We start from the raw sequence: 57,671 nt of genomic DNA on the forward strand, positions 1-57,671 counted from the left end.
GCTATTATGGCCTGGATGACTATACCAATACCGAGATTGGCCTGGTTGAGTCTAAAGACTATGGATATGACCTGGGGTTAAGCTGGCAGGCGCTGCAGGAGTTCAGCGTTAATATCGACGGTGGGTACCAGTGGATCGACAGCAACCAAGCCAGCGCCCAGACGACTAACCTGGACATGTGGCAAGCCGATACCGAAGATCAGTTTGGCTTTGCGGGAATCGGTTTCAACTACACAGGTTTGAGTGAGAAGGGGATAAACATCAGTGCCGATTATAGCTATGCGATCTCTATCAGCGACAGCTATTCAAACGGTTACAATGTGTTAGGTGACTATGAGTCCACCAGCCATAACGTCACGGTTCAAGCCACCTACGCGATGACTGAACAGACAGTTGTGGGACTTAAATATCAGTTCGAAAGATACCGCTACTCGGATGACACTCAGCTGCCAACATACTACTACCCGGGAACAGGCCCTACTGGTTTAAATACATTGGGCGTATTGAATCATGATTATGATGCCCATTTGATACTGGCGACTTTACAGTATCGCTTTTGATGCAATGATCAGTAGCAAACGCTGAAACTGAGTTTTCGTCCCTGCAAGGTTTAATCTGGTTTCATCGTTTGATACACCCATGATCATAAACGCTACCTTTTCAGAAATTGAGAGGGTAGCAATAAAAAATCGCAAGTTTATAGCTTTACTTGCAGCCATCTTTACCGGGAATAGAGGCATCTATTCCCGGTTTTTTTATTCTTGGTACTTAATCAAGGGGATTAAACGATTATAAATAAAGTGGTTGCATAACCTGTGTTGTGCTTTGTTATATCTATATCGGTGTACTTTGCTGGTCAGTTTAATTAATAAACCTATTTACATTGAATAATTTCCGATTAGACCTTTAGGTTTTTTGCTGACGATAAAAATGTATCACAGTGGACAGTGGACAGTGGACAGTGTGCATGAGCCAATATTAGGGGAGGCAAAGGCATTTAAACCCAGTGCCAGTCTTCAAGGAAGCAGGCAAGATAATACGTAACGCAAAGTTAGTTCCCGCTTCTTAAACGGGAACATATAAAGAAGAGGTATTTAACAAGGGGAGATGAGAGGGGCGATATATTTGATTTCAACGCGATGGTTACAGCACAAGATTCACTCTTGGCTAGAATGAATTACGGTTACCTTTAGTGCTTACTTTGCTGGTGCCCCGTCAACCAACCTTGTTTTATTGCGAGGAAAACCATACTCGATTTATTGGTGGCGCCAAGTACTTCTTTGGCAACATCAATATGGTAATCGATACCGCGTCTGGTTAAGTTGAACAACTCACTGATCTCTTTGCGCTCTAGCCCAAGCGCAATCATTTTTACAATATCTTTGGTTCTTTGTTTGATTTTACTTCTGTTCGCACAGTTAATAGATGGACATATCTGATCAACGAAGAAGTTTTTCAGCACCACGTCATTGATGCGATCGGTATCGATGAAAAGTATAAGTTCACCGATGGGCTCGACAATGTTGTCACTATGTATTGTATATCGCTTAGCGATGAGCTGTTGTCCATCCAATCTTATAGTGGCAAGTATTCTACTAGTGTGCCTTGGCGTTGCTAACAGTGAGAAAGCGCTCTTTTTTAAGGACTCATCAGATATAAATACCTTCATAACATCATGGTAACTATCTGAATCATTGTTGTTTTCCACGAGTGACACATTAGCATTCAAAGATGTGGGGTGACTCGCATATACAATCCAACCTAATGGCTTCATATGAAAACCTCTCTAAGAGCATCGACACTGTCGATTGATAAAGAATACTGAGCCTGAAAACCAAGCCGGCTTACAACAAAGAACATTTGCATATCATGCTTTATCTATCTACTTAACGTAGTGGTAACATATAATAAAGCAGATGAGTTGGGGGAAGTGAGTGTATGAGTGGTGTCTATTCATGTATGAGTGGGTTTCAGCGTTCAGGAGAAGGGGGACACTAGTCAAATGTGACAACTCAGGTTTACTTCCAGTGACCTTAGCCCTTGTTTACCACTTTGAGATTTTACTGGACAGGATCAACGACAAAATGCCTATGGACATCCTTGTTAGTTAACTTGACTTAACGACCTTACCACTGGTAACAAATTGGTGATGAACGGTACACTTGTACAATTTTCATCGTTTATAATATAAACTCTTAAAAATAGGGTTGATGTTTTGAAGTCACTTTTTCCTCTGTCACGACACGATCTCTTCGTGCTAATAGCCTGGCCCCTACTCAATGCATTGGTAGGGTATTTATCACTCTTTTATCTGTTAGCTGTGGTTGAGAATACCGATTTAAAGGCCCAGTTCTACTCTGTTCCTTTAAAGGTACAGCTTCTCTCAGTTCCTATGTATACATTTAGTCTGTTTTTTATTTTCTGGGGGCTAAGTAAACTCTGTTATCACCAGTATTCGGCGACTATTAATAAAAAGCTCATCTATACAATGGTTAGCAATATTGCCCTGATTATTGTTGCCATATGGCTGGCTTCGGCAATTTCCCCTATGAAACTGGAAGACCCTTATCCGAGGCTTAAGATGCTCTCTAGCTTCAACATCGTTTTCCAGGTTGCAATTTATACTGCTGTTGTCCATAGTTTGCGACTCAAGCAACAGGCCATAGAGCTTGAGGTCTCCCTTAAACGGTCGGAAATCGCACTGCTTAGAATGCAAACCAATCCTCACTTTCTATTTAACTCTTTAAACCTAATATCTTATGAAATCCCTCAACGACCCGAGTTCGCACAGGAGTTATTGTTTGAACTGTGCGATCTACTCCGCGGGACGATAGCATTGTCAGGTAAAAGAAGAGTTCTCGTCAAAGATGAGGTGAAACTTATCGAGCATTATTTGGCCATTCAAAAGGCACGATTTGGAAGCCGCTTGAATGTAGAGCTGGAAATCGATGAACGGAGCTCAGAGCTTAGCTTGCCGCCAATGTTACTGCTTCCATTGGTTGAAAATGTTATCAAACATGCTGTAAGCAAATCGAATAAAAGCATCACTTTGAAAGTCACTACGCGTTACTCAGAAAAACATTTATTAATGACCATCTGTAATAGTTGGCCAGAGCAGATACCTCCAAAGTTTATACCCAATGGTGGTCAGCAGAATATTATTGATACCTTGAAGCTGGAATATAGTGACGCTTCTTTCACTATTGATTTTTCAAATGCTATGGTCTTGGCTACCATCAGTATAAATCATGACTTGAGTGGTGAGCTGGATGCGTAAAGTTATTGTTATCGACGATGAGGTTGCTGCAACGCAAGGCCTTAAAAGAGATCTGGATAATATTCCTGAAGTAGAGGTCATCGGTTGTTATAACAACCCAGAGCTAGGCATTGAGGCCATCTGCCAACTATTACCCGATATTGTGTTTCTCGATATCGAGATGCCAGTTATTGATGGTTTTATGGTTGCAAAAGCCACTGAGCATATCAATTATCATTTAGTATTTGTCACCGCATATGCCGAGCATGCAATAACGGCTTTCGATACCAAGGTTGTTGACTACTTACTCAAACCTGTTCGTCCGAGTAGGCTGATTCGCTGTTTAGACAAAATTGAACGATTATCACACGATATCGTCATGCCTGATGTCACTGAGATCGCCGTTTATGATGGTAAAAGAAATCATCTGCTTGCATCTAACGATATCAGTTTTATTGAAAGCATCGGTCGTTATCAACGAGTTAACTTATCCGCTTATGGGAGAAGCCGATTCAATTTGGAAAGTATTATAACTGAAGAGAGTATGGCGAATTTTGAGTTACAGCTCGACTCAGAACGGTTCATGCGGATCCATCGTAGTTATATCGTTAACTTAACTCAGGTTGCTCAAGTGCTGCGTCAGTCAAGGCATACCTTGGTCAAGTTGTTTGATGTAGATGAACCTATCAGTGTAGCGCGAGCAAAAGTTGGATTACTCAATGAGTATTTGCTTCAGTGCAGATAGGCATTGTTTATTAAACTAAGAAAGGTGGTGTTTCTCAATTCGAACAGTTGAACCAAATCTAGAATAAATCAACTCTGTTCGTCGTGCGAAGCCTACTCAAATGAATGTTTATTAACACTTGCTAAAGTTGTCATGGTTCCGAATTAACTGTCGAAGCGTCTAATCTTGTAGCAGTTTATTTAACATGCGCCAACGACACTTTTTATTTATAACTTAAGTTATTGGATAGGCATGTACCGTTACATCATGGTATTTATCATCAGTTATTACTGAGCAGTCAATATAAATTTCGTTAGATTGAATAATAACAAACTTAAAGTGTGACCTCCATTTGTCTATTGTGAAAGGTGTACCTTTGCACAGTCTATATCTAAGTCTCTCCATCTATTATTTATTGCGTGAGTGTTCTTTGAATTGTTTCAAACTATATGGTTGTTTATAGGTAATAACAATTGAATTTACTCTAGGCAAGCCAGACGTATCAGGCTTTAAATCATACTAATAAGTAAAACTATCACCTTTATATTGACCAAGACCATCGTCGACATTTCAGATGATGGACAGCTTGAGTTTTTTGCTCAATATATTGAGACCTAATGATGAATATAGGTAAACGAATGAAAAAACATAATGCAATAAAGTCGGTACTGCCGGCTATATTATTATCTACGCTAACCGCTTGCGGAGGCTCAGATAGTGATCCTGCTACCGAGGTGCCACCCACAGAGCCACCGGTAGCCAGCAAGCCACACGAATCGCTGGATCTTGTACAACCACGAAAGGCCGTTTTTGATGGTGATATCACCGTCTATCTGGGTAGATGGTACCCCTGTATGGAGCGGGAATATAAAGGTGATGGCGTCGATGTTAGCCAGTACTGTACTGGCGATGAAGCCCCGACGCCTATGGGTAAATATAATGATAATGAGTTCAACCGCAATAAGATCACCCCGGATGATAGTAAGTTCATCTTCAAGGTAAACGCCGATGACATTAAGGCCTATGCAGCTCAGCCTGATTCACCCATTCCGCTGCGTCCCGATGTGTATGCCGATGGCCACTTCTCGGTAATGGATATAGTGCTTTACGCCTCCCACGTTCGCGACGACCTGGATGTAAAGGCAATTTGGAATGAAGAGCTTGGTACCCATCTGCTTAGCACTGCCTGGGACACCGATGGCGATGGTACCTTGTCTGAAACCGAATTGAGTAACAGGAGCACCGACTGGTACCCCTCCTACATCTGGCACGACGGAGAGTTCGATCGCCTCCAAGGCACGCCAAACTTAGAAACGGTTTATGTTCGCGCCGATCTTGGCCTGGCCAAGAGCAAGATGCGTATTCGCATGCAGCCATACAACCGAGCGGTGACCGAGCGTCGCAATATGCAGTTTAAACTGCAAGCGGATCGTAGGCGAGCAAACGGCGATAAAGTTATTGTGCCTTTGGTGTGGGCAATTGATGCCCAGGGCAATGATATAGTAAAAGTTCAGAACCTTGAGGTAACTGCACACGACCTTCGCACCGATATCTTTCAGCCCGGTGTGATCACATCCATGGATGTGTGGCTGTCGCTTCAGGACCAGGGATTGGCCGATGTGCGCTTCACCTATTGGGGCACCATGTCTACCAGCTCTGAAGTTAACAACTACGCGCTGACGTCCGTCAACGGCCTGCGTGCTCAGGGAATGGTGGGCTGGGCTGCGGCAACCGGCGAAATGTTTGCGACTCAGGACTTCTTCCTGGATGATCTTGAGTGGCCTGTTCCGAGCGACCTGATTGCTGCTGACAAAGGGGAAGGCGATCCTAAGCTTAAGGGCAAGTGTCAGTGGATGCATGGCGGTCAGGGCCATACCATTGAATCCGCCCAAATCTGTATCGACGAGTGGTATAACAAGTTTGGTGGATTCATGGACCACGACATGCCTGATCAGGAGGTCATGCACTATCCAAAGGGAGTGATTTTTGCTGGCTATCAGACGTGGATGCCTGCGCAGTTTGACATCACTGAGCGCCATTTCGTCGATGAAAGTGGTAACTATGAAAACCAGGTGATCGCCGACATCAACGACGCCATCGCGCCTCTGACTGACGAGCATTTTGGCTGGGGGATAGCCGATTGCCGCAATTGTCACGACGATGTGCATAAGGGATCGTTAGGGGTAGAGCAGCCCTATGAATGTGCCACCTGTCACGGCAGCAATGGCGCAATGAAAGGCCACGGTGAAGTGAGCCGCTGTTTTTGGTGTCACACCGAAGATAATCAAATGGCTCACCACGGTTCGGCCTCGGGCTTCATGAAGTTCGGCGATGTTGTGTGCGATGGCACCAGCCTGACCGGCTTGAACCTTGCCGGTATGGAAGAGGGATCGTGTGCCAACGCTGTGAATACACTGGACGCAGAGCGTCTTGCCGGACCTAATGGTGAGTGGGGCGGCATCAAGCAACCTATCCACGATCAAGCAGATAACCTTAAATACTATGGGGAAAATGAACGTACGGGGATCAACAACGACTGGCACAACAGCGAGGATTTCCCGGACCCATACTCATGTGTAACTTGTCATCCTAATGACTAACCACTTGATAAGCAAGGGGGAGACAAATCTCGACCCGTTAAGGTTTGATACTGGCAAATTTACAGTATCGTTTTGATGCAATGATCAGTAGTAAACGTTGAAATTGAGTTTTCGTCCCTGCAAGGTTTAACCTGATTTCTTCGTTTGCTACACCTATGATCATAAATGCTACCTTTTCAGAAATTGAGAGGGTAGCAATAAAAACTCGCAAGTTTATCGCTTTACTTGCTCTCCACTTTACCGGGAATAGAGGCATCTATTCCCGGTTTTTTATATCCGCTTAATAAAGTCTTCTTCTCCGATACCATCTTATCTAGAGTGCACATTTATGGAAACTATTAGTGAGTTGCTCTAAAAGAACATCATTGAGTCCTAGACATAATAGCTCAGTATAAAAGCGAATCATTGGTCAACCATATCTTTATTTGCGGCAAGATGAGCAGACCTTCTTTTACAGATATAGCGATTGCAACCTCTAAATAAGATATAGAGTACGGAAGATAATAGGTTGAGCTTGCGCTTGGTTGGGGGGGGCGTATCTGTTCAGATGTAAGCTTTATAAAACGCTAAGCTAGTAAATAATTAAAGGAATCTACTTTAAGGCTTGAGTTAATTGATTATATTCAGAGCGTTGAGAAACGCGCATAAAAAAATCCGAGCATTGAAACAGAACTCGGATTTTTTATAACTCTTTCGCTCGATTAACCGACCACTTTCACATCCAGTGATCGGCATTGTCTCTATTGATGATCTACTTTGCAGCTTGGTGACAGGTTATACAGGAGTAGGTACCCGGGAAGCTCTTACTTAGGCTGTAGGTGTTAAGCCGATTGCATAGTATGTTTCTATGTTAATTATTTTAAGAAAAGGGCCTTATTGAAAGGCCCAGTAGCGATAATATACGATTAGTTGTCTTTCACTATGTCCTGATGACAAGTGCCACAAGCAAATGGGTCTGGGAACTTTTTGCTAAAGTCATAATCGTTGTTCGATGATACCCAACGATCTCCATAGCCTTTTTCATCTCCTTCAAGCACCTCATCATGGTTGTCAGAGAAACCATAGTAATTGTTGTCGATTCCTGCTTTTCGACGGGTGGTAATGGTATTGATCCAGTTATCTTCGTGTTTCAGTAGTTTGCGAGCACTGGCTTCACCATGATTCTTCGGCAACATATCTTCTGAATGACACCAGAAACAGCGAGCCTCTCGGCCATGGCCGGTGGGTGCTCCATTATTACCATGACAGGTTGAACAGTAGTAAGGCTGCGTTTCGTTAAAACCATCCGCAGCATTTACCGGCCAAGAATATCCGCCATGACCTTTGGGGTCTTTTTCATCGTTATGACACTGGGTGCAATCGGCAACTTTCCAACCAAAATGAGTTTCATCAAGTAGCGGTGCTTTACCATTCTCTCCTTGCTTGGTGGCAGGTTTAAATGAACGTAAAGTCACAATGTCAGTGTTGATATATTCATCTTTGACGCCTTTGTCTGCCAGAGCATTCTGACGCCAATTGTAGTCCCACTCAATAATGTCATGCTTTGATATGCTGTCAATTTTGGCTCCAGCACTATGATAGCCGGCATTATTCAAGTCTGTTTTGGTTAACTCTACGAAATCTGCACCATAGGGCATAGTCCACAGGTCATTGTTAATATTTCCAAACCAACCACCAATACCAAAAGCACTCCAAAAATCTTGAACGCAATCAGTCATAGCAACGGGAGTATTAATCACATCGGAACGACCGGTTTCTGCATCAAAGTTACAAATGCCGGGCATTCTGTCTGAGAAGAAAAGATCACCATCCACGTCCGATATGACGGAATGCTTTGTGGTAAAAGATCTTAGCCCTATTGTTTTACCAAGAACGGGGGCTCTTGATAAACTAAACGAGTTGACTATGGCGCCAGTTTCAAGCTTTGGCCACCAGTTCAATCGGAAGTCATGTCCCATATCGGCAAGTGTTAAAAAGAGATCCATGCGCGTGATAACCCCATCCTGGAATACATCACTCCGTAAATTATGGGGCTTCACTTCAATGTTTGTTGCTATTGAGTTTTCAGGGTCGTCTTTCCAATAAACATTGTCGACAATCACTTTACCGTTGTTGGCTGCCAGTTTTTCAATCTCTTGTTGCCAGATATAGTGCAGACGAGAGATAAATGGAGTGGATGTGTCCTGGAAGCGGATCCTTTGCTCCTCTTTTATCAAGAAGTTATCCATTCTAGTGTAGCTGATCTCGCCACTATGATCCCTGTAAAGTCCGGCTTCCCCCATACTTTGTGTAAAACGATAATGCCAATTACGTGATTGTTCTCCTTCATCGGTAAAGTCACCATTACCGTTTCTGTCGTAACCTAGTGTGAATTCATGGGTGTCGTAGGCGGATTTATCTGGTGTAATGACCTCGCCGATAAATTTCATATCATCGCGAGTGGCGACCATATAGCGCAGGAGATCAAATGCTGAGAGGCTGCCCTCTTTGAAAATGTCGGGTCTGGCTGTTCCGGCACCTAATCCGTCGGGATTAGTTGCTAATACTTTATGTATTTCGGCTGTATCTATGGATAAAATATCAGACTGTTTATTTAACACCCCAGCAAGGTTGGCATCCAGAGCGTTGACAAAACCATCACCATTGACATCTGTATTGCAAGGGTGGGTTACTGTTTCGGGTAAATTCATACAAAACTGAGTCGAATCTTTGGTGATGCCGCGTATCCATTTCCATACTTGTTCATTCATATAGTCAAAAGCGACATTTATATTGCCGCTGAGGGTGGCCTGACCCATGTCCATATATCCTGTTTCTACATATTCCCAAACTGGATTAATTGTTGGGGGCGGCTCGACAGGAGGCGGTGTGGTTGAGTTGTCATCACTACCACATGCCGAAAGCCCCAGAGCGAAAGACACTGCCAAAGCAAGTTTCTTATTCATCTTAACTCCAATATTTAATAAATTATTTTAATAGTGTTTTTGCAAATATATTTTATCAATTTAGATGCTCTCAAAAAGATGCGGGGTGCACGTAGTAATAGAGCCAAATGAAAGTGAGGGGTAAGTCGCAAAGCTTGAGGACTAATGTATTTTAGGTGTGAGCAGGCCCTCAAAATAAGTTTTATTTTTATCTCCCTTAGAACGCGACTGGATAGCCTCTCCAATATAGTAACTATGGTGTTAATCAACAGATGAAGAAGAAGGATTTATTGCTTGTTAATTAAGATAGCTGTGTTGCTGAACACTCAAGTTGTTCTTCTAGGAATCTCATGTTGCTGTTTTTATTTTTGGAGTTTATATGGAGATAAGCTTAAGAGGGCGAGGAAGTATGAAATAAAAATAAAGGTAGAGGGTTAATTAAGTTAAAAGGAGCCTCTCTTCTGTTCACACACGGATTGATTTAACTATGCAATGTTTGGGTTTATTATACCTCTTAATGAAAGCTATATAAAAAGATGCCACTTATTGAAATCAGTGGCATCTCTTATCTCTTTAATTAAAGATTATTTGCTTGCATCTTCAAATCGTTGCCAGCGTTCCTGGCCTTTAAGCAGCTTAGCTCGCTCTACGTCATTAAATATACCAATTGTTGGCATTTCTGATTTATGACATGAGGCGCAGGCGTTAGGCAATACGGCAGCAGTAGTACACACATATGAATTCGGTACGTATGGACCATTAGCATAACAGCCAGGCCCCCAACTTACCGCCATATTGAAGTAATATTGTAACTGTGGGTCCGTGCCTTCATTTCGGCTGTAAGGTATAAGTGCATCATAGTTAGCCAAAGACTCTGTCGGTGAGATCACCTTGAAGTCATGTGTACCATTGTCCCACATGGTCGCAGTTGAGCCAATTGCAGTTGCGTGGCAGTCCATACAAGTTGCGCCAACCATGTCATGGATAGCCATCTTATGATCCGCGCCTTTATCTGCGTGGCAACTTTGGCAGAGTTTTTCGGGATCGTCGGCAGGGGCCTTAATCTCCATACTGTGTGGATCATGACAATCGACACAGGCAAGCCCTATGGCAGCATGTTTAGAACTATTGAATTCAAGTACCGTATTTTTCTGTCCCTTGATTCTGTCTGTTCCTATCCATTTGCCCGTAGGATCGAAAGTCGTAAAATCAAGTACCTTATCACCGACTTTAAACTGTTCACCCACCTCTGTGGTTGGATTTCCTTCATCATCCAGCACAAACTTATAGAGCTGAGAGTATAGGTGTAAATCATGGTGCTTAGACATCTGGTGACACTGAATACAGCTGTCATTCTTCTGTTGAAGTGTCATCTTCCCAGGGTTTGTAATATCATCGGCATTCATGGAAGTGGCGTGGTTTGAGCCTGCATTATGGCATTTTTCACAGGAGATACCGTCTTCGACATCACCGCTGTGCATGTTTGCTGAACTGACCAACATACCAGGGACACCGCCCTTGCCATAGTTCTCTGTTTTCTCCCACCCAGTTATTATTGAATTTGTTGTATGGCATTGCATGCACTGATTTTCCCAGCTCATCCTGTGTAGCTCTTCGCTAACGGGTACGCCATTAGTGTGGATGTCATCCATCTTTTTCAGGCTACCATCATTATTCCAAAATACCGAACCGGTATAGAAAGATGAAAACCACTGGGCGTTGCCGTCATTATACCAGGCAAAAGGCATCATTAAGCCAATCGCATCTTGAGGGTCTGCTGATTTCTGTGGGTAATCGTAAGAGACAAACTGCTTAGATGTCGTTGCCGAGATCCCATCGATACGATAGGTTTGGCTGTTCGCTGCATCGACTTGATCGATCAGAGTAGCGTAATATTTACCATCATCGCCCTTATAGGTGGTTATCTGGTTGTTGGGTTTAAATTTAATAGTATGGGTAATTGGCTCAGCTTCAGTTCCCCAGTCTAGCTCAGGTATGATCTTCTCGATGGTTTTATTAGGGTCGTCCGTATACAGCGTGCGGTAATCTTGTGCATGCCTGGTATCTTTCCATTCGTTATAAATATTGGTATGGCATGTTTTACAGGTTTGCGCCGTTACGTATTCAGCTTCTGCAACCGGTGGTTGTGGAGGTTGACCGTTTTGCACTATCGTTATAGTCAGTGTCGATGTTGATTCCAACAGGCCATCGGTGATCCGATAAGTAAACACCTTCTCACCGGGAGTGTCATCCTCAGCTGAGACATAACTAACCTGATTGTTTTTAATTTCAAGGTTTTCTGCCGCAACCAGAGTTAGCGCATCTCCATTGGGATCGACATCATTAGCCAGTACATCGATAGTGACTGTATCTCCCTGATTGACTGTGGCGACATCAGGCATGGCTATTGGTGCTGAGTTTTGAGGGGTATCATCTGAATCGTCACTGCTATTACAACCGAACAGTATCGGCAATAACGCAACATACACCAGACTTAATTTCTTCATCATCGTCTTCCTTATAAATCAATTTTATTGTTGTAAACCTTTTGTGGTTTACCTGATTATTGTATGTAAACTGTTTGATAGTTAATCCGTGTCGAATTACACAGAACTTAAAACTGTGACTTATGACATTGATATGAGGGTGGATGTGAAGTAGAAAGGGCTAAAATTGAGTTATAGCTATAAACGAAAAATAAAGTCGTTATTAATGATGTATTAAACTAACAACTTGAAATCAACATAAGACTGGTTGATGTTATTGTTTTTTGTATGAGAACATTGTTTTAGCTTACATTGATGTAGCCATTGTCACTCAATGTATTTACGGTGACTAATATTTTGTTGATATCATATTCACTGGATGGCCCCGGCGTCCATTCCAGATCATCCAGTATTGGGGTGAGTAGAGGGATAAGCATGTCGAGTTTAATTTTACGTTTAGGTGTGTAACGGTTGCCGGCAATAACATTAAGCCCTCTGGTTACAATTTGCATATATATCATCTGCCTTTTGGCTTTTGTAAGGCTGGCATTAATGATTTTTGATTCTTTCAGAGATGTATATTGATAGAGGAACTTGTTAGTTAGTATCTCAATCTGTTTTTTCATCTCATCCGTAAACTCAGGGCGCGCATTTTTATACAAGGCATAATTGGTGATTAAAAACCGATCGGCGACACTAGCTTCATCATTTTTAATTGAGAAGTATGTGTAATAGACATGGGATATAATCTTCTCTTTTCCAGTCAGTTCTGCCTGATGTAGGTAATCCATGATCTGGATGTGTTTTTTTAATTTGTTGGTAAAAATAGTACACAGCAACTCATCTTTCGATTGAAACTCGCGGTATAGGGTGCCATTGGATACGCCACTGAGCTTACTCAGTTCTTTAAAGGAAAAGTCAAACACACCTTTCTCGTCGATCAGTACTTCTGCAGCACTAATTATTTTAGCGATTTTGCTCTCTTTGGTTGCATTAGGCATGGCTTTTCCTTAACTGGTAAAAATGTAGCGATAAAAGTTGTAGCTTCGGTATAATGATACTCACCATATCATTATACGGCCTCATTAAGCATGCTGTTGACTGGTTAACCAACCTTGTTGCATTGCCTGGAAGACCATACTCGATTTGTTGCTTGCCCCAAGTACCTCTTTAGCTACATCAATATGGTAGTCGACACCTCGTTTGGTTAAGTTGAACAACTCGCTGACCTCGTCACGGCCAAGACCTAGCGCGACCATTTTTACAACATCTTTGGTTTTTTGCTTTATTTTTCTATCGTTCACGCCATTTGTTGTGGGGTGTATTTCATCCAAAAAGAAATTCTTCAGCACCAACTCACTGCACCCATCTATCTGGATAAAAAATATTACCTCACCAAGAGTGTCTGTAACGCTGTCACTGTGTATGGTGTATTTCTTAGCGATGACCTTTTGTCCGTCAACTTTGGTAGCGGTAAGGATTCTGTTTGCATGCCTTGGGGTTGCCAATAATGAATATGCCACTTTTTTTAACGAATCATCAGAGATGAACACATTTATCGGTTGAAGGTAACCTTCACAATAGTCATTATTTTCAGTAAGAGAGATGTTGTCCTCTAAAAATAGATCTTTACTTACATATAAAATCCAACCTAATGGTTTCATAGGATAATCTCGACTCATCAATTTCGTTCAAATCTTAAATCAAATGTTAACGTTTTGAGTGGGGTTGTGATGTTAAGTGAATCATGAATGTAAGCGCCCCCTAATAAACCAAGGTTTGCGTGATGCGGTTCTCGAATTCAAGGGGGGGTGGGAACACTCAGTGTGATCTGTGTCGCAATTTGTTGTGCTGGGATTATTGGGTGTGGAGAATGTCTCCATTTTTTCACCTGTATTTATAAATGCCGGTAGCGATTACTATTGGTTAATAGAGGGCTTTATTCAGGCATATCTCTTCCAGGCAAGCTGATCTGCAGTCGGTAAGAGGCAGTCTCGCTGATTTATAATCATCTGCTCCCAATGCTCAATATTGTTTTGTGACACCTCGTGCACAAGGTAGCCAGGGTCAATAGTTTCAACTAATTGAGCAAGGTCGCAGCGGTAAAAGCCATTGTGTGGGTCAAGTTTAGTGATGTGATTTAGTGCCAACTCAAACTGTTTCCAGAAACCTTTGCATCCGTTGTAGTTTGCGGCAGCATCTATGTTATTTTTAAGCTGATTCATTGCCGGTAAATTACTGTTTAAATGCAGTGTTTTAATCTCAGAATGGAGGTCGAGTTGCAGCAGCCTTTGCTGCAGAAACGTTATCGCTTCAGGCTCATTGTTCAGCTGCGGGTTGGTCGCCATCATGTGGCCTGTGTCGAAACAGATCCCACATTTGGCATGGTTTATACGGCTTCTAAGATCGTCATACTCCTGCCTGCTATCGAGCCTGAAACTTTGCTTCCACCACATATTTTCAAACAGCAACCAGCCTTTAAAGTTGCTTTGCTTTAGCGCTAAGTTCAGCAGCTCGGCGCAGGCCGTAAAGGTGTCGTCCAATGTCCAGGGAAATTTCTGGCTGAACAGGTGCTCCATGTCGCAATCCATGGGGTGGAATATGGCGTAGGGGGCATTAAGCTCTGCGGCGAGATTGAGCTGGCTGACCATCACCATAACAATATGGTCGGCATCTGTGCCGCCATAAAACTGCTCAACGGTCTGCCAGTCACCAAATATCTTCATTAGCCTGCTGCTGTCGTTATAGAGTAGGGGGGTTAAGATGGGAAAGGATTGCAGATGAAAGCCACCTACGAGCTTAGCGGGGATATCTCCGGCATTGAGCTCGCCATGGGGATAGATCTCAAAACCCGATAGACTCATGTTTCTGAGCCATTGACCGGCAGTATCCCAACTATCGAACAGGTGGCCGGGCTTAGGGGTCACGGTAATATTCGCTAACTGTTGCATCACTTTACCTTGCCATATCGGCTTGTCTACCAGTCGAGTCCTTTACGTGCCTTCAGGCCTTGATGAAACGCGTGCTTCTCAGGGCGCACCTCGCTAACGGTGTCGGCATACTCCTTTAACTCGCGGTGGGCCGCTCTGCCTGTGATAATGACCGACATCTCTTTTGGTCTCTGTTTAAGCGTGGTAATGACCTCATCGAGATCGATAAAGTCCCAGGTGATCATGTAAGTGAGTTCGTCCAGCAGCACCATATCGAGCTCAGGATCTTGCAGCCAAACCTTGGCCTGCTGCCAGGCTTGCTGTGCGGCGAGTTTGTCCTTGGCCTTGTCTTCGCTGTTCCAGCTAAAACCGGTTGCCATGGTATGAAAGGGAACGCCGCGGGACTCGAGCAGCTTGCGTTCGCCGCATTCACCGACACCTTTAACGAACTGAACCACGGCGACGTCCTGTTTATGGCCCAGTGCGCGGACGATATTGCCAAAACCTGCAGTTGTCTTGCCCTTACCGTTACCGGTAATGATCAGCACCTGACCTCGCTCTTCCTGGGCATTTTCCACGGCCTTTTCAACATTCTCTTTGTGTTGCTTCTGTTTTTTAGGGTTATAACTCATTGGGGTACCGTAGTTTGAAAGTGATAGATAACAAAAAATATCAGGCCTGCGATCTCGACTATCTGTTGCGTGGCGCCTAAGGTGTCGCCGGTATAGCCCTGTATATGGCGCTGCATCAATCTAATCAAGCCGATAAATGTCACCAGCCATACAGTGAGTAACGCAAGTGCGACAGATAGGGGCAAGATAACCAGAGGCAGGGCGCCACAGATACAGAGAATGAATCGGTTTTTCATTGGCAATGCGGCATCTTTTTGTGGCGTCTTACTGTTGTCGCGGTTACTGTCACAGTCCCTGGCATAGGGAAGATAAATGGCCACCAGCCCCGCGATGGCGCGGCTTCCGGCATGGCAGATGATCAGGGCACTACAGGCCAATGGCAGTGAGAGCTGGGTCAGGGCGGTAAGCTTGATGGCAAAAGAGGCGACCAGCGCCAATACGCCATAGGCACCTATCTGGCTATCTTTCATGATGGTAAGCTTTCGGCTCCTCTCCCAGCCACCGCCGAACCCGTCACAGAGATCGGCCAGTCCATCTTCATGAAATGCGCCGGTTAGCAGTATTAGCCCTACCAGAGTCAACACCACGGCCAGCTCTTGTCCCATCAATGCCGTGAAGCTATAGAGCAAGCAAGCAGCAACGACGCCGATAAACAGGCCTATCAAGGCAAACCAGCGACTGGCCTGTGCGATAGCCTCGCTGTCTTTACTGACCCATTGGGGCATAGGTAAACGGGTTAAGAAACTGGCGGCGGCGAATATGGCGCCCAGGTGATGCTTCATATCGAGACTCCATCTTCAGAATCGAGTTGACCCAGAAACAGCTTGCAAACAAGCTCGGGCGAACTTGGCAGGTACCAATGAACATAGGAGGCCAGGGTGTTGCCTTGTAGGTACACCGGCTCCTGCATACGGGTTTTACCCGGCTGGGATGCGACAGAAACCGGCGGAAGGGGGATATCAGATGTTGAGTAGTGAAAGCAGTGTCCGGTCATGGTGTGTCCGAAAACATCGGCGCTAAGCATACCCAGACCTTGCAGCTTCTCCTGCATCGCTGCCAACCCGGGGATGGCGCCTACCAATTGCGCTGTATCTCTCTCTTTCGTCGTTAACTGTTCAAGCAGATAGAGCATGCCGCCACACTCAGCGAGCGTAGGCTTGCCGCTTTGAATATGCTGTTTGATTGAGGTGCACATGGAGATGTTTTCGCTCAGTGCTTTCAGATGCAGCTCAGGGTAACCGCCCGGCAGGTAGAGACTGTCTGCCGTTGGTAATCTCTCATCATGAATTGGGGAAAAGTATTTAATCCCCACACCTAAGCTTTCGAGTAGCGTGATGTTGTCCCGGTAGATAAACGAGAAGGCGGCATCTTTGGCTACGGCTATGGAATGGCCGCGCAAAGGCTGCGATACCGGGGCTAATCTTGATGCTGAAGATAAAAAAATGGCCGAGTCACTGTCCGGGGCCGCAAAACTGACGGGCTCAGGCAGTGGCAGTACGCAGCTGTCTCCCAGGGCTTTCGCTGCTCTGTCGAGCCACTCATCTATCCCCTCTATCTCGCTGGCCTGAACCAGGCCGAGATGCCTCTCCGGCAGGGCGAGGCTGCTATCTCTGGGCATAGCGCCGCAAAACTCGATGCCGTCGGGCAGGCTATCTTCAAGCATGGCGGCATGCCCCGAGCTGCCGACATAGTTGGCGATCACCCCGAACAGATGAACGTTATCCTGATAGTGGGCGAGACCATAGGCGATCGCGCCGAAGGTTTGTGCCATCTTGGCCGCCGGGATCACTGCAAGCAGCGGGATCCCGAATTTGGCTGCAAGATCGGCGCTGCTGTTAGCCCCATCGAACATGCCCATTACACCTTCGATAAGAATAAGATCGGCTTCCAGAGCAGCGTGGAAGAGATGTTGCCGGCAGATGGTTTCGCCCATCATGCCAAGATCCAGTTGATGGGCAGGAGAGCCACTGGCGAACTCGTGAAAGATAGGATCGATAAAGTCCGGTCCGGTTTTAAAGACTCTGACTTTCTTTCCCTGATTGCGCCAATACCTTGCCATGGCGGCTACCAGCGTGGTCTTACCGCTGTCGCTGCTTGGCGCCGTGACAAACAGGGCGGGGCAATAGGCGTTATTGCAGCTCATTAGCGCCAGCCCTCTATGTCACCAAATAGTGAATCAAGATCTAATGACTGCTCTAGGCTATCGGCGAGGCGATTAAGGTTCTCCTCCCTGAGCACCGACATATCCCGCGCTGTTTGTTGCTCATAGCCAGCCCAATTCAGCAGGGCATTACAGGCATCTGGTTCATCGAAGATGCCGTGCAGGTAACTACCTAAGATTTGATTATCACGACACAGCGCGCCATCTGAATGGCTTTCGGCGCCTTGTCCCAGAGTCACAGGTTGTGTTTCTTTTACTTCACTGACACCGGCATGGATCTCGTATCCCTTAACCCCATGAGTCTTGCCGTTGAGCTGCAGCTCACCGCTTACCTGCTTCAAGGTTTTCTGTGTCGTGAGTGTGGTGGTGACATCGAGATATCCGAGTCCGTGACTCTTTCCCGGTTCGCCCTCGACGCCATGGGGGTCGTTTATGCTCTTGCCCAGCATCTGATAGCCGCCACAGATCCCAATTAACTTGCCGCCGAATCTGAGATGACGTGCGATCTGCTTGTCCCAGCTGCGATCCCTCAGTGCCTTAAGATCCCCGCGCACGCTCTTGGAGCCGGGCAAGATGATGAGATCGGCCGAAGGAAGGTCATCACCGGGTTTAACAAAACAGAGATCGACGCCGGGATGGAGTCTCAGGGCATCGAAATCGGTGTGGTTACTTATTCGTGGCAGGCCGGGTACGATGATTTTAAAATGGGTATCATCATCGAGCTGTTGCTGATTAATCGCATCTTCAGCTTCCAGATACAGGCCATGCAGGTAAGGCACCACGCCCAAAACCGGCACGCCGGTCTTTTCAGTGAGCCAGGTCAGGCCGCTTTCGAGCAGAGTTACGTCACCCCGGAAACGGTTGATGATAAAACCCTTAACCAATTTCTTCTCTTCATCTGATAACAGATCAAATGTGCCGTAGAGGTGCGCGAACACCCCGCCTCTGTCGATGTCGGCAACAATCACCACAGGCGTATTTGCAGCGAGGGCAAAACCCATGTTGGCAATGTCGTGCTCTCTAAGGTTTACTTCGGCCGGGCTACCCGCACCCTCGACCAGTCTCGCCTGCATGCCTTTACCCAGGCACTCAAAACTTTCTAATACCATCTCGAGTAATTGGGGTTTAAAGGTGTGGTAACTGACCGCATCCATATCTTCTATGGCCTTACCGCGAATGATCACCTGGGCGCCGGTATCGGTATTGGGCTTTAGCAGCACCGGGTTCATATGCACGCTCAAGGGCAGATTACATGCCTGAGCCTGCACAGCCTGAGCGCGTCCGATCTCGCCGCCATCGGGAGTGACGGCGCTGTTGAGCGCCATATTTTGTGGCTTGAATGGTGCCACGTCGATACCTTTACGAGCCAGAACCCGGCAAAGGCCGGCAACCATAACGCTCTTGCCAGCATCGCTCGTGGTGCCTTGCACCATTAATTTGTATCCGCTCATGCAACGCTTTCCTCTAATGTGGCTTCTTGCTCTGTAAAATGGTTAAGATGACAGTGAACGGCCTGCTCCAGTGACTCGATGATCTTAATCTCACTCCATCCCAGCTCCTCGGCGAGTACCAGGCATCCTCCCAGGCCGCACCCCTCAACGACTTGCCCCTGCTCATAAACGTTGAGGCACTCCATTGAAGACGTTGTAAATCGGGTGTTATTGGCGCTAATCACATCCTTTTTATCGAGATGATTTAATACGTGAAATCCATCTCCCTTGAGTACCCAACGTGTAGTGGAGATCTTAATGGCATGTTTAAACTTCTCAGCTCGCCTCGCAGCTAACAGCGGCGCTACGAACATCATTCCGCCGGCAAATTGGGGCAGGGGTAGGTGGTTTGGCCACTGCCGCACCAAACTACAGATGGCGCGTTGAATTTCATCATGAAATTGTGTATCACCCAGAAGGCTGTCCAAGTTAAAGTGTTGATTTTCGTCTAGATAGGTTTGCTCTAACTGAGTCAGAACTGCAGATTTACTGGCTAGTTTTTGCTTATCCTTTGTGCTGCCTGCCGGAGAGAGGCGGATGCCGGTCAGTAGTCTCAGCCAGAGTGTGGAAAACGTCGTGCCTCCCACACCGCATTCTGCAAGGATACTGAAACAGCCACGCTCAGCCTGAGAGGTTAACGTTGGCAGCAGATGATCACTGACTAAGCTGTCGGTATCGCTATCGATACCACCAAGGTGGTTGTTAACGCTGAGCCACGCCTGCTCCTCAACCTCAGGCTGAGGCACATTGAAATTAAAGCTGTTAAACTCTATCCGGTAACCGGCCTTGTAAAACATCCTCAGCAGACCACGGGTCAGCACAGCCGGGCTTACGCCACGATTGGACAGCAGGCCGTCGCCGGTTACCTTTATCCCGGGCAGTGGAGTCCTGCTGCGGCCACAGGTGATAAGCTCAGTATCTCTGGTGGGAGTAAGGTGCATAAGATTTTGACCTACGCCTGCATCTGAGAGCTGATGCAGACCGGGAAGATGGGTCGCCGCGCCGTTTAAGATATTAAAACAGATCGTTTTCATTTATTTATCCATCAAAGAGTTAAGATATACACTCGGATTGATTAAGCCTTGAAGCTGTGGCCACAGGGTCTCTTCTTCGTCGATATAGGTGTTGAAGTGCAGCAGCGCCGCATGTTCGAGCTGGACCCGGCTCAGATGTGGGTTGCTCTCTTGAGTGCTGCAAAGAAGCCACGCAAGGACCATACGCATGACACCTGAATGGCAGATGATTAACAGACGCTGGCCTCTGTATTTACGGCTCAGTCCATCGATACTCGTCGTCACTCGTTTCAACAGATCAGAAGTCGACTCGCCGTTTGGTGGGGTGTGCTTGAAGGGGGCATGCCAATATTGGCCGTATGCCTGCTCCGGGTCCTCCCATAGCCTGGCGATACTGTCGCCATCCCAATGACCGAAATCGAGCTCCTGCCAGGCGGCATCACAGAAAAGGGGGCAGTTATGTTTGGTAGCCAGGTGCTGTGCGTATGTCTGACACCTGATAAGCGGAGAACTGATGATGATGTCGAATTTCAGCGAAGCACTGCTGTGTTCCATCTGCTGCCAGCCTTTCGCTGTCAGTGGCGGATTGGTACGACCGAGTAAGCATCCAGACTCCTCGGGTAGACCATGGCGTAGCAGGATAAATTGGGTGTCGTTTTTCATATGGCACCTTTATCGGTTGATTTACCGCTGTCTGGTTTGCGATGTTGAGACGAAGCCTTAGCGGGGTCTTTCAATGGAATAGCCAGTCCGCCCAGACAAAAGTTGACGGAGTCGGCGATGGCGGCAATCTTCTGGTGCATGAGTCCGCTTGCGGTAACAAACTCCTGGCTCATCTCATCATCGGGTATAAGGCTCTGGCCCACCTCGGTGCTGACCAGCACCAGGTGGCACCGAAGCGAAACCATTGTCTGGCACAGATGTTCGATCTCCGCCTCTAAGCTGCGTTTTGCCATTAGCTGATTGGTGAGCCACAAAGTGAGGCAGTCGACGATAATAACGCTCTGGTCTGCACCCGATTCAGTCAGGGTCGCTGCAAGTTCGAGCGGCACCTCTGCTGTCGTCCAGTCATCGGGTCTCTGCTTACGGTGCAGGGCGATGCGCTCGGCCATAGACTCACTGGCCGTGGCAGTTGCGATATAGGTTGTCGGCAGTGCAATATCCATCACCTCCTGCTCGGCAAGGCCCGATTTACCACTTCTTGCACCGCCGATATACAAGCTGATCATCGGCTAACCACCTCAATAGGCTCTTTAGGTTGATATATTTTCTGTTTGCGTGCCTGTTCGACCTTCTCACAGATCTGTAGCATCCCTTCGAGCACCCTGGGCCCGGTTCTGTGTATAAGATCGCCCTCTATGGTGATGATCTGCTCATTGGCAACGGCGGGTAGCTCCGGCCATTCACTCCAGTTAACCGCCTCCTGATTACTATTGCCGTGGTATATGGGTTTGATGATCATCTCGGGCGTAGAGGAGAGAACCTGCTCCAGACTCACCTGGGGGTAGTCGCTGACACTGCCGGCGAAGACATTATTGGCGCCGCAACCGGTGAAGATCTCATTCATCCAGGGACTCGCCGTGGTGGTCAGTGGTGAAGGCCAAATCTGATAGAAGAGATCGATACGGGACTTGTGCTGATACTTACGCTTTATTGTGGCCAGGGTGTTTTCAAATTTATCGGCACTTTGCCTGGCCTGTTGCTGATGGCCTGTCACTTCTCCTAACTCCAGCAAACGCGTTGGGATCTGCTTAAGCTCGCTTACACTGGTATCGACCAGGGTAAAGCCCAGCTCTTCGAGTCTGGTTAACATGGGTGCGGAGGTGGTAGAGGTGTTGACTATGATGGCATCGGGCTGGAGCAGCATTACCGCCTCATAATCGATAAAGTCATAACGGCCGATACGGCGGATCTGGTTCGCTGCCATTGGGAAATCTGCATACTCAACCGTACCGATTATGCTGTCACCGGCACCGATTTCGAATAACATCTCGACCGCATGGGGTGATAGCACGACTAAGCGAGGCTGCTTTTCTGTGTTTGCGCTCAGACCTGTGCTGACTAACAGGGATAGGGTGAGCAGTATTGAGCGGCATTTCATATTAAACCCCTTCCACCGACTTTATCACCAGAGGCAGACCGGCTATCGCCATCGTCACCTTGTCGGCCCGTTTCGCTAAGCTTTGATGTAACCAACCGGACTCATCGACAAATTCACGTGATAACTCGCCCAGCGGCACCACACCCTGACCGACTTCGTTACCGATAAAGATAATCTCTCCGGGCAGGTCTGAAAGCGTGTCAAGCAGGGCCTGTTTCTCTCGTTTCCAGCATCTGTCACTGAGTTGTATGTTTGACAGCCATAGGGTAAGGCAGTCGACTAAGATGAGGTTGGCACTCCGGCTCTGTTCTAACAGGGTTCGGGGCAGGTCTAAACGGGTCTCCACAAGCTTCCAGTCACCTGGTCGATTAGATTGGTGGTGGGCTATTCGTCTGGCCATGGCCCCATCGGTTGCCTCTGCGGTTGCAACAACGACAACCTCACCACCCGTGCGTTGCTGCCACTCCTTGGCATATTCCTGAGCAAGACGACTCTTTCCGGAGCGTGCGCCGCCGATAATTAACTGCTTCATCTATTTGAGCCCCTGTTTACGTTTAACCAATAAGCCGATGAAAAATACACTGCCCAGCATGGCTGTCATGACACCGACAGGCAGCTCCTGAGATGGCAGAACTATCCTTGCGGTAAGATCGACCCACACCATGAGCACGCCGCCCAGCAGCGCCGTTGCAATGAGGGAACTTGAGCTAGCCGAGCCGATTAACATGCGAACGATATGTGGCACCATGAGACCTACAAAGCCAATACCGCCGCAGGCCGCCACTAATGATGAGGTCATCAGGGCTGTCAGGGTTAACATGCCTAAACGCAGTGGGAGAACCGCAACCCCCTGAGTGTGCGCGCTCTCATCGCCCGCCATCAGTGCCTGAAGTGGGCGCTGAAACTGATAGATGATGAGGGTTGCTGTGATAACAATAACGCCCGGCAGCATCAAGGAGCTCCAGGTTGCACGGCTGAAGCTTCCCAGAGACCAAAACAGTACCGCCTGCATGGCCTGGGGATCGCCGAAATATAGAATCAGGTTTGCGATAGATGAGAGCAGAAAGGAGATGGCGACACCTGACAGCACTAAGGTTTCCACCTGACCATCTCGTGCCATCACCACAACTACGGCGACGGCGATCAAGGAGCCTAGAAATGCGCAGACCGGTAGGGGAAAGAGGCTAAGCCCTCCGGTGAGAGCTAAAATGGCCCCCAGTGATGCCCCGGCCGATATGCCGAACAGGTAGGGGTCGGCAAGTGGATTTCTGGTTACGCTTTGTAGTACAGAGCCCGATACGGCAAGCCCAGCGCCACAAACCATAGCCATCAATGCCCTCGGCATCCTCAATTCGATGATGATGCGATCTGCCAGTGTTATGCTGGATCCGGGCTCTAACCGAGCCCAAATAGTGCGATTAATTGCGCCCATCACTTCAGATACACTGATATCGGCGGTGCCTAGTGCTATGGCTATCAGGGGAGATATCACGGCAAGGGGGATCAGTAGAGTCAGTAAGAGTTTTGGGTTAAACAGCCTCATGGCATACCCCGTCGAAATGGTAAGTGACCCTGGGGTGCTCGCCCTTGGGGTGCCTGTCCACCTCGGTTTTAATTCCGTATATATTTTCTATGCTGGCGGGTGTCAGTACCTGCGCCGGTGTACCGCTCTTGATCAATTTCCCCTCTCTGAGTAGCAGGAGTTTGTCGCAAAATGCGCTGGCAAGGTTGAGATCGTGAATGGTGGCAACAACTGTGATATCAAGACTCTTGATCAGTTTTAAGATCTCGACCTGATAGCCGACATCGAGGTGATTAGTAGGCTCGTCGAGCAGTAATATTTCGGGTTTTTGCAGCAAGGCCCTGGCGATAAGCAGTCGTTGCTGCTCGCCGCCTGAGAGTGACTCAAATATCTGCTCTGATTTATCGGACAGGCTGACGAGTGCTAAAACCCTATCGATCTCTCTGTTTTCGGCGCTATGGTTTATGGGTTGCCACCACCTTTGTTGATTTATCAGTCCGGTGGCGAGTAACTGTCTGGCCGTCATCGAGAAGCCAACGGGCGTGTGCTGTAGCACGACTGCGACTTTGGCTGCAAATTCACGGTGTGAGATGGTGCTGATATTCTGACCGTTCAGCAAGATATCACCGCTGTCCGGCGACATATATTTATACATGCAACGCAGCAAGGATGACTTTCCAACCCCATTGGGGCCTAAGATCCCAACAAAATCGCCCCTCTGTATGGTGAAGCTTAAATCTTCGAGTACTTGCTTAGTCGGGCTTGCCCAACTCAAGCGATTAACTTCCATGTGAGTGTTTGATTGATTTGTCGTTGGCATTACGCGGTATCCGAAACTGCGCCGGCTTTACCGGCGCTGTGATCAATGGAGGTTAAAAAGCCTGGTAGCTCACGCTCAGGAATAGCTGGCGTCCGGGGCTGAAGTAGTTACGATCCGAGATGATCTCTTCATCCAGCAGGTTGTTCGCCTTGAGACGAAGCTGCCATGCTTCGGTAAGCTTATAACCTATACTCATGTCGATCTGATGATAGGCATCGAGGTAGTCAGTCACGCCGTCATAGTTATAATCGCCGGCGTTACGCTCGCCCTGATAGTGATAGTTAACCAGCAGGTCGAATTCAGACCAGGCGTAGCTGATTGCATAATCAAATTCATGCTCACTGCGTCCCACTAACTGCTCGTCGCTCTCTCCATCTACGGCGTCGATATAGCTGTAGCCCAGCTGGTGTTCGATATCCCAGGTGCTGTAGTTAAGGGAGAGTTCGACACCGGTTATCTCGGCATCTTTGATATTGGCAGGCTTCCAGATGTCATAGCCATAATCATCCTTCTCACCGGTTGGGGCCCACTGGATAAGGTTATCTATCTTGTTTTGATAGATGCTGAGGTAACCACGCAGGTTGTCGCCGCTGTAGTTGAGGGTTAGATCCAGGTTTTCGGATGTCTCAGATACCAGCTCCGGATTACCTGAGCCCGGCCAGTAGAGATCGTTAAAGCTTGGTGCCTTGAAGCCTGAGCCTGCACTGGCTGTGATTCGCCATTGCTCATTTAATTGATACGCCAGACTGGTGTTATATGACGTTTCGCTGTCGATGTTTTCCACATCGTCGTAGCGAATTACACCCTCCATTAAAAACTTGCCCATCTGGTAGCGGGCCAGACCATAGATGCCAAGCAGATCGCGTTCGTCTACGGCATAATTACCCTCGATAGATTCATTTGACCAATCTACGCCACCGATGAAGGTCAGGTCGTCGCTTGCAGCATAACGGTTACTCCAGTTAACCTGATCCCGGGTGGTTTCATATAAATTGATGCCTAAACTCGGATCATCTGCGCGAAAGTTCTCATTTTTATCCCGTGATTGTCCTACTGCTAACTTACTGGTTAACTTCTTACTCTGATATTGCGCCGCAACATTGACCAGATAGTTATCATAGTCGGCCTCATTAACACCGGGTCCGTAATAACCCATATTGTCATACTCGTAGTTACCACTCTCCAGCTGTCCGGCCCAGGTCAGCTGCCATTGCTCGCTTAGGTTTTGCAGGCCGTTAACGCTCACACCCAGACGGTCATATCCATCATCGTCATCTTCTGCATCGTTTTTAATATCGTATCCATCGCTCTTTTCACGATTGATGCTGATGCTGGTGTGCCCGTCGCCGTGGCTTATACCCACACCGGCGCTTCCACGCATATACTCATCACTGCCATATTCGGCAGAGGCGAACCACTCGCCCCCCTCTAATTTTCGGGTGAAGATCTGGATAACACCGCCGATAGCATCGCTACCCCAGACCGCGGCTCTCGGTCCTTTGACCACTTCGATGCGTTCAATATTTTCGGGTGTGAGGGCGTTGAAGCTGACAGCGCCCAGGGTTGCCGAGCCGATACGGACGCCATCGACGAGTACCAATACATGGCTGGAGTTAGTGCCGCGCATGCTGATAGAGGCCGATTGTCCGGCGCCGCCGTTACGGGTAACGCTGACGCCGGGGAGGGTTTCCAGTACGTCGACCACAGACTTAGGGTTGAGTCTGACGATCTCTTCTCTCTCTATGGTGTTGATAACGGTAAGCTGTTGATCCGCGGAGCTGTCGAATCTGTCACCCGTTACCGTAATGATTTCATCAACCGGGTTGGCAGGTGCGGTAGCGGCGGCAGAGAATGACTGGCATATCGCGATAGTTAGTACTGAAAGTCGCAGTTTAAAACTCATGGTTAACCTTTAATTTATTTGAGTTTGAAATTTGCGGGAAAATGCGTCGTGGCGATGATGCTTAGCTCACGCTCAATGACGAATAGATAACAGAGGTGTGTAATGTTCAGTAATGGGTAAACCGACCACCTGCATCGTCTACTTGCTCAAGAAACCCGCTTGAGTCAATAGTTCTTCAGGGTCGGTTTCCTGGCTCACAGCATCTAGAAACATTCCTTCCCGGTGTTACCAGTGGTCTTAATGTTTCGCTCTGTTTACAGTTGCAGGTACAGCCGTGGGGTCTCACCACGTTCCCGATTAAGTTAAATTACGCCCTTTAGTCGATGCGAATATAGCGATAATGTCATTGCTTGAACATGTCAAAGATCACACACAAAGTTTAAAACAGAAAAGACTGTTACTTCTTACAGTCTTTTTTATAGAGGGTTGATGTATAGTGTTTAATTAGATAGATACGCCTTTATATTCAGGGTGTTACAAAATTATCCACGAAGGTGGATTGGGCGTTTTTTATATTGGTTACAAAATGCACAGAATAGTATGACCGGGTATACTATTTAGCCGAACAAGTTTTATACCGTTGCACAAACCCGTTATAAAAAAATGCCACTCATAATAGAGTGGCATTTCTGTATTGCGTTTCTGTGGCTGGCTAACAGCTTACGTATTTAATGCGAAGTATTAGCCCTAAGACTATTTGATAAGTTCAGGGTTAAGTCCATGGTCCGCTTCGTGATGCACACGAGACTTACTGCCAAACAGCTTTTTCATATCTTCGATTGCCAGATACAGGCATGGGATCAGCATCAAGGTCACCACCGTCGCAAACAGTACGCCGAAGGCGAGGGAGGTTGCCATTGGGATCACCATCTTGGCCTGCATGCTGGTCTCAGTCATGATTGGCATCAAACCAATAAATGTAGTCAGCGAGGTCAGCATGATGGCTCGGAATCGTCGACAACCGGCTTCAAGAACCGCTATTTTCATCGCGATGCCTGACTCTCTGGACTTGTTGATGTAATCGACCATAACCAGCGAGTCATTCACAACCACACCCGCCGCGGCAATGATACCGAATAGCGAAAGGGCGCTGAGATCTATGCCCATTATTGTATGACCCAGTACGGAGCCGATAACCCCGAATGGGATGACGGCCATTATCATGATAGGTTGCGAATAAGATTTCAGCGGGATTGCAAGCAGGCTGTAGATGATCAGCAGTGAGATGACGAAGTCTCGTAGCTGAGTCTTAGCGCTATCCATCTGCTCCTGAATATTACCCGACACTTCACTCTTTACTCTCGGATACTTCTTCAGTAATTGAGGTATAAAGTTGTCGCGGATATCCTGAGCCAGCTTAAAAGGCTCGGCCTGATCTGCATCGACAGAGGCCCAGACATTAATTGTACGGTTACCGTTCTCACGGCGAATACCATTAACCCCCTGTGTCACAGTGATGTTCGCGACTTCCGACAATGGCACTTCGGCACCTTGAGGCGTCACAATCAATACCTCAGATACCTGAGCGATAGAGTTACGTTGCTCTTCAGGGTAACGGAGCATCACCTTGATCTCTTCTCCGTTTCTTAAGATACGTTGCGCCTCCAGGCCGTAGAAGCTGTTACCTACCTGTGAGGCAATATTAGCCAACGTCAGACCAAGGCCGTAGGCTTGTGGTTTTAGCTCGAACTGCACCTCTTTTGCGCTGGATTGTCGGCTGTCGTTGACATCGCTAACCCCTTTGAGTGTGGCGAGTTTAGCCTTAAGCTCTTTCGATGCGGCTACCAGCTGCTCTTCATGTTTACCCTCGAGACGGAAACTGATGTCGCCATCGTCACGTCCGCCACCAAACAGGTTATCTTGTACCTGGAACGACTTCATCCCCGGTATGAGCGGCATTGCCTGACGCCATAGCTCTGCCAGCTCGAATGTATCGAGCGGTCTTATCTCAGGATCCACCAACTTAGTCATTACTTTAGCCGAGGTACGCCCCTCGAGATCGACCTGCATATCTGAGATCATGCCCTGACCATATTCCTCTTCGAGGCGTTTATCGACATTGTAGATAGCCTCTTCGATGGCCAGTGCTGCGGAGAGTGTCGCCTTCTCTGAAGCATCTACGTTCATCTCAAATGAGACTCGCGGAAAGTCATGGGGGATCTTAGGCTGTCCGATGTAACGTATCATACCGCCTGCATATAAACCGGCGCAGATCAGTATGAAACTGATGAACAGCGTGATAATCGTATACCGATACTCTACGGCCAGTGTGAGGGTGGGGCGATAGACATTCTGGATCAGTGTTTTCAGATTTGAGTCGACCTTACCCTGAACGAAGTTAACTCCGTTACGTAGCCAGTCTATCGGGTTTTTAGATCCGGGTTTAACTATGGTCTTTTGCTTCATACGTGCCAGGTGAGCCGGCAAGATAAGCTTAGATTCGACCAGCGAAAACAGCAGACAGAGAATCACCACATAACCGATAGCCTTACCGAAGGCTGAGGAGGGGCCATCGCCGATAGTCAGAGGTAGAAATGCGGCTATGGTTGTCAGTACGCCGAAGGTGGCGGGCATGGCAACGCGTTTTACGCCGCGGATGACATTATCCAGGCTCTGGCCATTTCGTTCACACTCGTCATGGGCACTCTCACCCATGACGATAGCATCATCGACTACAATACCAAGCACTAAGATGAAGGCGAACAGGCTGATAACGTTAACCGTGACATCTATCATTGCCATTGGCATGAACAGCAAGGTACCCAGGAAGCAGACCGGCAGCCCCATCATCACCCAGAACGCCAGACGAACGCGAAGAAACAGTGCCAGCATCAGGAATACCAGGACAGCACCTGTTTTCATGCTATCCAGCATCAAATCCAGTCGCCCCTCGAGATAGTAGGTCATGTCGACCCATGTCTCGAGTTTAAGACCTTCCGGTAACACCTCTTGTTTATCGGCCACGTAGGCCTTCACCACATCGGCGACATCTGTCATGCTCTGATCGTTAGCGGCGCCGATAAAGAAGGTCACCGAATTTTTGCCGTTAAATTTAGAGTATTGGATCCCCTCCTGAAAGCCATCCACTACCGTTGCGATATCGCCCAGCAGTACAGTGGTTCCATCATCGAGCGTGATCAGGGGCAGGTTCTCAAACTCATATCCCACATAGGCCTGCTTTTGAACACGCAGGTTTATATAGCCATTTTCGGCTCTTATCTGACCCGCAGACATGTTGCGGGAGTGTCCTCTGACGGCTTCGGCAACGTCGTTAAAGCTGAGCCCGAACTCTCGCAGCCTGTCTTTACTCACCTCAATGGCTATCTCATAGTCGAGTCCACCGTAAAAGTCGGTGATATTAACCAGAGGTAGTTGCATTAGTTCATCATGGATCTTCTCTCCAAGCTCTTTGAGCTGCCTCGGCGTCATATCACCATACAGGCTCATGTAGAGCACTTCCTGGCGGAGTTTTATCCGCTCTACCTTAGGGCGCTCCATGCCATCGGGGAAGCTGGAAATGGAATCGATTTCTGACTTTATTTCATCTAACACTACCTGAGGATCGTAGGAGTCTTCGATTCGAAAGTAGCCCCTGGCCGAGTTTCGATTCGAGTAGGTGATAACACGTTTAAGCCCCTGAACACTTTCGAGGGCTTCTTCAACCTTAATGGTGATCCCTTCCTCGACCTCTTGCGGTGCGGCCCCCGGGTAGAAGGCATTAAATTCGACCCAGTTAATCTCTACCTGAGGGAAGAACTGTTTACGTATGGTATCGGCGGTCAGGAGACCGCCTATTATGATAATAAGCATCAGAAGGTTAGCCGCGACACTGTTGCGGGCAAACCATGAGATGATGCCTCTATTTACATCCGGCATCATCTACTCCTTATCTTCCATGGCTAGCTGAGTCTCACTCGCCTTAGAGTCATCCTCTTGTAAGATCTTATCTTCAGGCAAAGCCAGTTGCATCCCCTCTACCGGATAATCCAGTGCCGAGGTGATGATGTTCATCCCTTGCTCAAGTCCCGCAGAGATCACGACCTCTGCACCAAACTGGCGAATGACATTAACCGGCTTGTATCGTAACCTCTTCTCATCATCCAATACTGCAATCTGCCCATTCACGATTAGGTGTCTGGGGACTACTGCGACATCACCTGCATCGTTGCCGGCAATAGAGGCCGTAACATAGGTGCCGTATCTGAGCTCATTGTTACCCGACTTGAGCCCATATGGGTCGATAACCTCCGCCACCAGATAGGTCATACGGCTACGGCTGTCGATGACGCCTTCGCTGCGTACTATGGTGCCTGACCATTGTTGCTGTTTTCCACCGAGCTCTGCTGTCAGAGTCACCTTGGCATCCTTACCTTTTTTGGCCAGGTATTGAAGCTCTTTATCTGCAAGAGGGAGACGAACTTCTGCGTTATCGGTATTTAGCACCTTCCCCAGAGGGGTTCCTTTGCTGACATAGGAGCCTAAACCGATATTTCTGCTCTCGATTAGTGCATCATAAGGCGCCCTGATAGTCGTGCGCTCGACATTTCTCAACGCACGTTTAAGACCCGCTTCTGAGGAGTTTAGCTTGGCTATCTCTTGTGCCAGCTGGGGTTTCCTGAGGCTGAGTTCGGTCGGTACGCCATCCTTAATGCGTTTCCACTCCTCTTCGGCTACCTTACCGTAGGCTTTTTCCTGAACCAGGGTTGCCCTGGCGGATGCGACATTGGCTTCGGCATCGATAAGATCGGCGTCGTAATCACTGGAGTCAATTTTGGCAAGAACGGTGCCTTTCTTAACAAATCCGCCGCGCACAAAACTCTCCGACAGGAAGACTATCTCACCGTTTACCTGTGAGACGAGTTCAGTTTCATACTTTGCGCTGACAACACCGTAAGAGCTTACTGAGAATGTCATCGGCTCGATCTCAACCTGCTTGACGGCGACGAGTGGGGTGTTATCTACCGCTTCCTTCTCTTCCGGAGGTTTCTTCATCGCCGACAGTGCAACTAAACCGCCGACCCCGACAGATAGTACGACAATAGGCAAAATAATCTGTTTTATTGTAGCCACGAACACTTCCTCTTGTTGAAGCCAGTTTATTATTACGACGTAATCACATGCCGTTTGCTGGGCATGCGCTATATCATTTGGCGAAAGAATAATTTCAAGTTCAGTATGTTAATTGATCTGAGTCAATGTTACAGCTTGATTGTGTAAAAATGTATGTCATCTATATGATTATGGAGGGAATCGTTATGTTTTTTAATAAGTATATGAATAATCACATTATAACTAATCGATAACAAACAAGAGTTTTATGTCGCTCAGTATCGGTTGTTACAATTTGTGTAGTTTATAATGCTGAGCGTGAGGGCATGAATAACGGTATATTGACGGGGGGGTTGCCAAGTGACATATCATGTTAGTTTGAGATGCTGAAATTTGATAGCTTGAAAGCAGGGCTGTAGCCCTTCTAAGGAAAGAGGGCTTCAAAACTGAAGCCCTGGTATTAAGAGTTAACCGCCGTGTCTTCCACCACCATGGTGGCCACCGTTGCCTCTGCCACATTCATGTACCGTCCGACGTCCACCTTGCGTTCCCGTTTCTATGGTAATCGAACCAGAATCTTTAAATATCTCGAACGGGCCACTCGTTATATCGTCGGCAATCGGATCATCCAGGTGACCTAAACAACTATAGCCAACCCGGTACTCACCTGCAGGCAAATATCCCATGGCGAAATGCCAGTTACCGTCATAATCCTGCATCATAGGGCTCACAGCATATGGAGCTGTATACCCATCCGGAGGTGTTGTTCCCATATCTGCCATCTGAGATATGTCAGTGACGCTGGCAGGGTAAAGGTATGCAAGGTGAGTGAACTGTCCGCCTGTTGGAGCTAAGTCTAAATGAGTGGTTTCGCAGTCGGCTATCCATTGTGGATCGACTTCGCCAATCAGGTGTCCCATATAGCGGTTATCTATACTCCACATTCCCTGATGGCGTAACTCATATTGACCTTGATGATAGGCGAGACCGCGATAGAGATCGATCTCCATCGTAAGGGAAAGATGCTGCCCAGCAACCAGTTCAAAATCCTGAACCGGTAGGCGTCCATCTGTTACGCGCAGTCCATGGCGCCCCTGTCCATTCTCCAGATAACACCCCTGGTTTCCATCACCCTGATGAATAGTGATATATGCATCGTGGTAATGCCCTGCAGGCATATCAACCCCTTCGATTACCATATGACTATCCATTCCTTGGTAATCGAGTAGATTAAATGACATATCTTGCAGGTCGTGTCTGTGTACGACACCAGCCGAATCTGTCATCACTAATTCATCCAAAACTAAACCTAAACGAGAAACACCAGCCATAGGGGAATCAGATATGGCAATTGACAGCTTACCTGTAGGCAATATCTGTTCTTTTTCAGGTTCAGAGCTGTCACTTCCGCAAGCGTTAACCAGTAGTAGTGATGACAGTAATAGGAGTGCTGTATTAGATTTCATTGTAGGGCCAAATTTTTGTATGAATTTTTACTAATAATACTCCTTTGTAGGTATCCGTTTTTGATTTAGATCAATTGTTGCTCAAAGGTTAACCGTGTTACGACTAAGGTCTAGTTGCATTGTACTTAGCCGGTTTCAGGTCTGTTTCTATTAACAAGATTTCGGAGCATAACTGGCTTATGGTTGTTGATCTGTATCAACATTGAGTTAAAACGGTTAAAAAAATGTACCTTTCTGTGAGATGATGTTTTGTGTGGACTATTATTGGAGTCGGAAGTAAGAAGCAATGAAGCTTAAATCTGTTTATTAGCCAATAAGCGCAGAGTGCCGGGTAGGGTTCTCTTTTCTGGTAATCGATGCATTTGGTTTTTAATAGAATGCTTCAAATAACTATAAAATCAGTTGTTTCTATTAGAATTTGTGACTAAATGAGGAATGTAACATGAGTGATTTAGACCACAGAGGCGGTGTGAAAGAAGCTAACCTTGTTGTCAGGCATCTTAAGCTAGAGGGCATCACGGCTGAAAATAAACAAATTATCATAGATGAGATAGATCAAATTATCGGTATCGATAGTGTCTCGTATGATGACGAAACTTCTACGTTAAATGTTGCCTATGACGCGACCCATTGTAATCTTGATGGAATCGAGGAGCATATAGAGGCTCATGGTGCCGAGTTGTCTCATGGTTGGTGGACTCGTTTCAAAGAGGGCTACTACAAGTATGTCGATCAAAATGTGAAAGATAACGACGAGAATGAGCCTGTTCCACGCAACTCTTTGCCCAAAGCTTTACCTGGCAGTAAGAAACACTAAAGAACAGTCTTCCATATGGCTGGGTTCGTATAACTATCCCCTCAATAGTTGAGGGGATCCGGATGTTAATCTCATTTCTCTTTTTAGCCCTTTTCTTTCGGGTATCGTTAAAGTTCCAAAAACTTATTTATACAATTTTTGGTAGGCCCACTTTATAAAGCTACACTAATTAATAAGATACGCAGTTTTCATCAATGGCTATATTAGCTAGCCACCCTAGGTAACTCATAATGAAAGGAGTTCTGTATGAAGCTTAAAAAAATCACAGCGGTTATTGGGGATCTGCAACTTGAGAGTGTCCAGCACGCACTCGAAGCACATGGGGTGAGTAGTTTTACCGTATCTACCGTCAGAGGACGCGGTAAAAACAGTAACCTATATACACAAGATCAGTTGGTGACTCACACTCAACTCGAAGTCTATACCAGTGCAGAATATGTCGATAAAGTTGCAAAACTCATTATGAAATCAGCCGAAATTGGTTCTGTAAGCATAGGTTTTGTGGCCATAACCGATGTTGATCAACTGCTTTGGGTTCATGAACAGCGTGTGGTTAATGAAGATGACTTCCGCTTCTCAGAATGATGTGATACAGCACTTCTGCTGACTGGTCGAAGAGCCTGCCTCCGTGCAGGCTTCTCTGGTCATCAGTTAGCCCGTTTCGATTAAACCAATTCCACTCTCAAGGCACTTTTTAATGACCCAATGTAAGTGTCTGACAGTCGTTGATCGAACTTGCATACATCATATTTGAGGCGCTCTTCCTAAGTTTGGTCGTAACGTGAATTTGATGTAAGGTGCTAGAATTAACACTTAAGTTACACGAGAGAGTAGTGTGAAACTTGATGATATGGAACTGTTTGTTCAGGTGGTTGATCAAGGTAGCTTCACAAAAGCGGCTGAGTTTTGTGAACTCCCAAAATCTACTGTGAGTCGCCGAATACGTGACCTTGAGCAAAGCTTAAAATCAAGACTTCTTGACCGTACAACCCGAAGCCTGCATCTTACTGAAGTAGGCGAAGCCTTCTACCATAAAGTCAGGTTGATCTTGGCAGAAGTCGAGGAAACAGAAAAAGAGATAGCCCAAAAGCAGGGAGATTATTCAGGAAAGTTAACTGTCTATGCTCCGGATAGCATTCTTGATTTATGCATAGATCATGTGACTCAGTTTTGCCGGGACTATCCGGATATCTCTTTAATATTGCATTGTGCACCTCAGCCGCAAAACCTCATGACAGATAAACGTTTCGATCTATTGCTTGATATTGGTACACCTGCCGACTCATCGTTTATCGCACGTCCATTAGCTAAACTAACTTTCGGCTACTTTGCCAGCCCAGAATTTCTGGAAAAATTTGGTTCCCCTAAGACACCTGACGATCTTAATAAGTTTGACACTATTGCAATGACGGCAGCCAACTCAAATATCAGTAGCTGGCATTTTAATCAGCACGAGCTAACGTTAGCGCCTAAGTGTATTGTCGATTCACCATCTGTCATAAGATCGCTGGCGGTTGCGGGGCAGGGGATCTGCTGCTTGCCCACAGTTCTGGTTGCTGCTGATTTAAAATCACATAAGTTGATTAGATTATTTAACGGTGAGTACGAGTATAAGTTAACACTTTATGGGATCTATCACTCTCGCCGTTTCGTTCCGGAAAAGGTTAAATTACTACTAGACGATGTCGAAACGCTATTACAGCCTAGAGTCGACTCTATAGAAGGAGGAGTAATCTAAATATATTGTGCCACAATTTGGAACAACTCATCCCACAACAGGCTGTTTATCATCAAATGAGTCCAATTTAGACTCACCTTATGAACATTTTTATAAATAGTGAGTAAAGTGATGAAGTCTAATCTATATCTTTTACCCAAACATTATTTTTGGGTTGCTATGCTGGCTGCACAGATACTGAGTGCACTCTTATTTAAGGATCTGGCTGACATTAGCCAATGGGTCATTCAGTCCCCAAGGGAAGGGACTATGTGGGTTTGGTACAACCGCTGGCCTATAGCCATAACAGCCGTGGTTGCGTTTGGAATTGCAAGCTATTTCAAATTGTGTCAGCGAAATATTGTCAGTAACAACACCTTCATTTTTCTACTTTGTTTGTTTAGTTTTACTTTTTACAGCGGCATGATTAATCCTCACATAATGATGCGTGCCCGCATGGATGACGGCGTATTCCTGTCTGTGGCACAAGCGGCTAAATATGTTGAACCTACTGAGAGTGTCATTGTTCTTGAGATAAACGGTAAAGCACGTGCTCATTCTGACAAACAACTTTTAAGACCTCATGTAGCCGGAAATGGAAAGTTAGGTGGTGAGAATGTGGTGATGACATACTGTGGATTAACTAACCTTGGTATGGCGTATACACCAGAGATCAACGGTCAGCCACTGGATTTAGCCCCCATGACTCAATTAGAAAACAATCTGGTCATGTACGACAAGAATAGTGGTGAACCGATCCAGCAGTTATGGGGACAGAAAGAGGCTGATATCAATAAAGAAACTGAAGCAAGAATGCGTGAGTGGCCGACTTATCGTATGCCGTTTAATAAGTTTGCCCTTGCATTTCCTGATGGTGAAGTCTTCGTTAACGACTATCTCATTGACGATATGAAGCCAAATTTCACTGATAACCCATTTCTGGCTATCTATGATCCTATTATGGAGCTGATATTTGACCATGCAATTCAAGATCAGGCAACCAATGTTGAGCCTACCTTCCCGACCATAAAACATATTGATAACCGCCTACCCAGTAAAGAAAAAATCTATGGGGTTAATGTGGGTGATGACTATGTTGCCTATACCAAAGGTTTTGTTATGGCACAGGCTAAGCCAATTAATGTCAACATAGGTGGAAAGGCGATCGTTATTAGCTATGACGAAGCGTATGAGAGTTTGGGTATTTTTTATAACCACACAGGTAAAGCGATCTCAAAGATAGATTTTTATGGCGACACGGAGTTCGGCACATTAGAGCGGGTCGAAACAGTTAAGGCGGGGGCATACTGGATAATATGGGCTAACTTTTTCCCTGAAACCCAGATTAACCGAGTTTAACAGTATTAGATGTTGGCTCTGATAACATATTTAAGTGTGTTATCAGAGTCTGGGATGGTAATAACTATCGCGCAAGGGGGTGAGCAGTTAAGATGTGGACCTGATTATTCGAGCGAGAATACTTGAAGACTCCTCCTTGATAGTACGGCATCTGTTTGAAAATTCACTGCTCCTGGTTGCCTCTCCCGAGTATCTTGCGCTTCATGGTGAATCAAAAGAACCGATAGAGTTAAAAAGACATAACTGTTTGGTTTATACCATGCTAAAAACGCTTAATAACTGGCACTTTACCCGAGATGATGAGCAGTTTTCCGTGCCAGTTTCCGGTAACTTTCAAAGTGACAACGGTGATGTGATACTTGAAGTTGCGCTTGCTGGACTAGGCTTTGCCCAGTTACCTATCTGGATGGTAGGCGAACATCTGAAGTCGGGTAGGTTACAGCAGGTTCTACCCGACTATAAGACGCAAACACTGCCTTTCAATGCAATTTACCCTCAAAATCGCTATGTTCCGCTCAAAGTGCGCTGCTTTGTCGATTTCATGAAGCTTAAACTTTCAGAAAACACCATGTATAAGTAGGCGCAGAAAGCGCTGTCTCCTGGAAGCAAGCCTGGGCTTATTATTCCAGGAAGAATCTTTTTACCTGTACCTTCGTTCATGCCCCTAGCACTGTATCTTAGGCAGGTCCTGCCAACATGTGGTGTATTGCGGACTCAGGTATTGTCTGCGCATACTCCACTTCGGCGTGATCCCCTGAGCCGCCATGAAGAGGGAATCAGAACCATATTTATGATTAAGCCTATCGTATACCCGCATCAAAGCCGGGTTTTTAGCGGGCTCAAACAGGTCCCTCTGCAGATGTTCCTCGCTGACGAGATCGATTAGCCCTACACCTACCTTGTAGTAGCGCACTCCCTTGCGAAACTGCTGTGCGGCTATGTTGCTGACCACCTCCGTTATTTCCCCGGTGTCATTGGTTGGATAGGCGAAACGGTGAGTGATCTTAAAGCCTGTCGGATGCTCATCGAAAGGGGAGTTCGACGCAAAAATATGTAGCACAGAGCACAGTGAGCCTTGCTCCCTTGCCTTGCTGGTGGCAATTCCTGCGTGCTTACTCAATGCCTGTTGCAGTGATATGGCGTCGACTATCCGCTCACCCATGCTACGTGTGGAAAAGATCTGCTGCTTATCGGCGCGGGCCTCGTCCCAGCCTTTGCAGACTTCGCCATTGAGCTCACGAACGGTGCGTTCGACCTCAATGCTAAACTGCTTTCTGGCGATCCCCGGCGCCATTTGAGATAGGGCATAGGCGGTCTTGACTCCCATCATATCGAGGCGTTTCGCCAGGCGACGTCCAATTCCCCACACATCGCCCGGTTTCATCTTTAGTAAGATCTCTTTGCGCTGGCCCGGGTTGTCGATCAAGCAGACACCGTGATAGCCCTCATGCTTCTTTGCGGCATGGTTAGCAATCTTGGCCAGGGTGAGTGTCTCTCCCATGCCAACGCATACAGGCAGGCGGGTCTCCTTCCAAACGGCTCGCCTCAAGGCTTCAGCATGCTTAATAAGGCAGGGGATCGCCGGGAAACTGTGTTTAAAGGAGAGGAAGGATTCATCGATAGAATAGATATGCTGTTCGGGGGCAAAGCGACCTATGATCTCCATCATACTGGCCGACAAGGAGCCATAAAGCTCATAGTTTGAGCTGAGTGCAATCACGCCTAATCGTTCACATTGTGACTTCACCTTAAAGAAGGGCTCGAACTTAGGGATCCCGGCATCGACGGCTTGACGATTCGCCGCTACGATGCAGCCGTCGTTATTGGACAGAACCACTATCGGGCGGCCGCGCCATTCGGGACGAAATACCTGTTCTGCGGAGCAGTAGAAGGAGTTGGCATCGACCAGGGCAAACATCTATCCCTCCCTTGTTAGCGGTGAAAGTGCTAAATATCCGGGGGCTGAGGGTGGCGGGGCACTGGCTAGCCTGCTACATGACCTGCTGGAACAGAGCACAGAGGATGAGTGGTTGGCATCAAATTTATTCATGGCTTAACCCTCGCTCCTTGCTGTACCTTTTATCAGTAGAGGGCTAGGGCGATGACAGCGTATCGAGCGTGCTACAACGCCCTCCACGCTGAATTGATCATATTCATGTATGGTTACCGGCAAGTGTTCATCGCTGGCAGATAGTAACAATCGCCTGTATGTATCAATAATTTTGCAGACAAAACAGCCGTTATAATTGGCCACGATAACATCTTGATTTTTAACGGACAGGTGTCTGTCTACGATAAGAATATCACCGTCGAATATACCGATATTCTGCATCGAGTTGCCGCTGGCCTGGCCGATAAATGTGGCACTGGGGTGTTCGACGAGCAGCTCATCCAGACTCAATGGAAGTTGCTTATAGTCCGCAGCCGGGCTTTCGAACCCGGTAATGCCGGCACTGGCTGAAAAGGGGATCACTTTCATAAGTTTACAATTCACCATGTACTGTATAAATATACAGTTATAAGTTTAGCAGTAATCCTCAAACAGGCAATCTTTTTTAGCCCTGGCTCGCGGGCATGCGCTTTTTAGCGCCAATTTAGTGTTTTTCAAATGATTGGGATTTGTTAGAATGGAGGGGACTAATAGGAGAGTTATCAATGTCAGTTTATGTTGTGGGCCATAAGATCCCAGATTCAGATTCCATCTGTGGTGCGATTGCACTTGCTTACCTGAAAAACCAAATTGGTGAAGCTGCAATTCCAGCACGTCTCGGTGAAATATCGCCGGAAACCGCATTCATCTTAGAAAAGTTTGGTTTTGAAGCACCGGAGTTTAAGACAAGCTATGCCGGCGAAGAGGTATATATCGTCGATCACTCCGAGTTAACACAAGCGCCGGACGATATTGGCGAAGCCACCATTGTCGGGATTGTCGATCATCATAAACTGGGCGATCTGACCACCTCTACACCACTTGAGTGCTGGATCCGTCCTGTTGGTTGCAGCAACACCATCATTAAGATGATGTATGATTTTCACGGCGTTGAAATTCCTGCGAACATTGCCGGAATCATGATGTGTGCCATCTTGAGTGATACTGTTATCTTCAAGTCACCGACATGCACCACTGCAGACATTAAGTGTGTCGAAGCCTTGGCTGAAATTGCAGGCATTGAAGATTTTAAAGCCGTAGGCATGGAGATGTTTAAGGTTAAGTCTGCCGTCGAAGGCACGCCGGTGCGTGATCTTGTTATGCGTGACTTTAAAGACTTCAACATGAATGGCCATAAAGTAGGTATCGGTCAACTTGAGGTTATCGACCTTTCAGTATTCGATGATATCAAAGCCGAGTTGGAGGCCGATCTCGCAGCTATGAAAGCCGAAGGTGAGCGTCACAGCATGCTACTACTGCTGACCGATATCATGAAAGAGGGCTCGGAGCTGTTGATTGTCAGCGATGATGCAAGCTTGACGGAAAGAGCTTACGGTAAGGCATCTGAAAATGGCCGTGTTTGGCTTGATGGCGTATTGAGCCGCAAGAAGCAGGTAGTGCCACAGTTGCAGGAAGCACTGGCTTAACGCATAGCGTTTTTCGACCGTTCCAAATAGCAGGCCGAAGCACTTTTCACCGGAAAATGCTTCGGCCTTTTTGTATCTTCCGCTTCACCAGGCGTATCAACCTCTATATCTGACAGGGATGTTATATTCTATCATTGTCAGGTTTACCTCATATTTTCATTATCCGTTACCTGAGCAGCAGGAAAGACAAACTAATAAAGCTTATAAAAAAATTATTTAAATCAACGGTAGACGACAATTTTTTTGCTTGGCATTATAGAGATAGCCTTCACTCATTGACACCTGTGCTATGTGCCGATGAGCGTTCATGGATTAGCGACAATGGAGATTACTGATGAATAGATGTCTATATCTTGTGGGTGTGGATGGCAGCGAGTGGAGTGACAGGGCTGCGGAGCGGGCCATACATTTAGCTAAGCAAACAGGCGCTCAGGTTAAATTGCTCTATGTGCTGAGCTGGCCGGCGGTTCAACCTATGATGCTGGAGGAGGTCGCTCCCCCAATCATTTTGAACAGGGATGAAGAGGAGAAGCAGGTCACCAAGAATGTACTCGATCCACTTCAGCGAAAATACGCCGGAACGGGCGTGTCGATCACCACGGATCTGGTATGGGGCGACCCTGCACAGATACTGCATGATTGTGCCAAGGAGGAGCGGGCTAATATGCTGTTCGTCGGACGCCGTGGCAGGTCTCGATTCGCCGATCTGATCCTTGGTAGTGTGGCCAATAAATTAGCGCACTATATCGGCATTCCACTGGTATTAGTGCCTTAACCTTAACCTGTTAGCTTATAACCGGTAAGAGCATCGATGACCGCTTCCTACAGGTCATCGATGTTGAAGCTTATAAGCCTACTCTCCAACTCCTCCTACTTAGTGACTCTTGGGTTTTCTTTTCTTAACTTTTCCAATCTCGCTTGGGCCATACCAAACACTGAATTCTCAGGGTATGAAGTAGATTTTCGGCTGCCTTTAGCAGTCATTCCACAAGGGAGCCCCATTAGCAGCTCTATGGCCTGAGTGACATGTTCTATCGCCCAGATATTAAACTTACCTTTTTTAACGGCTTCGACAATATCCTTCCTCAGCATCAGGTTTTGAACATTAGACTGGGGAATAATTACCCCCTGAGTCGCCTTGCGCCCCTTGATGACACACACATCGAAGAAGCCTTCAATCTTCTCATTCACGCCACCGATAGGTTGAGCCTCCCCAAACTGGTTCATGGAGCCTGTAATCGCTATATCCTGCCTGATAGGCTGTTGCGAGAAGGCTGATACCATGGCACACAGCTCAGCCAACGAGGCACTGTCGCCATCGACTCCACCATATGATTGTTCGAATGTGAGGTGGGTGGTAAGAGGGATCTTAGCCGTTTGGCCTAATATCGAGGCTAGATAGGCGGATAGGATCATCACTCCTTTGGAGTGCAGGCTGCCACCGAGATCTACTTTTCTTTCGATATCGAACACCTTACCTTCGCCATAGGCTGTGGTGGCGGTGATACGGTTAGGTGCGCCAAACTGGTGATCTGAGGTGGCTAATACTGATAGCGCATTGACCTGACCTATGGCACGAGAGTCTGTATTTATCAGGGTTGTGCCATTAACAAAGCTCTGCATCACCTTATCTTTGAGTCTGCAGACCCTGAGCTCATGATTGTGTAATGCCTGCTCGACATGGCTGGCTCGTATCATATTGGCTTTACCGGCTCTGGCGCAGTAGTCAGACTCGCGCAGCAGGTTGGCTATATCGGCGGAATGAAGCGACAACTTGTTCTGATCATCGGCCTGTCTGGAACTGAACTCTATTATGCGTTTAATTGCACTGCGGTCACAGTGGAGCATCTTATTGCCATGAATAATACTGGAGATAAATTGGGCGTATTGGACCTCTGATTTTTGGGTTCGTGGCATGACATCTTCAAAATCGGCGGTAACCCGGAATAGCTCGCTGAATTCGGGATCGTAGTGTTGTAAAAGCTGGTAGGTTTGATTATCACCGAATAATATAATCTTAATATCTAATGGTATAGCTTCAGGATCCAGTGAGATGGTACCAGAAAGAGAGACTTCCCTTTCGAGCGAACTCAGGCTTAGTTTTCTTGACCTGAGTGCACGTTTGAGCCCGTCCCAGACATAGGGCTGTTCGAGTACCTTGATCGCGTCGATCAATAAGACCCCACCATTGGCCTTATGCAGGCTGCCGGGTCTGATGAGTGAGAAGTCAGAAAAGATGGTGCCCTTGAATGTCGCATTTTCTATGTAACCGAAAATAGTGTGGTAGTTAGGGGTTTCCTCCACGATTATCGGCATCTTCTCGGTATCCTGGCTAACCAAGACGTTGATCTGATAGCGCCTGGGCATCTTCTTATCCAGTGAGGCATAGGAGAGGGCCAGTTGCTCTTCGTTTTCCTCGAGAAACAGGTCCAGATTATCGATAATATCTTTGTGCATCGCTGTCAGGTAGCTTTTTACAGCGGGTAAACTACTGTATTTTTCCTGTAACTTCTCGGTGAGGTGGGAAAGTACATCCTGAGCAACCTGCTCATCATGCTTGAGCTGTTTATCTGAATACTCCTCCTCCCATACGGTAAACTGTCTGACGATGACTCTGAGTTTGGACTCGAGAGAGGTGATGGCAGTCTCTAAGCGAGTCTGATCTTTCTTAGAGAGCTTAGCGAAAGTCTCCTCTGTATAGGGCTCTTCACCATTCATGGCAACCAGTTCGTAGCTGCCCTGGGGGGTGATAGTCAAACTGATACTGGACTCATTGGCTTCTTTGGTTAGCCCCTGTAGTGCAGATTCCTGCTTTTGCGCGAGCAACCCTTTAAGCTTTTCCGCTCGGGAGTAGTACATTTCGTTATCGAAGGCGAGCGGCAGGGCTTTAACTAACCGAACCATGAGCTTTTCAATATCTTTTTTCAGCTCCATACCGGTTCCGGCAGGCAGTTTGAGTACTTTAGGGGTACGCGCCTCATCGAAATTAATGACATAGCACCAGTCATATAAGGTATGTCCATGACCATCGGGTTCGTGACGGTTGAGATAACGCAATACCATGGTACGCTTACCCAGGCCATTTCGGCCGATGGCGTAGATATTGTAGCCTTTCTCCTTCATAGACATCGCAAATTCAACGGCCTGTTGAGCGCGTTCCTGACCTACAATTTCATTGAGCGGTGTTAAGTTCTTAGTGGATTTAAATTCAGGAGCAAGCTCCGAAAGTTCAGATGTTCGGTAAAGTTGGTCACTACTGAGAGGAGATACAAGAGGAGATGTTTTCATAGGGAGAGGACCTCATATATGACACTTGTTATTTTCAGTGTAGGCATGAAAATTTTAAATTTCAGTAGTTTATTGCGGCTTATAGCGAAATTATTAACAATTTAAGTCTGAGTGCCTACTTTATAAACAGAACCGGGTACTGAGTAAGGCCAATACTGTTTCTATATGTAAAATCCGCAATAAAAAGAGTGAGAATGTATTAAACCGATGAAATTAGCGGCGGTTTAAAAGATAACTTATCGGAGTGTAGTCGGTATTTGAAACTTTGAGTGATGAGATAGCCAAAGAGTCTATGAATGGACTGGTTTGATTAATTGTTTTTCTTGGGAGGAAGAGAAAGATCATAGCGATATACAGGTGAACGATATAGATCGTTTATGCGGATCAACCTGTCGGGTTTGCAATATGGGAGCGCAAAGTTATTACTGATAACGAAGTCAGGTTTCAAATTGTGTGTCTGATGTTCGATAAGCTGAGCTAATTTACACATGGCGTCGGGATAGAGGTAGCAAACCAGTACCGATGCCTCGTTCAGGTCGGCCCTCAAAAAGTCTTGTCGATACAGCTTGAGGTTTTTTAAACCCATTAGCCTTTTAACTAATCGACTCATCAGGTAGGGAAACAGAGACAGTTCATAACCTATGACCTGACGTTCGGGATGGCTTTTGGCGATACGAATGACCAATGTTCCCCAGCCTGAACCCAGATCATAAATCGCTCCCTTGCCCGTATCGTCGAGCAGCCTGGAAATAGCATGGTAAGCCTTGGCAGAACTCGGCATCGGAGAGATCCCAACACGAAAAGTGGTCCAAACGATGGTGATTAGCAGAAAAAGGGTGAGCAGCAATATACTGATTTCTAGCAGTGACATGATACCTCACTCAGGAAACGGCTTAACTAAGAAAACGCATGGGAGTATAAACAATAACGGAGAATGAGATCTTGGTAAATATGGATAAACGGCTGAATAAACCTGACGGGAACCGATGAATAAACTGCTATTGTTCCTTTAAAGTGATTAAGGGACCATTATTGGCTGAAAAACACTCTAAATACTGGCAGTTAAAGCCAGGACGCAATACACTTAAACTGCAAAATAAGATAATGCATTAGAGAATGTCATTCAATGAATATGGATAGTTCGTTAGACTCTGATCTCCTTCGCTATTTATCAGGCAACAGCCCCTTGTTGCAAGACCTGATAAATATGCTTCCTGTGCCAATTTTTTATAAGGATAGAGCCGGAAATTATCTGGGATGTAACAAGGCTTTCGAGGAGTTTATCAAGATCGAGCGTGCCCAACTGGTCGGGAATAATGTGTTTCAATTGTTCGATAAAAAACTTGCCGATATCTATCACAAGGCCGACAAAGCCCTGTTGGATAAGCCGGGTATACAGATCTATGAGAGTGTCGTTCGTTCCACGAAGGGAGATGTACGTTATGTTAAATTTCATAAAACCAGCTTTCTCGATAGCAAGGATGAAGTAGCTGGCCTGATTGGTATCATCTTCGATATTACGGCGCAGAAACAGCTTGAACGCAAGCTTATTGAACAAGCTACTTATGATTACCTAACCGGTTTGTACAATAGGCGAGAAGGGCTTAAGCGTATGGGAGAACTATATGAACTGGCCAAGCGCAATTACCAGCCCTGCGTCGTACTGATGCTGGATGTGGATCATTTCAAGCGGGTTAATGATCAGTATGGTCATCAGATTGGTGATAAGGCTCTTCAATTTATTGCCGATACCCTGCGCCAAACCAGCCGTAAATCGGATGTACTGGTTCGTTACGGCGGAGAGGAGTTCTTGTTATTCCTGCCCAATGTTACCGATGGTAACGCCATAATTTTTGCAGAACGCTATCGAACGACATTAGCCGAGAAGGCGATGAGGCTGAGTAAGAACCAGCAGCTTCATCTGACTGTGAGTGTCGGGATCTCTAACTACCGGCAGCAATCATTGACCGACCTTATACATGAAGCAGATATTGCGCTCTATGAAGCCAAGAATCGTGGCAGGAATAATGTCTGTAGTTATTGAAAGTGAGGCATTGAGATAACAGATAAACGACTCATTGCCACTCCGTTAGTGCCCGAAATCAAACACCATCACAGATTATGACTTTACAGGAGTGGATCTCTTTGTACTCCGGACTCATTTATGTGACTATTTTTGTCTTAATCAGTTTTACAGTGAGTGACCTATGATAGTGATCACCGGTGCCAGTAGCGGTTTAGGAGCGTCCCTGGCAAAGCTCTATAGCGACGAGGGAGCCGACCTTTTAATCACCGGCCGTAATGAACAACGCCTGCTCGAAGTTGCGGCCCCATTAAGTGATAATGTCCAGATTAAAACGGCTAACTTAAGCTTGGCCGAAGATGTTACCGCCTTGCTTGATGCATGTCCGCAAACTCCGGGAACCATAATACATTGTGCAGGTAGTGGCTATTTTGGTGCCCTCGAGGAGCAGGAGCCGAGTGCCATCAATTTATTGATAGAGAACAATGTTACCTCTGCTGTAATGCTTTTACGGGAAGCGGTGAAGCGCTATAAAAACCAGCCGGTAACCGTTGTGGTCGTTATGTCTACTGCGGCGTTGGTAGCTAAGGCCGGTGAGTCCACCTATTGCGCGACAAAGTGGGCAGTGCGGGGCCTGGTCGAGTCGGTTAGGCTGGAGCTAAAGGCTTACCCCATGAAGCTTGTTGCCGTCTACCCTGGCGGCATGGCAACCGGTTTTTGGCCAACGAGCGGGAAGTCACTGGATACCTCCGGTTTCATGAGCGCCGATGAGGCAGCAATGATGTTGAAACAGGCTCTGGTTGGCTGTGAACATGGTTATGTTTCAGATATTACAATCGCCCGGGGCTGATGGTACACATTACAGGCTTAGCAACAAAAAGGCTGGCATGAGTGCCAGCCTTCATCATAATTTACTTAATTTAGTTACATTGATGCGGATAAGCTATGTTATCTACATATTCGATTGAGCAAGAGGAGTCGCAAGGATCACATAGGTTACGCTCGACCCGTTCAACATCGTGACAGAAGTTACATCCTATACCTGCAGTACCTTTTTCGACATGGCTATGCATTTTATCCCAAGTGCGAGGTAGGTTTTTACTGCCATCATGACACTGAGCACAGACCTGTTCTTTAGGTCCTTTGAGTCTATAACCCAAGGCATCCAGTTTAGAATCAGTGGTTAAATCCAATGTTTCTTCATGACACTGACTACAAGCCGCAACGTCACTGGCTGGGTTTACACCATGGTTGATAACCTGATACGTATCGGTTTCAATCCATTTGTATGGTTCATTAACCGGATAGCCCATGTTAACCAGACCGGATTCGATGGCTTTAACCACGTCACCCGACCCTTTGATATATTCGAAGGTATCAAGTGCTATCATACGTTCATCGGCAACGGTCATAGGTTGAGTTGCTGTCTTATATTTGAACGGCGTCAACTTACCATCGTTGACATCACCCATAGGTCGAGAGGTCGGATAGCGGCCAGTGGCAGGATCCACGATACCAAGATCATGAAGCAGATAGTTGTCACTCTTACGGTTCCAGAACTTCATCTCCGGAGTCTGGTTAGCTAACTTGTCAGTATGGGGGTGACCTGAACCTGAAACACCGTCGGCTGGTGTGCCATCATGATGGAATCGCCAATCTCGGTGCATCTCTGTGGGGACATGTGAAGGATCGCCCAGATCTTTTGCATAGTTCGGAATATGGCAAGACTGACATGAAACTCTGGCGACATGGCGATCAGGCTCGCCCCGACGTCCTGAACTTGCGTGTCCTGAGCCGGAGTCCATACCTACGTGACAGGTTCCGCTGCTACAGGTCACCTCTGATCCTCTGACTATGTCATCGGTAGGGCGCAGGTCTGAACCTTTACCTATCACTCTGTGACTCTCAAACTTGTGACAGTCCTGACACTCCAGATTAGCACCGGCAACATTCATGTGCACATCAAAATGCATATCAGAGTTTGCCATTAATGCTGATGAGATGTCGCCTCGTTTTACGCCATCACCACCGCCTGCATAAGCGTGGCACTTAAGGCAGTTTGTTCTCTCAGGAGCGGCAATATTCTGCACATAGCCGTCGAGATCGATCTGTGCGGTGCCATCGGAGGGGCCCATGCTACCGTCAGGCTTTCTCACACGGTTTAATGCATAATCTTTGTTATGACACATTAAGCAGTCAATGTTGGCGCTGGTATCACCTTCGCCGGGCTTAACGCCACGACCCGCATGACACGAGCCACATACCGGCCAGTCACCTTCTATATTGATACAATAGCTGTTAACTGCATTTGTAAGCTTGCCCTGCAGGGTTCCGCCCTGATTTACCATGTCAGGGGTATCTCCCGTCCACTGATAGTGCGTCGAGCTAAACATCTCATCATATTGTGAACCTGCAACACCGCCGTCATGACAGTTAATACAAGCCGTCGGGTAGTCGGTCCAACTCAGGTCTGAGTGTGGGTTATCGGCATTACATCCGTTAACAGGTTCAACTTCACAGACACCACATGAGTTGACCTCCCAGACTAATGAGTTGTTGTCGTCACAATCTAAACTGGATTTGTACCCATCTCCATCATTATCGACAGGTTTTGCGGCGTTAACCGGTAGTGCGAGGGCTAAGGCCAGTAAGCCTATATACCCCGTCATTTTCGTTGTACTCATCACGATACTCCACATATATTATTTATATTTTTATAATTATGGATTTGAACCTAACGTTTAATTTATATTTATGCCATTTCATGCTAATAAGTGTACTTACCCGTTCATAAAGCAGGAGGCTTCTATAAAACTTTGCTGTTTACAACAGCCACTCTAAGCATCTTATATTTATTCAGGGTGAAATTAGTCGAAAGACACGATTCAACGTTTGTCTCTTCCAGAATTAAAACCGTATAAAACGGTCATGATTGTCGGCGTTTAACTTATATTGCAGAGTGTAAGCCGACGGTTTTACACTCACGCTTAATTCGTCGCTATTAAGAGATCGCCTTTATTAGTTAATATGGTTTTTCTTAAGTTGATTTTTTTGAAAAATACCTTTTAACATTCTTGTTACTTCATCTTGGTCAAACTTACATGAACAAATTTGAATATTTTATGAGCTGGATCGACTTTCTATAAAAACGTATCAGATTTTTTTACTACAGCATGTGCTTAATTAGATTGGTTTGCGAGCTTTGCAACGTGAACAAACCAGAAAATGTCTATATTGTTGGCTCCTATCAGTATATTGAATCTGGAATTGTTAACGGAGTCGAAAACCTATAAAACAGTTGCAACAAACAAGAGGTATGTGTAGCGCGTTGTTTTTAAGTGATAAATATGACCCATATTTAAATGTTGAGTATTGTTGTGAGTTAGTTCAACAATTTCAGATTAGTGCGATCTGGCTAAGGGTTTTAGCTGTGTAGATATACCGTCATATGCTATATCAGGAACAGTTTAAGCGTGGTTGTCATATGTTGATCTAATTAACTAACACAAGCTTTTTGTATGCTGCTTAATACTTTTTGTTTTTTAATGTTAACTGAATGTATAGGGGAAATAAAAAGCTGTGAAATGTAGACTGTAGCTTTCAATTTATCCTTTGCCCGGTGATAGTGTTGCAGTCAGCTCCCTTTATTGTCTCTGTTATGTATTGTTAGCATGCTCGGTTATATGAATGTTTGTTTTTTATAATTTTCGATGCAAAGTGCTGAAGGGGAGAGCCGTTTCTTAAGATCCTCGCAGAGATAGTGTAGGTTTTCTCTATTGATAAGCTGAATAATTACTCTATATTTCACGAGTGATTAAATATTCGTTCGATATGACAGGTTTAAATTTGCAAATTAAAAAAACAAGTGACTTTCTGAGTCCTATATTGAGGTATGCTAGCTAATGTAAATGCCTACCTAGTTATTAATCTTGAATAATAGTTCTTTCATTGAGTTTTAGCTTATTACTTACGTAATAGAAGCCGGAGACAGATGGGCAAAGAAGAGGGCGATAGATGGAATTTGTCATTCCTAGGTTTTTCAGTTACTCTGCTGAATCGGCTCCCAGCAATATTAAACTCCATGTGCAAGACTTGTTTCGATAGAAATCACTGTCCGCCCCGCAGGTAATTGTACCGCTGCCTCTGGCGGTTTCTAACAAGTACGTTTGACTTCTTATCTAAAGATAAGGAGCCAGGATATGCACACCATTTAGCAAGTTTTGAAAAGCGCTTTCATTAAGGCGGACGAGATCGCACTTAAATGAAAAGTCATAGCTTATTTCAGTCTTGGAGGAGTTACTTTATGACCTTCGAAACCATTTTAGTCTTTGCTGGCATTGTCTTTGTAATTGCGATGATTCCCGGCCCTAATGCCTTATTGGTGCTATTTACAGTACTGACAAGGAGCCGCCTGCACGCATTTTTCAATGTGTTGGGAGTGAGTGCCGGATTTTTAGTTCATGCAATTGTTTCAGCACAAGGCCTGAGCTTGATACTGGCTCAATCGGAGCATGCTTTCATGTTACTCAAGTGGCTGGGAGTGGGCTACCTCCTCTATCTGGGGGTATCACATCTACGGGCTGGTCGGTCACATCGGGTGAATATGATCACACCGGCTAATTATCAAGAATCAAATCAAAATAGCTCAACAGATGAAGCCGGGCTGTCAGCAAATATAAAACTAAACTCAATGAATCTGGAAGTTATTTCATAAGAGGTTTTTTGACCAACATGTTGAACCCGAAAATCGTACTTTTCTACGTGTCGATTTTTCCTCAATTTGTGTCACAAGAGCGAGTACTCGCCGATAGCATGGTGCTGGGGGGAACTCAGGCTATAGTGGTGTCACTCTGGTTCATATTGGTGATCCTGCTGGCAACACAGTTTAAGTCACTGCTGTTAAATACCGCCAATGTGAAATGGCTGAACTATCTCACTGCTGGCATGTTTTTTGGCTTCGGTGTTAAATTGGCGACGACTAAGCTTTGATCTTTTAATTGTCGATCGTATAAACTAAGCCGTATAGGAATATACGGCTTCAGAACCGGCATTCATCCGGTTTTATTTGTGAAGCCGGTCAACTCAAATGCGACTTCGCGTTAACGGACTAAACTAGTCAATACAAGATAAATACCATACGAGATTAAATGCAAACTTCAAAAATAGATCCAATGACTCTGGATTTCCTCCTCAAATTAAGAAGAGCACAATCGCTGAACACTTTAGAGACAATGACAGAAGCATTAGAGAGGGATAACCCTTTAGCCAGTGCTCAAGAGTCGATCGCACAGGCATGGGTATTGCGTGAGAAAGAGATAAAGTCTGGCGTGTTAACCATCTTAGCTTAATCGAGTGAAAACAGCTCTGAAGCAGATAGTAATGCCAAAACTCAAGCCAGTTGTGTTATACCAATCAGTATAAGAAAGAGATCTACTCAGCGTGTTTTTTGGCAACTAATTCAAGGCGAATGGACGATGAAATGGTTACTCCCTTGTGAGTCCACTCAACGCAGAAGTTGGCAGCCAAAAACACGCCTAACAGGCGAGTCTTAGCGCATCCGATGCTGTGTTAACGAGCTTGAACGTAGAGCAACTATGCTCTTCACTCGTTGCGAACAACATGGATGTTGTGAATGCCCTTTATGCAGGAGCAGTAAAGGGCCTTGCCTCTGAAGCGCTAAATTCTCGCTGAGCGATCTCATCTTTATACTGATTGGTATTACAACTGGCTTATTGCGGCCATAGATTACTTTAATTTCCAGACTTGCAGTTCCGGGTTGTCGTAGCCCTTTTCTATCTTCTCTTCCAGCTGGCCCAGCAGTTGGTTTAATTTTGAAATGGATGGCGAGTCGTTATAGTCAGCGATACATTTTTGCTTTATCTCTATTGTGCGAAATTGACCCTGTAGAAAGCTGTCTTTTTTCTCATAGCTTCCATCCTCTTTATATTGATATTCACTAACAAAATCAATTATATCCATTAGCTCATCAAGTAATAGTTCCATTTTCACCCCCTATAGCTTTTTTATATCGATCTATTAGGTACTAAAAGTCATCTCTGATCTATTTGAGTGTAGTTCACATAAGCCACGGGGGAGTAACTTGTAGCGATTATCAGTTAAACCAATGTGTTAAGCATCTCTACCTCATAGGCCTTTAACGGCTTTAAGTTACGAACCTTCTCGACATAATCCGGGTTGGCTATCAGTGGCCTGCCAATTGCGATTAAATTTGCATCCCCCTTGAGTATTGTCTCTCTGCCGGTTTCAGCGCTATAACCACCGCAAGCTATAACTGTGCCACTGTAGTGACTACGAATATACTGAGTAACGCTGCCCCCAAGGTGATCATAATAACCATCTTCGAACATACCCGTATGAACATACGAGAGCGCGTAGCGATTGAGACGGTTCAGGAGGTAATCAGATACAGAACTATCACGGTCATCGTGCTCAAGATGGATGTAAGCAGCGGGTGAGAGTCGTAACCCGACATGGCTTATCTGACTGCTGACAGCATCAATCACCTCAAATATAATGCGCGACATATTTTCAGGCGTGCCCCCCCAGCTATCTGAGCGGCGATTGGTATCATGATGTAGAAACTGGTCCAGCAGATAACCGTTAGCGGCATGGATCTCTACACCGTCAAAACCGGCTTCCCGGGCATTGGCTGCAGCTTGGGAAAAATCGTTGATCAATTGCTGGATCTCCGAATTTGTCATCTCCCTGGGCTCTCCATATTGAAGGTTGTTGGAGCGAGGAATACGCCCGGTCAAGGCAACGGCAGACGGGGCATAGGGCTTCTCTCCATTAAGGTAATCGGGATGACTGACTCGGCCTGTATGCCAGAGCTGGGCGAAAATCTTTCCGCCGTTTTCATGAACTTTATCTGTAACTATCTTCCAGCCATCGATCTGTGACGACGTAAAAATTCCAGGAGTGTTGGGGTAGCCCATAGCGCTAGGCGATATCATCAGGGATTCAGTGATGATAAGACCCGTATCGGCACGTCGTCCGTAGTAATCGGCCATATCTACAGTTGGAACCGAGCTATTATCGGCCATGCTGCGATTCATTGGTGCCATGATGATACGGTTTTTCAGCGTCAGTTCGTCACTGAGATTGAACGGTTTAAAAAGTATGTCTTGGTGCATAAGCTACCTCTTACTGCTTAATTGGTATTAACGTTGATTCGCCGGAGTCCAGCGCATGGACATTGAGATGCCATCTAGCTCGGTTCCGACAAGATGATTGGTATAATTGCTCATTACTTTGAATGCGATCATAGCGATTATCTCCAGCGCATTTTGCTGGCTATAACCTGCTTTAAAGAAAGCATCGACCAAAGTTCGGGACACCACACCACGCTGTTTAACCATGTTGAGGGTGAAGCTTCGTAGTGTTGCTAACTTATGGTTATCTAAGGGGGTATCATCACGAATGGCATGAATTATCCCCATATCTATGCCATTGCTTTGAGCATATTGGCTATGCCCCGCCATGCAATATCGACACTCATGGAAGCGGTTAACGGTCATCATTACCACCTGGCGCTCTGTTGGGCTTAACTCTGTATGACTCACCTGCTCAGACATATAAACATAACTGTTAAGCAGAGCAGGGGCCGCAGCCATGTATCCCAAAAGGTTTGGAAGCTTGCCAAATGAGCTTTGAGCAGCCTCTAGTTTTGCTATGGAGGCCTCTGGTGCGTTATAGAAGTTGTATTTGGTAAATTGGTTCATTGTTTCTCCCTGTAAGTCGTTCAACGAGAGCGTCCTTGCTACTCAAATAGATTGATTTAGTAAAACTTATTTGTTTGGTGCGAATAATCTGCGATCTGTATCTTTCTCATAAGCTTTGCCGTTCGGGTAGCTGACCAGCTCCAGTTGCATTCCCCAAGGCGCAAGAAAGTAGACCCAGCTTTCACCGGCACTGGGCCCTGAGGTCATGACTGATGGCTCACCCAGAACCCGGATACCTTGATTCTTTAAATAGGTGACGGCGGCATCCATATTCTCGACATAGAAGCCAATGTGGTGACCGGCAACATCGCTGTTGGTTGCTGGCTGTTTGTTCTGGCCCGGTGCCGTGTACTCAAATAGTTCAAGGTTGCTTCCGTTCCCGCAACGCAGGAGCTGAATTGCCGGAATTGTTGCCCGCGGATGAACATTGAGGTGAGTCGCCATCCAATCGCCTTTTTCGTCGGCGAATGGTCCAAGCTGATAGAAGGGGTCACAACCCATTATCTCCACAAAGAACTCCACCGCTTCTGTCATCCTGGGGACGGTAAAACCGATATGTTCGGGCCCTTTCATGCCCGGAATCGATGCCATTGCAGAGCCTATACCGGACAGGCTCAATAACAGGTATGCTGTAATAAATTTGGGTTTAATGAATTTCATATTTTATCCTCTCTTTAACTGAGTAAAATCACTAAATGTCTGGTAATAAATGTTTTCTTATGAAGACTAAAGCCAATCACAACCATCAGGCCTGTTCATAGGTCCCGCGGATCGGGTAGTTATTCTCCGGGTTGCGGATGAAGGCCAGTCCGGAGAGTAGGATCCCCAGCTCAGGACGGGCAAAAGGTCCGTTGGAGATATCCAGCACTTGTACCTGGCCCTTGTCATTGATCACATAAAGGCCTGGCTCGGCAAACGGGTGATCGGTTTCCTGAGCCGACCGCGGATGGGAGATATAGAGCCCTAACTGCTTCATCTGCTCTATGTTCAGGCCATAGGCTACCGGGTAGCTGACTTTAAGCGCTGCCATATGGGCTGCGGCCTGCGCCTCGCTGTCGGCTGAAACGGCGGCGATATCGATACCGAGCTTTACAAATTCTTGTTTGAGCTTTTCAAGTTCATTGAGGTAGCGGGTACAGAGCGGACAGTGCCTGCCGCGATAGACCACCACCATCTTCCAGTCAAAACCAGTTTGTGGCGCACCGAGAGAGATGTGGCCACCGCCGACGGTCGGCAACTCTATGTTCGGGAATGTATCACCTGCGGTAAATTTATTTGAGCTCACTGTGTTTTCCTTCTCATATTCTGTATACGAATTGTGTCTGGTTATGCACAAATCAGGCTGTAGTGAAGCGGTGGCAGTGGATATACTGCCACCGCTCGAAATTTTTTTGCACGCTAGACAATTACAATGGGTTAAGCTTAGATGCTGATATAGTTATAGCTGTCATCATCTTTATTGCGCTTGCCGCGCAGCTTGTCGCTGTAGTTTTCAGCCCAGATCGCAGTTGCATCTTGATTTTGGTTCCAGTCAAACACGGTTGACCTGTGCTTGATTTTCCATTCACCGCCTCTACGCTCGAAGCGGAAATGATGACGTCCTCCTAAGATGCCTTCTCTATCGACCCCATCCTCCTCATGAACGTGGTAGGCCCAGACGTAGCATTCGGCAGTGGCTTTGTCGCCGTCTATCTCGATCAGCGGGTTGCTGATGCGGTGTTGAGTGACTTTCAGGGCTTTAAATCCCTCCATCGCCGGTTCTACGAAAGCGTGAGCGTTGTCGTTATAGAAGAAGAGATCCGGGAAAATAGGGTCCTGATGCTCTTCGATTGCGTCTTCCCAATAGGTAGACTTCATCAATTCGCCGTCGACACGGTCCAGAGCACGGGCAAACTTGTACATCACCTCTGTCATCTCCTGCTTATCGAGCAGTTGCTGCATCTTTTCTTGCATATCCATCTTCTGTTCCTTCTGTTTAAGGCTTCGGCTAATGGCTCGAAGCACCTGATTGATGTTGAAATAATAGGCTTTAACCTTATGGAATAGAACTATGCTAGAATGAATAGCATCTATTCAAATATCGAATTCATTGAGGGAAGGTATGGATCAGTTAGGAGCGATGCGCGTTTTTATTCGGGTAGTACAAACGGGCAGCTTTTCAGCGGCGGCCCGGGAACAGAACACCAGCCAGGCGACGATCAGCAAAAAGGTTGCCGCATTGGAAGCTAAACTCGGTATAAAGCTGCTCACCCGCAGTAGTCGCGAACTGTCACTGACCGAGGCTGGCAATGAATACTTCGACAGAAGCATGGCGATTATCGCCGAACTGGATGAGGCAGAGGCGATCGTCCGCTCTCAGGTCGCATCACCGAAAGGCACTATTCGTTTGACGGCGCCGGTTGTATTTGGCCGTTTACTGCTGGCACCTATATTGCCGGAGTTCTTATCCCGTTATCCGGAGATCAAGGTAGATCTCGCGCTAAGTGATAAACATGTCGACCTCATTAGCGAAGGTGTAGATGTTGCCATCCGTGCAAGACAACTCGAAGATTCATCACTCGTAGCCCGACACCTTTTTGATAACCCTATGTTTCTGGTCGCCAGCTCTCAATATCTTGAAATGCAGGGCGAGCCGACAGAGCCTGAGGCGCTTAGGCGTCATAATTGTCTGGTATATTCGCTGTTAAAATCGGTCAACATTTGGCATTTCAGATATAATGAAAAAGATATCTCGGTGCCTGTTAACGGAAATTTTCAATGCGACAATGGCGATGCGATTCTGGAAATGGTCCTGAAAGGGGGAGGGCTGGCTCAGCTCCCTATGTGGATGGTGGAGGAGCATCTGAGTGCAGGCAGGTTAAAGTTGGTTATGCCGGAATATGTAGTGCAGCCGTTGCCATTTAATGCGATATTTCCTCAAAGCCGCTATGTGCCTTTAAAAGTCCGGGCTTTCATCGATTTTATCAAACTCAAGCTACAACAAAATCCGCTTGTAAAATAGGCATCAAAGTTGTGGTTCTACGATGACAAAATTGGGCGTGCCCGCGATCGGTGCATACCAATCTCCACCATCGACATAGAAGGTTACACCATTGACTGTCACGGTCGTGGTGTTAGCAGGCAGCACCTCGACTATAGAGCCGGTTAATGTCCCGTCCCCTTTCTTTGTGAGGGCTTGCTCTGTTGTTTGTGCGCTTACCGGTGGTTGTTGAATATAGATATATTGATCGCCTTCCCGCCTGTAGTATGCATTATCGACAATTGCATAACTAAAACCCGAGATCACCACAAAACTGGCTGTAACAGGCAGATGCTTGTGATGATATGAGCGAACCTTTGGCGCATTGTGAACCGGGCGATGATGCGGTTTAACGACTACTTTTTTTACCTGTACCGTTGCCTTATGCGTGGCCGGTTTGACTTTTGCCGTGTGGTTGGGGTGAGCCATGGCTGAGCCGGCTGCTGTTAATGTGATCAGTAAAATAATATTGCGTATCTTTGTTGAAGTAGACATATAAACTCCGCTCTGGTTGATAGGGAGATCGTATCAACTACAAGTTCAAGCAGCGTCGGGAGAGTGTAAAGCCATGTAAAAGTGTGTTGATGACACATAAGTTAAAGTAGCGCTATGCTAAACAGCAAAAGGTGGTTACTTAGCTTTTAATGGTGGATAGGCGAGGGGACCGACTCAGGCATCCTCTTCATGCATATAGCTCTCGATGAGTGTCATCAGCTCGGTATCTAAGGCATCTATTCTGGCAAGGCGGTAGTTACCATTGGCCATAGGTTCGAGCAGTAGACTCTCTCCTTTATTTAACTTAAGTTGGTCAAGCAGTTCCTGTGGCAGTTCGACGCCTAATCCGCTGCCTACGGTTCGAATCTTAAGTTCTGTCATTGAGTTTGTTTCCTATTTAAACCTAATAAAGAGAAGTGCATACACTGTAGAAAAGACTATAAATTTAATTATAGTTTAAGCTCACCGAGGAGAGCAGCAATGACACGATTTTCCGGAGTACTAACAGATAGGGCGAGATGATTTTTCCTTAACCTCTTACTCTATTCCATGATGATG

Annotated in this window: 51 protein-coding genes and 1 riboswitch (1 of these 52 only partly in view); of the genes, 17 read left to right on the plus strand and 34 right to left on the minus strand. The window is 46.4% G+C overall.

Annotation, left to right across the window (positions count from 1 at the left end; translation table 11 throughout):
* On the plus strand, positions 1 to 560 hold the 3' portion of the coding sequence (locus tag Q1B47_RS14110) for an MtrB/PioB family decaheme-associated outer membrane protein (protein ID WP_299794859.1). 1,450 nt of this gene lie to the left of the window's left edge; the window shows 560 of its 2,010 coding nt (coding positions 1,451–2,010); its start codon lies off the left edge, out of view; it ends in the stop codon at positions 558 to 560.
* Positions 561 to 1,189: 629 nt separating this feature from the next.
* Here Q1B47_RS14110 and Q1B47_RS14115 read toward each other — a convergent pair.
* Positions 1,190 to 1,774, minus strand: a complete 585-nt coding sequence (locus tag Q1B47_RS14115; RefSeq protein WP_299794862.1) for a hypothetical protein — start codon at positions 1,772 to 1,774, stop codon at positions 1,190 to 1,192.
* 441 nt (positions 1,775 to 2,215) lie between these two features.
* On the opposite strand from Q1B47_RS14115, the gene Q1B47_RS14120 reads away from it, so the two are divergent.
* The 3 genes from Q1B47_RS14120 to Q1B47_RS14130 all read left to right on the plus strand — a co-directional run bounded on the left by Q1B47_RS14120 (position 2,216) and on the right by Q1B47_RS14130 (position 6,580).
* A complete protein-coding gene (locus Q1B47_RS14120; protein WP_299794863.1) occupies positions 2,216 to 3,277 on the plus strand; it encodes a histidine kinase in 1,062 nt (353 codons plus the stop codon).
* The gene (locus Q1B47_RS14125; protein WP_299794865.1) at positions 3,270 to 4,001 is read left to right on the plus strand and encodes a LytTR family DNA-binding domain-containing protein; all 732 of its coding nucleotides are present in this window, start codon (positions 3,270 to 3,272) and stop codon (positions 3,999 to 4,001) included. Before Q1B47_RS14120 ends, Q1B47_RS14125 begins: the two co-directional genes overlap by 8 nt.
* 617 nt (positions 4,002 to 4,618) lie before the next feature.
* Entirely contained in the window at positions 4,619 to 6,580 is a 1,962-nt protein-coding gene (locus tag Q1B47_RS14130) for a hypothetical protein (RefSeq protein ID WP_299794867.1), read from the plus strand.
* Positions 6,581 to 7,485: 905 nt separating this feature from the next.
* Here Q1B47_RS14130 and Q1B47_RS14135 read toward each other — a convergent pair.
* From Q1B47_RS14135 to Q1B47_RS14230, 20 genes are all read right to left on the minus strand, one after another.
* Positions 7,486 to 9,525 carry a hypothetical protein gene (locus tag Q1B47_RS14135; protein WP_299794869.1) on the minus strand — a complete coding sequence of 680 codons (2,040 nt, stop codon included), beginning with the start codon at positions 9,523 to 9,525 and terminating at the stop codon, positions 7,486 to 7,488.
* 563 nt (positions 9,526 to 10,088) lie between these two features.
* Positions 10,089 to 12,014, minus strand: coding sequence for an Ig-like domain-containing protein (locus Q1B47_RS14140; RefSeq protein WP_299794871.1), 1,926 nt, complete (start codon positions 12,012 to 12,014; stop codon positions 10,089 to 10,091).
* Positions 12,015 to 12,292: 278 nt separating this feature from the next.
* Positions 12,293 to 12,991 carry a TetR/AcrR family transcriptional regulator gene (locus Q1B47_RS14145; RefSeq protein WP_299794873.1) on the minus strand — a complete coding sequence of 233 codons (699 nt, stop codon included), beginning with the start codon at positions 12,989 to 12,991 and terminating at the stop codon, positions 12,293 to 12,295.
* An 84-nt stretch (positions 12,992 to 13,075) separates the two neighbouring features.
* Positions 13,076 to 13,654 (minus strand): hypothetical protein, encoded by a 579-nt coding sequence (locus Q1B47_RS14150; RefSeq protein WP_299794875.1) that lies wholly within the window; start codon positions 13,652 to 13,654, stop codon positions 13,076 to 13,078.
* 279 nt (positions 13,655 to 13,933) lie between these two features.
* Entirely contained in the window at positions 13,934 to 14,941 is a 1,008-nt protein-coding gene (locus Q1B47_RS14155) for a TIM barrel protein (RefSeq protein WP_299794877.1), read from the minus strand.
* Positions 14,942 to 14,967: 26 nt separating this feature from the next.
* On the minus strand, positions 14,968 to 15,552 hold the full coding sequence (gene cobO / locus Q1B47_RS14160; RefSeq protein ID WP_299794879.1) for a cob(I)yrinic acid a,c-diamide adenosyltransferase: 585 nt from the start codon (positions 15,550 to 15,552) through the stop codon (positions 14,968 to 14,970).
* Positions 15,549 to 16,334, minus strand: coding sequence for an adenosylcobinamide-GDP ribazoletransferase (gene cobS / locus Q1B47_RS14165; protein ID WP_299794881.1), 786 nt, complete (start codon positions 16,332 to 16,334; stop codon positions 15,549 to 15,551). The genes cobO and cobS overlap by 4 nt, the downstream gene beginning before the upstream one ends.
* Positions 16,331 to 17,695: a cobyrinate a,c-diamide synthase gene (locus tag Q1B47_RS14170; RefSeq protein WP_299794883.1), complete on the minus strand. Its 1,365-nt coding sequence runs from the start codon at positions 17,693 to 17,695 to the stop codon at positions 16,331 to 16,333. Before Q1B47_RS14170 ends, cobS begins: the two co-directional genes overlap by 4 nt.
* Entirely contained in the window at positions 17,695 to 19,164 is a 1,470-nt protein-coding gene (locus tag Q1B47_RS14175) for a cobyric acid synthase (protein ID WP_299794885.1), read from the minus strand. The genes Q1B47_RS14170 and Q1B47_RS14175 overlap by 1 nt, the downstream gene beginning before the upstream one ends.
* Entirely contained in the window at positions 19,161 to 20,237 is a 1,077-nt protein-coding gene (locus tag Q1B47_RS14180) for a hypothetical protein (protein ID WP_299794887.1), read from the minus strand. Before Q1B47_RS14180 ends, Q1B47_RS14175 begins: the two co-directional genes overlap by 4 nt.
* Complete coding sequence (locus Q1B47_RS14185; protein WP_299794889.1) at positions 20,238 to 20,879, minus strand: histidine phosphatase family protein; 642 nt, start codon at positions 20,877 to 20,879, stop codon at positions 20,238 to 20,240. It lies immediately after the preceding gene.
* Entirely contained in the window at positions 20,876 to 21,445 is a 570-nt protein-coding gene (cobU, locus tag Q1B47_RS14190) for a bifunctional adenosylcobinamide kinase/adenosylcobinamide-phosphate guanylyltransferase (RefSeq protein WP_299794891.1), read from the minus strand. Before cobU (Q1B47_RS14190) ends, Q1B47_RS14185 begins: the two co-directional genes overlap by 4 nt.
* A complete protein-coding gene (locus Q1B47_RS14195; protein ID WP_299794893.1) occupies positions 21,442 to 22,317 on the minus strand; it encodes a cobalamin-binding protein in 876 nt (291 codons plus the stop codon). The genes cobU (Q1B47_RS14190) and Q1B47_RS14195 overlap by 4 nt, the downstream gene beginning before the upstream one ends.
* Position 22,318: 1 nt before the next feature.
* Positions 22,319 to 22,849, minus strand: coding sequence for a bifunctional adenosylcobinamide kinase/adenosylcobinamide-phosphate guanylyltransferase (gene cobU, locus Q1B47_RS14200; protein WP_299794895.1), 531 nt, complete (start codon positions 22,847 to 22,849; stop codon positions 22,319 to 22,321).
* Entirely contained in the window at positions 22,850 to 23,860 is a 1,011-nt protein-coding gene (locus Q1B47_RS14205) for an iron ABC transporter permease (protein WP_299794898.1), read from the minus strand. It abuts the gene before it with no gap.
* Complete coding sequence (locus Q1B47_RS14210; protein ID WP_299794900.1) at positions 23,847 to 24,659, minus strand: ABC transporter ATP-binding protein; 813 nt, start codon at positions 24,657 to 24,659, stop codon at positions 23,847 to 23,849. Before Q1B47_RS14210 ends, Q1B47_RS14205 begins: the two co-directional genes overlap by 14 nt.
* 52 nt (positions 24,660 to 24,711) lie before the next feature.
* Positions 24,712 to 26,562 carry a TonB-dependent receptor gene (locus Q1B47_RS14215; RefSeq protein ID WP_299794902.1) on the minus strand — a complete coding sequence of 617 codons (1,851 nt, stop codon included), beginning with the start codon at positions 26,560 to 26,562 and terminating at the stop codon, positions 24,712 to 24,714.
* Positions 26,563 to 26,723: 161 nt separating this feature from the next.
* A riboswitch (cobalamin riboswitch) is annotated at positions 26,724 to 26,894 on the minus strand.
* 361 nt (positions 26,895 to 27,255) lie between these two features.
* Complete coding sequence (locus tag Q1B47_RS14220) at positions 27,256 to 30,438, minus strand: efflux RND transporter permease subunit (protein ID WP_299794904.1); 3,183 nt, start codon at positions 30,436 to 30,438, stop codon at positions 27,256 to 27,258.
* Positions 30,439 to 30,441: 3 nt separating this feature from the next.
* On the minus strand, positions 30,442 to 31,632 hold the full coding sequence (locus Q1B47_RS14225; protein WP_299794906.1) for an efflux RND transporter periplasmic adaptor subunit: 1,191 nt from the start codon (positions 31,630 to 31,632) through the stop codon (positions 30,442 to 30,444).
* Positions 31,633 to 32,078: 446 nt separating this feature from the next.
* Entirely contained in the window at positions 32,079 to 33,077 is a 999-nt protein-coding gene (locus Q1B47_RS14230; RefSeq protein WP_299794908.1) for a DUF4382 domain-containing protein, read from the minus strand.
* Between the two features lie 442 nt (positions 33,078 to 33,519).
* On the opposite strand from Q1B47_RS14230, the gene Q1B47_RS14235 reads away from it, so the two are divergent.
* From Q1B47_RS14235 to Q1B47_RS14255, 5 genes are all read left to right on the plus strand, one after another.
* On the plus strand, positions 33,520 to 33,894 hold the full coding sequence (locus tag Q1B47_RS14235; protein ID WP_299794910.1) for a cation transporter: 375 nt from the start codon (positions 33,520 to 33,522) through the stop codon (positions 33,892 to 33,894).
* A gap of 246 nt (positions 33,895 to 34,140) precedes the next feature.
* Positions 34,141 to 34,479: a P-II family nitrogen regulator gene (locus tag Q1B47_RS14240; protein ID WP_299794912.1), complete on the plus strand. Its 339-nt coding sequence runs from the start codon at positions 34,141 to 34,143 to the stop codon at positions 34,477 to 34,479.
* Positions 34,480 to 34,729: 250 nt separating this feature from the next.
* A complete protein-coding gene (locus tag Q1B47_RS14245) occupies positions 34,730 to 35,632 on the plus strand; it encodes a LysR family transcriptional regulator (protein ID WP_299794914.1) in 903 nt (300 codons plus the stop codon).
* 111 nt (positions 35,633 to 35,743) lie between these two features.
* Positions 35,744 to 36,970, plus strand: coding sequence for a DUF3179 domain-containing (seleno)protein (locus tag Q1B47_RS14250; RefSeq protein WP_299794915.1), 1,227 nt, complete (start codon positions 35,744 to 35,746; stop codon positions 36,968 to 36,970).
* 94 nt (positions 36,971 to 37,064) lie between these two features.
* The gene (locus Q1B47_RS14255; protein ID WP_299794917.1) at positions 37,065 to 37,550 is read left to right on the plus strand and encodes a substrate binding domain-containing protein; all 486 of its coding nucleotides are present in this window, start codon (positions 37,065 to 37,067) and stop codon (positions 37,548 to 37,550) included.
* Positions 37,551 to 37,634: 84 nt separating this feature from the next.
* On the opposite strand, the gene Q1B47_RS14260 is transcribed toward Q1B47_RS14255, so the two are convergent.
* Positions 37,635 to 38,888, minus strand: a complete 1,254-nt coding sequence (locus Q1B47_RS14260; protein ID WP_299794920.1) for a Y-family DNA polymerase — start codon at positions 38,886 to 38,888, stop codon at positions 37,635 to 37,637.
* 135 nt (positions 38,889 to 39,023) lie between these two features.
* On the minus strand, positions 39,024 to 39,449 hold the full coding sequence (locus tag Q1B47_RS14265) for a S24 family peptidase (protein WP_299794923.1): 426 nt from the start codon (positions 39,447 to 39,449) through the stop codon (positions 39,024 to 39,026).
* Between the two features lie 176 nt (positions 39,450 to 39,625).
* Between Q1B47_RS14265 and Q1B47_RS14270 the strand changes: the two genes are divergently transcribed.
* Both Q1B47_RS14270 and Q1B47_RS14275 read left to right on the plus strand, forming a co-directional pair.
* On the plus strand, positions 39,626 to 40,546 hold the full coding sequence (locus tag Q1B47_RS14270) for a manganese-dependent inorganic pyrophosphatase (RefSeq protein ID WP_299794925.1): 921 nt from the start codon (positions 39,626 to 39,628) through the stop codon (positions 40,544 to 40,546).
* A 334-nt stretch (positions 40,547 to 40,880) separates the two neighbouring features.
* Positions 40,881 to 41,321, plus strand: a complete 441-nt coding sequence (locus Q1B47_RS14275) for a universal stress protein (RefSeq protein WP_299794927.1) — start codon at positions 40,881 to 40,883, stop codon at positions 41,319 to 41,321.
* A 95-nt stretch (positions 41,322 to 41,416) separates the two neighbouring features.
* Here the strand turns inward: Q1B47_RS14275 and Q1B47_RS14280 are convergent, their stop codons facing one another.
* Positions 41,417 to 43,834, minus strand: coding sequence for an AAA family ATPase (locus tag Q1B47_RS14280; RefSeq protein WP_299794929.1), 2,418 nt, complete (start codon positions 43,832 to 43,834; stop codon positions 41,417 to 41,419).
* A gap of 310 nt (positions 43,835 to 44,144) precedes the next feature.
* Positions 44,145 to 44,705 carry a class I SAM-dependent methyltransferase gene (locus tag Q1B47_RS14285; RefSeq protein ID WP_299794931.1) on the minus strand — a complete coding sequence of 187 codons (561 nt, stop codon included), beginning with the start codon at positions 44,703 to 44,705 and terminating at the stop codon, positions 44,145 to 44,147.
* 255 nt (positions 44,706 to 44,960) lie between these two features.
* Between Q1B47_RS14285 and Q1B47_RS14290 the strand changes: the two genes are divergently transcribed.
* Positions 44,961 to 45,878 (plus strand): GGDEF domain-containing protein, encoded by a 918-nt coding sequence (locus Q1B47_RS14290; protein ID WP_299794933.1) that lies wholly within the window; start codon positions 44,961 to 44,963, stop codon positions 45,876 to 45,878.
* A 163-nt stretch (positions 45,879 to 46,041) separates the two neighbouring features.
* Positions 46,042 to 46,707 (plus strand): SDR family NAD(P)-dependent oxidoreductase, encoded by a 666-nt coding sequence (locus Q1B47_RS14295; protein ID WP_299794935.1) that lies wholly within the window; start codon positions 46,042 to 46,044, stop codon positions 46,705 to 46,707.
* 70 nt (positions 46,708 to 46,777) lie between these two features.
* Here Q1B47_RS14295 and Q1B47_RS14300 read toward each other — a convergent pair whose 3' ends face one another.
* A complete protein-coding gene (locus Q1B47_RS14300) occupies positions 46,778 to 48,541 on the minus strand; it encodes a hypothetical protein (RefSeq protein WP_299794937.1) in 1,764 nt (587 codons plus the stop codon).
* A 1,619-nt stretch (positions 48,542 to 50,160) separates the two neighbouring features.
* Between Q1B47_RS14300 and Q1B47_RS14305 the strand changes: the two genes are divergently transcribed.
* The 3 genes from Q1B47_RS14305 to Q1B47_RS14315 all read left to right on the plus strand — a co-directional run bounded on the left by Q1B47_RS14305 (position 50,161) and on the right by Q1B47_RS14315 (position 51,205).
* Positions 50,161 to 50,571, plus strand: a complete 411-nt coding sequence (locus Q1B47_RS14305) for a LysE family translocator (RefSeq protein ID WP_299794939.1) — start codon at positions 50,161 to 50,163, stop codon at positions 50,569 to 50,571.
* A gap of 17 nt (positions 50,572 to 50,588) precedes the next feature.
* Positions 50,589 to 50,846 (plus strand): LysE family transporter, encoded by a 258-nt coding sequence (locus Q1B47_RS14310; protein ID WP_299794972.1) that lies wholly within the window; start codon positions 50,589 to 50,591, stop codon positions 50,844 to 50,846.
* A 158-nt stretch (positions 50,847 to 51,004) separates the two neighbouring features.
* Complete coding sequence (locus Q1B47_RS14315; RefSeq protein ID WP_299794941.1) at positions 51,005 to 51,205, plus strand: hypothetical protein; 201 nt, start codon at positions 51,005 to 51,007, stop codon at positions 51,203 to 51,205.
* A 397-nt stretch (positions 51,206 to 51,602) separates the two neighbouring features.
* Here the strand turns inward: Q1B47_RS14315 and Q1B47_RS14320 are convergent, their stop codons facing one another.
* The 6 genes from Q1B47_RS14320 to Q1B47_RS14345 form a co-directional block, all read right to left on the minus strand.
* A complete protein-coding gene (locus tag Q1B47_RS14320) occupies positions 51,603 to 51,860 on the minus strand; it encodes a hypothetical protein (protein WP_299794943.1) in 258 nt (85 codons plus the stop codon).
* A gap of 113 nt (positions 51,861 to 51,973) precedes the next feature.
* Positions 51,974 to 53,011: an alkene reductase gene (locus Q1B47_RS14325; RefSeq protein ID WP_299794945.1), complete on the minus strand. Its 1,038-nt coding sequence runs from the start codon at positions 53,009 to 53,011 to the stop codon at positions 51,974 to 51,976.
* A gap of 27 nt (positions 53,012 to 53,038) precedes the next feature.
* Entirely contained in the window at positions 53,039 to 53,599 is a 561-nt protein-coding gene (locus Q1B47_RS14330; RefSeq protein WP_299794947.1) for a carboxymuconolactone decarboxylase family protein, read from the minus strand.
* A 66-nt stretch (positions 53,600 to 53,665) separates the two neighbouring features.
* Positions 53,666 to 54,259, minus strand: a complete 594-nt coding sequence (locus Q1B47_RS14335; RefSeq protein ID WP_299794948.1) for a VOC family protein — start codon at positions 54,257 to 54,259, stop codon at positions 53,666 to 53,668.
* Between the two features lie 85 nt (positions 54,260 to 54,344).
* The gene (locus tag Q1B47_RS14340) at positions 54,345 to 54,884 is read right to left on the minus strand and encodes a peroxiredoxin-like family protein (RefSeq protein WP_299794950.1); all 540 of its coding nucleotides are present in this window, start codon (positions 54,882 to 54,884) and stop codon (positions 54,345 to 54,347) included.
* A gap of 137 nt (positions 54,885 to 55,021) precedes the next feature.
* On the minus strand, positions 55,022 to 55,558 hold the full coding sequence (locus Q1B47_RS14345) for a nuclear transport factor 2 family protein (RefSeq protein WP_299794952.1): 537 nt from the start codon (positions 55,556 to 55,558) through the stop codon (positions 55,022 to 55,024).
* Between the two features lie 142 nt (positions 55,559 to 55,700).
* Here Q1B47_RS14345 and Q1B47_RS14350 point away from each other — a divergent pair, with 142 nt between their 5' ends.
* Complete coding sequence (locus Q1B47_RS14350) at positions 55,701 to 56,600, plus strand: LysR family transcriptional regulator (protein WP_299794954.1); 900 nt, start codon at positions 55,701 to 55,703, stop codon at positions 56,598 to 56,600.
* A 3-nt stretch (positions 56,601 to 56,603) separates the two neighbouring features.
* Here the strand turns inward: Q1B47_RS14350 and Q1B47_RS14355 are convergent, their stop codons facing one another.
* The gene (locus tag Q1B47_RS14355; RefSeq protein ID WP_299794956.1) at positions 56,604 to 57,113 is read right to left on the minus strand and encodes a hypothetical protein; all 510 of its coding nucleotides are present in this window, start codon (positions 57,111 to 57,113) and stop codon (positions 56,604 to 56,606) included.
* Between the two features lie 174 nt (positions 57,114 to 57,287).
* Positions 57,288 to 57,494, minus strand: a complete 207-nt coding sequence (locus tag Q1B47_RS14360) for a hypothetical protein (RefSeq protein ID WP_299794958.1) — start codon at positions 57,492 to 57,494, stop codon at positions 57,288 to 57,290.
* Positions 57,495 to 57,671: the final 177 nt, after the last annotated feature.

Origin of the sequence: uncultured Shewanella sp. (genome assembly GCF_947501225.1) — a bacterium.
In the GTDB taxonomy this organism is placed as follows: Bacteria; Pseudomonadota; Gammaproteobacteria; order Enterobacterales; family Shewanellaceae; genus Shewanella.

Bases quoted from the DNA above. Each gene is read 5' to 3' on its own strand.
- Q1B47_RS14130 (WP_299794867.1), top strand. From the start codon at position 4,619: ATGAAAAAACATAATGCAATAAAGTCGGTACTGCCGGCTATATTATTA.
- Q1B47_RS14295 (WP_299794935.1), top strand. From the start codon at position 46,042: ATGATAGTGATCACCGGTGCCAGTAGCGGTTTAGGAGCGTCCCTGGCA.
- Q1B47_RS14135 (WP_299794869.1), bottom strand. From the start codon at position 9,525: ATGAATAAGAAACTTGCTTTGGCAGTGTCTTTCGCTCTGGGGCTTTCG.
- cobU (WP_299794891.1), bottom strand. From the start codon at position 21,445: ATGATCAGCTTGTATATCGGCGGTGCAAGAAGTGGTAAATCGGGCCTT.
- Q1B47_RS14220 (WP_299794904.1), bottom strand. From the start codon at position 30,438: ATGCCGGATGTAAATAGAGGCATCATCTCATGGTTTGCCCGCAACAGT.
- Q1B47_RS14285 (WP_299794931.1), bottom strand. From the start codon at position 44,705: ATGTCACTGCTAGAAATCAGTATATTGCTGCTCACCCTTTTTCTGCTA.
- Q1B47_RS14115 (WP_299794862.1), bottom strand. From the start codon at position 1,774: ATGAAGCCATTAGGTTGGATTGTATATGCGAGTCACCCCACATCTTTG.
- Q1B47_RS14280 (WP_299794929.1), bottom strand. From the start codon at position 43,834: ATGAAAACATCTCCTCTTGTATCTCCTCTCAGTAGTGACCAACTTTAC.
- Q1B47_RS14350 (WP_299794954.1), top strand. From the start codon at position 55,701: ATGGATCAGTTAGGAGCGATGCGCGTTTTTATTCGGGTAGTACAAACG.
- Q1B47_RS14260 (WP_299794920.1), bottom strand. From the start codon at position 38,888: ATGTTTGCCCTGGTCGATGCCAACTCCTTCTACTGCTCCGCAGAACAG.
- Q1B47_RS14180 (WP_299794887.1), bottom strand. From the start codon at position 20,237: ATGAAAACGATCTGTTTTAATATCTTAAACGGCGCGGCGACCCATCTT.
- Q1B47_RS14185 (WP_299794889.1), bottom strand. From the start codon at position 20,879: ATGAAAAACGACACCCAATTTATCCTGCTACGCCATGGTCTACCCGAG.
- Q1B47_RS14210 (WP_299794900.1), bottom strand. From the start codon at position 24,659: ATGCCAACGACAAATCAATCAAACACTCACATGGAAGTTAATCGCTTG.
- Q1B47_RS14305 (WP_299794939.1), top strand. From the start codon at position 50,161: ATGACCTTCGAAACCATTTTAGTCTTTGCTGGCATTGTCTTTGTAATT.
- Q1B47_RS14355 (WP_299794956.1), bottom strand. From the start codon at position 57,113: ATGTCTACTTCAACAAAGATACGCAATATTATTTTACTGATCACATTA.
- Q1B47_RS14215 (WP_299794902.1), bottom strand. From the start codon at position 26,562: ATGAGTTTTAAACTGCGACTTTCAGTACTAACTATCGCGATATGCCAG.
- Q1B47_RS14150 (WP_299794875.1), bottom strand. From the start codon at position 13,654: ATGAAACCATTAGGTTGGATTTTATATGTAAGTAAAGATCTATTTTTA.
- Q1B47_RS14235 (WP_299794910.1), top strand. From the start codon at position 33,520: ATGAGTGATTTAGACCACAGAGGCGGTGTGAAAGAAGCTAACCTTGTT.
- Q1B47_RS14140 (WP_299794871.1), bottom strand. From the start codon at position 12,014: ATGATGAAGAAATTAAGTCTGGTGTATGTTGCGTTATTGCCGATACTG.
- Q1B47_RS14230 (WP_299794908.1), bottom strand. From the start codon at position 33,077: ATGAAATCTAATACAGCACTCCTATTACTGTCATCACTACTACTGGTT.
- Q1B47_RS14155 (WP_299794877.1), bottom strand. From the start codon at position 14,941: ATGCAACAGTTAGCGAATATTACCGTGACCCCTAAGCCCGGCCACCTG.
- Q1B47_RS14330 (WP_299794947.1), bottom strand. From the start codon at position 53,599: ATGAACCAATTTACCAAATACAACTTCTATAACGCACCAGAGGCCTCC.
- Q1B47_RS14145 (WP_299794873.1), bottom strand. From the start codon at position 12,991: ATGCCTAATGCAACCAAAGAGAGCAAAATCGCTAAAATAATTAGTGCT.
- Q1B47_RS14345 (WP_299794952.1), bottom strand. From the start codon at position 55,558: ATGGATATGCAAGAAAAGATGCAGCAACTGCTCGATAAGCAGGAGATG.
- Q1B47_RS14320 (WP_299794943.1), bottom strand. From the start codon at position 51,860: ATGGAACTATTACTTGATGAGCTAATGGATATAATTGATTTTGTTAGT.
- cobU (WP_299794895.1), bottom strand. From the start codon at position 22,849: ATGAAGCAGTTAATTATCGGCGGCGCACGCTCCGGAAAGAGTCGTCTT.
- Q1B47_RS14335 (WP_299794948.1), bottom strand. From the start codon at position 54,259: ATGAAATTCATTAAACCCAAATTTATTACAGCATACCTGTTATTGAGC.
- Q1B47_RS14170 (WP_299794883.1), bottom strand. From the start codon at position 17,695: ATGAGCTGCAATAACGCCTATTGCCCCGCCCTGTTTGTCACGGCGCCA.
- Q1B47_RS14270 (WP_299794925.1), top strand. From the start codon at position 39,626: ATGTCAGTTTATGTTGTGGGCCATAAGATCCCAGATTCAGATTCCATC.
- Q1B47_RS14175 (WP_299794885.1), bottom strand. From the start codon at position 19,164: ATGAGCGGATACAAATTAATGGTGCAAGGCACCACGAGCGATGCTGGC.
- cobO (WP_299794879.1), bottom strand. From the start codon at position 15,552: ATGAGTTATAACCCTAAAAAACAGAAGCAACACAAAGAGAATGTTGAA.
- Q1B47_RS14360 (WP_299794958.1), bottom strand. From the start codon at position 57,494: ATGACAGAACTTAAGATTCGAACCGTAGGCAGCGGATTAGGCGTCGAA.
- cobS (WP_299794881.1), bottom strand. From the start codon at position 16,334: ATGAAGCATCACCTGGGCGCCATATTCGCCGCCGCCAGTTTCTTAACC.
- Q1B47_RS14310 (WP_299794972.1), top strand. From the start codon at position 50,589: ATGTTGAACCCGAAAATCGTACTTTTCTACGTGTCGATTTTTCCTCAA.
- Q1B47_RS14205 (WP_299794898.1), bottom strand. From the start codon at position 23,860: ATGAGGCTGTTTAACCCAAAACTCTTACTGACTCTACTGATCCCCCTT.
- Q1B47_RS14325 (WP_299794945.1), bottom strand. From the start codon at position 53,011: ATGCACCAAGACATACTTTTTAAACCGTTCAATCTCAGTGACGAACTG.
- Q1B47_RS14265 (WP_299794923.1), bottom strand. From the start codon at position 39,449: ATGAAAGTGATCCCCTTTTCAGCCAGTGCCGGCATTACCGGGTTCGAA.
- Q1B47_RS14290 (WP_299794933.1), top strand. From the start codon at position 44,961: ATGAATATGGATAGTTCGTTAGACTCTGATCTCCTTCGCTATTTATCA.
- Q1B47_RS14300 (WP_299794937.1), bottom strand. From the start codon at position 48,541: ATGAGTACAACGAAAATGACGGGGTATATAGGCTTACTGGCCTTAGCC.
- Q1B47_RS14125 (WP_299794865.1), top strand. From the start codon at position 3,270: ATGCGTAAAGTTATTGTTATCGACGATGAGGTTGCTGCAACGCAAGGC.
- Q1B47_RS14250 (WP_299794915.1), top strand. From the start codon at position 35,744: ATGAAGTCTAATCTATATCTTTTACCCAAACATTATTTTTGGGTTGCT.
- Q1B47_RS14315 (WP_299794941.1), top strand. From the start codon at position 51,005: ATGCAAACTTCAAAAATAGATCCAATGACTCTGGATTTCCTCCTCAAA.
- Q1B47_RS14275 (WP_299794927.1), top strand. From the start codon at position 40,881: ATGAATAGATGTCTATATCTTGTGGGTGTGGATGGCAGCGAGTGGAGT.
- Q1B47_RS14195 (WP_299794893.1), bottom strand. From the start codon at position 22,317: ATGAAATGCCGCTCAATACTGCTCACCCTATCCCTGTTAGTCAGCACA.
- Q1B47_RS14240 (WP_299794912.1), top strand. From the start codon at position 34,141: ATGAAGCTTAAAAAAATCACAGCGGTTATTGGGGATCTGCAACTTGAG.